Here is a 49,443-nt window from a genome sequence, read left to right as displayed (position 1 = left end):
CCTCCCACGGGTGGGTCAGGTCGGCGCCGTCCAGGAGCAGCGGCAGCGGGTAGCCGTGGTCGTACATGCTCACGTCGAGGGCGAGCCAGTGCGTGCCGGGGGCCAGGTCGAGGTCGAGGGTGCGCAGGTCCGAGGGCCCGGGCGCCAGCTCCCCGATGTCCCAGTGCCGCCCGTCGACGGCGATGCCGCGGACGCGTGGGAGTGTGGTGGTCAGCGGCAGGCCGAGGCTCACCGGTCCGGCCTCGGCGACGGTGAGCGCGGTGAGAAGGTAGCCGCCGTAGGCGCTCGGGTTCGCGTGCGCGGGCGAGGTGGGGTCGAAGGTCGCCCGGACGTCCACCGTCCAGCTCCCCGGCCACGGGCGGACCCGCTCGACTGAGCGCACCGCCACGGGTGCGACGACCTCCTCCTGCAGTGGCGGGATCGGCCGCGGCACCAGTGTGGTCCACGGTCCCTCGCCGGGCGCGGCGATCTCCGTGGCGGGCGCCCATCCGGCCTCGAGGCCCTTCGGGTAGGTGCCCTCGAAGGCGTCGCCGCCGTCGGTCCAGTCCGGCTGCCAGGCGCCGTCGACGTCCTCGGTGAACGCCAACTGCGGGCTGATCCGGGGCGCTCGCGGATCGTGGCCCCCGTGCGTGGCCACCTCCCACGTCGAGTCGGTGCCGAGGATCCCCCAGCCGAGGTCGAGTTCGGCGAGCAGGCCGCCGCGCCCGGGCAGCGACTGGAACGTGGCGACCCCGTGGTGGGCGACCAGCACCGCCACCGTGTTCCACTTGTACTCGCGCAGGTGCCACCAGATGTCCCAGGTGTCCACCGGCCACCGGTCGCCGAACGCTCGCACCGGCCCGTGCCCGATCCGCTTGCCGTTGACGAACACGACGTACCTGGTGTCCGCGGTGATCCGCAGCAGCGCCGTTCCACCTTTGTCTGCAGCGAACCGGCGCCGGAAGCAGCGCCACGCGTTCCGGGGCTCGGGCTCGCCGTCGTCCCAGATCCAGCGGGTAGCGCCCTGCCACGTTGCGCTCGTGTCGGTCTCGGACGGTGCCGGTATCGAAGTCACGGCAGGATCCTCGCACAGGCCTGGCGCCGCCCCGCGCGAGGATCCACGGCGGGTTCAGCCGCGGTCGAACGCGCCGCCGGCGTCATCCTCCGGGCGGCGGCGCGGCCAGCTCGAACCGCATCCGGGGCAGCCGGCGGCCCGGGATGGAACCGCTCGCGGTGCTGCCGACCGTGGTCGCGCCGGCGTGGGCATAGAAGGCCTCGGCCCCTGGATCGGCGTCCAGACCCAGGCTCCGGAAACCCGCCTCCCGCGCGCTGTCCAGCGCGTGCCGTAGCAGCGTGCCGCCGAGCCCGGTGCCGATCCGGGCCGGCTCCACGAACAGGGCGTCGAGTTCGCCGGCCGGCGGGTCGCCATGGATCCGGTAGAGACCGAGCGGCACGTCGTCGTCGACGGCGACCATCAGTCCCCAGCCGGCGATCTGTGCCTCGGTGTAGGTGAGCTCGGCGCGGCACATCTCGAGGAAGCCGTCGTCGTAGCCCCAGTGCGCCTTGGAACGCAGGGCGAGTGCGGACAGGGCCGCCGCTTCGCCGGGGATCGCCCGCCGGATCAGCACGGTCACCTCGCGGCGCGCCGTCCGAACAGCGCCACGAGAGCGCGCCAGCCGATCAGGAAGACGGCCAGGACCACCGCGGCGACGAGCGGGAAGGCCCCGGACAGACCGCCGCCGGTCAGGGCGCGCAGGCCGAGGCCGACGGCCACGGTCACCGCCCAGACGATCACGCCGGTGGGCCAGGGCCGCAGCGGTGACCGCCACGCTCGTGCGATCGCCCAGCCGAGGATCAGGGCGACGCCGAACGGCCACGCGGTGCCGAGCAGGCCGGCGAACACCCCGTCGTCGTGGTGGGTGCGGCGCCCGGCGAGGGCGAACACGAGCACGGCGACCACATCGACGACGGCAGCGACGACGACCGCGCGAGGCGACGCCGTCGCCCGAGTTGTGCTCACGTCAGATCAGGCGACCGGTCGTGGCCAGCGCGGTGCGCACCAGCGCGCCGTGCCCGGAGACCATCTCCGCCTGCACCATCGGCGAGACGACCTCCTCGGGAGAGAACCAGCCGATGTCGAGGGCGTCCTGCTGGGGCTGGCAGTCGCCGTCGATCGGGACGATGTAGGCGAGCGAGACCGCGTGCTGGCGGGGGTCGTGGTAGGCGGTGATGCCCGGCGTGGGGAAGTACTCGGCGACCGTGAACGGCACCAGCGAGACCGGCAGCCGCGGCAGCGCCATCGGGCCGAGATCCTTGTCCAGGTGCCGGGCCAGGGCGTCCCGGACCAACTCGTGGTACATCACCCGGCCCGAGACCAGGGCGCGGGAGATGCCGCCCTCGCGCGGGGTGCGCAGCAGCAGCGCCACCTGCTGGATCACGCCGTCGGCATCCACGCGGACCGGGATCGCGTCCACGTACAGGATCGGCATCCGCCGGCGCACGGTGGCGAGGTCCTCGGGGGAGAACCAACCGCCGAAGTCTTCCGTAGAGATATCACTCACCCTTGAGTTCTACCCGCTGGGCGCCGGGCGTGCTAATCGGCGCGCCCCGGGACCTCATGCGAGCCTCAGCCGGGCGGCGCCGTCGAGCCCCGTGGCACCAGGTGCGGCTGCGGCGCGACATGCGAGAGGACCGGGCCACCGGCCAGGACGTTGAGCACACAGTCGGCGGCCAGGGCGCCCATGCCGTAGACGTCGAGGCTCATCACGCTGAGCGGTGGCGAAGCCAGCCGGCACAGCGTCGAGTCGTCCCACGCGAGGATCGAGAGCGAGTCCGGCACCGTGACATCCAGCTCGGCCGCCACCCCGAGCCCGGCGACGGCCATGACGTCGTTGTCGTAGACGATCGCTGACGGCGCACCCGCCCGGCCGAGCAGGGACCGGGTCGCACGCGCGCCACCCTCCTCCGAGTAGTCTGCCTCGACGACCACGCCGGTGAGCCCCCGCGAGGCGCACTCCTCACGGAACGCCTCGGTGCGGGCCTGGGTGTGCGCGAGTCCGCTCGGGCCGCTCACCCGGGCGAGGTCGGTATGCCCGAGGCCGGCGAGGTAGGCGACGGCGTCTCGCATCGCCTGGGCGTTGTCGATCCAGATGTTCGTGAACGGCAGGTCGCGTCGCGGTCCACCGACGACCACCGTGGGCAGGTCGATCTCGGAGAGCACCTCGAGTCGCTGATCGACCAGATGGAGATTGGTGACGATGACGGCGTCGACGAGCCGGCCCTCGGCCCATCTGCGGTACGCCGCGATCTCGGCGTCGAGGTCCGGGACCACGTGCAGCAGCAGCGAGTGGCCCTCGCCGGACAGGCGCCCCTCGATACCGGCGATCAGCTCCATGTGGAAGGGTTCGATGCCGAGCAGCCGTGCCGGGCGCGCGAGCACGAAGCCGACCGCCCCGACGCCTTGAGTCACGCGGCTCACCCTAATGCCGACACCGTCCGTTCCGGCACTCGGCCGACCAGGTCGTTCGCGGTCCGCAGCACCGGCCGGCCAGCGAGAGCAGCCTCGTCCAGCACGGCTCCGGTGTGTATCCGGAAGGTGGCCGACTCCCCGGCCGGGAGGGTCACCAACGCGTCGTCGACCACCGCCGCCGGGTCGAGCCGGTCGACGAGCAGGGTCACGTCCCGGGCGAGCGAACGCGCGCGCACGGTGACGTCGTAGCCGGCGCTGGTCGGTGCGACGCTCACGTCGAGAGGATCGCCGGCCAGTGCGGCATCGACGTCCTCGACGAACAACCGGACGGTGCGCTCGGTGCCGAGCCGGGCCACGATCGCCTCGGATCGCCCGTCCTCGGGGGTACGGATCTCGGGCGGCAGCGTGACGAGCCGCACCGACCGCCCGCCGACGGTGACGTCGTCGAGCAGTTCCGCGCGCACGTCGCCGGCGAAGGTCTCCCGAGTGATGCGGATCGTGCCCGACCATGGTTCGTCGGTGTCGTTGACCAGTGCCACCGCCGGCTGACCGTCCCGCGCCACGACGGCCATCAACCGGTCGGCGTACGCCTGCCTCAGCGCGTACCACAGGGGCTTGCGGCGTTCGCCGCCGTCGATGGCCGCCCACGAGGTGACCGGCCAGCAGTCGTTGAGCTGCCAGACGATCGCGCCGGCGGTGCGCGGCCACCAGGACCGGTAGTGCTCGATCGCGAACGCGACCGCGCGGGCCTGGTTGAGCTGAGTCGCCCAGTGCCAGTCGGCGAAGTCCGCGGGGATCCCGAGGTGGGCGGCCAGGCCGCGATCCAGCTTCTCGTTGCCCTGCTCCGCCTTCTGGTGCCACATGAACACGGGGTCCGTCTTCGACCACCGACCGTCGGCGGGTGCGACGGCGCGCTCCAGGGTCGCCCAGGCCGGCGGGCCCTGGAACCCGAACTCCGAACAGAACCTCGGTATCTCCGAGGCGTAGGCCGTGTAGTCGAGTCGGTTCCACACCTCCCACTGGTGATGGGTTCCGTGGTCGGGGTCGTTGGGGTGGCGTTCGGTGAGCGCGAAGCCCGGCGAGGACGGGCTGTTCCACGAGTAGGGCCGCGTCGGGTCCAGGTCGGCGAGAACCCGCGGCAGCAGCTCGGTCGCGTAGCCGTAGCCCCAGGTCGCGTCGCCCTCGAGGACCTCCCGCCAGCCCCAGTCGAGGTAGCCCCAGATGTTCTCGTTCCCGCCGTTCCAGACGACCAGGCTGGGGTGTGGCGTCAGGCGCGCGATGTTCTCCCGGGCCTCCGCCTCGAGCTCGGAGGCGAGCGGTTCCTCCTCCGGGTATGCCGAACAGGCCAGCGGGAAGTCCTGCCACACGAGCAGGCCGCGCTCGTCGCACAGTTCGTAGAAGTCGCGGCTCTCATAGATTCCGCCGCCCCACACGCGCAGCAGGTTCAGGTTGGCATCGAGGGCCTGGTCGAGGCGCCTGGCGAGCCGGTCATGGGTGATCCTGGTCAGGAGGTGGTCGTCCGGGATCCAGTTCGCTCCCTTGACGAACACCGGGCGGCCGTTGAGGCGCAGTGTCCACGGGGTGCCATGGGCGTCCGGCGTCTCGTCGATCTCGACGGTGCGGAACCCGATGCGACGCTGCCAGGAGTCGAGGGAGGCAGCGCCGTCGGTCAGCTCGACCTCGAGCGGGTAGAGCGGCTGGTCGCCGTGACCCGCCGGCCACCACAGTTCGGCGTCCGGTGCTGCGACCTCGACGACGGCGGTGCTCGCCTCGGGCAGGATCGTCGCCTCCCGTTCGATGCCGGCCACGCGGGTCCGCACGGTGAGTGCGGCCGGCTCCTCCAGACCGGACCGCTCGACGTCGACGTGCACGCGGACGTACGGGACGCCGTCGGGCCTGATGCCGACGAGCGGTCGGACGCCCGCGAGGCGCGCGAGGCGCCACCGTTCCACCCGCACGCCGCGCCACAGACCGGCGGTCTGCAGGTCGGGTCCCCAGTCCCAACCGAAGCTGCAGGCCATCTTCCTGACCATGTTCAGGGGATGCGCATATGCGGACGGCCGGGCGCCGAGCCGCTGCCGTTCCGCCTCGGCGTAAGTCAGCGCAGCTGAGACGTCGACCACGAGGTCGCGCTCGTGACCGATCAGGCCGGTGACGTCGAAACGGTGGCTACGGTGCATGTTGCGGGTGTGGCCCAGCACGTGCCGGCCCAGCCGCACGGTCGCCACCGTGTCGATGCCGTCGAACACGAGGTGGACCCGCTCGTGCGGCTCGGCCGGCGGCTGGTCCACCTCCAGGGCGAAGCGCCAGTCGGCCCGGTGCATCCAGGCCACGTCCCGCTCGTTGGTGCCGACGTAGGGGTCGGCGATCAGACCGGCGTCCAGGAGTGCGGTATGCGAGGTCCCGGGGATCGCGACCGGTACGTCGAGGCCGCGCAGCCGCTCGGGGACGGAGCCGCCCTCGGCGCGAAGGAGCCAGCCGTCGTGCAGGTCGCGAGCGTGCATTCGAGAGTCCTCCGGAGCCAAGGGGGTTCACAGTCAACGGCCGAACGTCATCGTCGCACGCCCGGGAGTCGCGTGAAGATTCTTAGGCGATCGAACGAAGATCGTCAACCTTGGCTCGGGCGGTCGCGAGGTGCGCAGCATGCACGGAGGCGCAGAACCTTCGAAGAATCGGATCGACTCGTCGAGCGGTTCTGGGCCGCGCTCTCGCGTCGAACCGCTTCGCCACAGCCCTTGACGCGACTAACTTTGATCGACTACAAAAGTGCTGCGGTCACCGAAGATCCGGCACCTCGCCGGTGCTCGCACCCCCATCGCCATGACGTGGTGGCGATCCGAACCGAGGGATTCAACGATGAAGATCCGGACCAGGCGTCCTGCGCGGCGCCAAGCACTGGTGGCCACAACGGCCATCGCGGCACTCACCCTGACGTTGGCGGCCTGCTCGGCTGATGACCCCGACGACCCGTCCGGAGCCGACACCGGCGACGGCACCACCTCGATCAGCGTCTCGTTCGGCGAGATCGTCGAGAACTGGAACCCGTTCTCGCCGACCGCCCTGCAGCCGACCCGCGGCGTCATCTTCGAGTCGCTCTACTGGTACAACCTGGCCGACGAGGCCGATCCGACGCCGATGCTGGCGACCGGGTACGAATGGAACTCCGACGGCACCGAGTTGACGATCACCACGCGCGAGGGGGTGCAGTGGTCGGACGGCGAGCCCTTCACGGCCGCGGACGTCGCCTTCACGTTCAACCTGATCAGCCGGACCCCGGAACTCAACACGAGCGGGAACTCGGCCACGGCCGAAGCGATCGACGACACGACTGTCGTGCTCACCTTCCCCGAGACGTCCTTCATGCAGGAGCCCAGTGTGCTGGGCAACCAGGGCATCGTCCCCGAGCACATCTGGTCCGGGATCGATGACCCGACCACCAACATCAACTCCGACCCGGTCGGCACCGGCCCGTTCGTGGTCTCCGACTTCTCGACCGAGACGTTCGTCCTCACGAGCAACGATGACTACTGGAACGGCACGCCGGCGATCGACGAGGTCCGTTACGTGCCGCTCGACTCCGCGGACGCGAACAGCGCCGCACTCATCGCCGGCCAGATCGACTGGATGAGCTCGTTCCTGCCCGGCCTCGAGCAGTTGATCGCCGACAACGAGGACATCGGCTTCGTCAACACCCCGGCCCTGACCGCCTCGATCTTCACCTGCTCCAGCGCCGAACTCGGCTGCGAGGGCCCGCAGACCGACCCCGCGGTTCGCCAGGCGATCTACTGGGCGATCGACCGCACCCAGCTCAACACGCTCGCCGGCGGCGGCTTCGCGGGCGCCGCTTCACCCACACTGCTCATCCCGGGCCGTGACGACGCCTGGATCACCGACCCCGACAACGTGAGCGCGCCGGACGGCCCCGACGTCGAGGAGGCGAACTCGGTACTCGACGCCGCCGGCTGGGAGATGGGCTCCGACGGCGTCCGCACCCGTGACGGCGAGCGGCTGTCGATGACGATCCAGACGGTCTCCGGCTGGAGCGACTTCATCTCGCTCAACGACGCGATGACGCAACAGCTCGCCACAGTGGGCATCGAGCTGGTGCCCACTCAGGTGGCCTGGAACGAGTGGAACGACTCGCAGACCCAGGGCACGTTCCAGCTCTCCCTGGACTCGATCGGTCTGGGTGCCTCGAGCAACCCCTACTTCACCTACATCGGGAAGTACCACTCGGTGAACACGGTGCCGGTCGGCCAGGCAGCGACCTCGGGCAACTTCGCGCGCTACAGCAACCCCGTCGTCGACGAGGCTCTGGAGACCGCGGCCGCAACGGCGGACGAGACGGTGCAGGCCGAGCAGTACGCGATCGTGCAGGAGGAGATCGTCAGGGATCTGCCCTACATCCCGATCTACGTGAACTCGATGCTCACCGAGTTCAACACCTCGCGCGTCACCGGCTGGCCCACGAACGAGGACCCCTACGCGATGCCCGCCACCTGGAAGGCGTGGGACGCGGGCATCGTCCTGCAGCGGATCGTCCCGGCCGAGTGACCTCGACCGAGTGAACCCGGCGGAGCCGGCGGTGTCCGGTCGAGCTTGAACGGCTCGCCCGGCATCGCCGGCCCACCCACACCCACGTTCCGACCGCGAAGGGCCCGCACGTGAGATTCCTGTGGCAGAAGTTCGGCTTCTACCTCGTCGCCCTCTGGGCGGCACTGACCCTCAATTTCTTCCTGCCCCGGTGGATGCCCGGCAACCCGGTCGACATCATGGTCTCCAAGCTCGCCCAGCGTGGCGAGGTGACCCCGGCCACGCGGCACGCCATCGAGTTGCTGCTCGGGATGGACTCCTCGGTGCCGCTCTGGCAGCAGTACATCGACTACCTCCAGCAGATCTTCCGAGGCGATCTGGGTGTCTCGGTCGCGTACTTCCCGACACCGGTGGTCGACGTGATCGGCCAGACGCTCCCTTGGACGGTCGCGCTTGTCGGACTGTCCACGCTCATCTCCTTCGTCATCGGCGTCGGCCTGGGCATGCTGGCCGGCTGGAAGCGTGGGTCCTGGATCGACAACATGGTCCCCTCATTGACCCTCCTGCAGTCCATCCCGTACTTCTGGCTCGCTCTCGTGCTGCTGTTCCTGCTCGGCAGCGTGTGGCAGGTCTTCCCGCTCAACGGCGGCTACGACATCTACACGACGTCGCCCGGGTGGACGTGGGACTTCGTGAGCTCGGTCATCTACTACGGCACGCTGCCTGCCCTGACGATCGTCATCTCATCCGTGGGCGGCTGGATGCTCGGCATGCGCAACATGATGGTGTCCACGCTCTCGGAGGACTACATCCTGACGGCCGAGGCGAAGGGTCTGCGGCCCTCTCGGATCCGGCTCACGTACGCGGCGAGGAATGCGGTGCTGCCCTCGGTCGCGGGGTTCGCGATCTCGCTCGGATTCGTGGTCGCAGGTTCGGTCGTCACCGAGTCGGTGTTCTCCTACCCCGGTATCGGATCAGCCCTGCTGTCCTCGGTCAACAACGCCGACTACGCACTGATGCAGGGGATCTTCCTCGTCATAACGCTCTCCGTGCTCGGCGCGAACCTGCTCGTCGACCTCCTGTACACCGTCATCGACCCGCGCACGCGGGCCCGCGCCTAGGAGCCGCCATGTCGATCGCCACGCAAGACCCGGCCCTCGCCGCGGCCGAGGCCAGGGACCAACCGCGCCGCCGCCGTCGGACCCTGCCGCCGATGACGCCGAAGCTCGGCGTCGGGCTCGCCATCACGATCGTGATCGTCCTGTTCGGCACCCTCGGGCCGTTGCTCGTGGGTAGCCCGTCGGAGGTGCGCAACATCGGGATGACGCCCCCGTCGTCGGAGTTCTGGCTGGGCACCACCCAGACCGGTCAGGATGTGTTCGCCCAACTCGCCCACGCCACCCGTGGCTCGCTGCTCATCGGCCTCGTGGTCGGCGTCCTGACGCTGCTGCTCTCGTCGTTCTTCGGTGTGGTCGGGGCCTTCGCCGGGGGCTGGACCGACGAGGCGTTCTCGCTGTTCACGAACGTGATGCTCGTCATCCCGGGACTGCCGCTCGTCATCGTGATCTCCAGCTACGTGACGCAGAAGAGTGTGTGGATGGTCGCCGTCGTGCTCGCCATCACGAGCTGGGCAGGCTCGGCTCGCGTCCTGCGGGGCTTCACCCTCAGCGTGCGGAACCGCGACTACGTGCTGGCTTCCCGGGTCAGCGGCGAGTCGTCGTGGCGCATCCTCGCGGTCGAGATCCTGCCCAACCTGGTCCCGCTGCTCGCCTCGCAGGTGGTCTTCGCCGTGATCTTCGGGATCCTCGGCGAGGCCGGGCTGTCGTTCCTCGGGCTCGGGGCGACGGGGTCGTTCACCTGGGGCACGATGCTGTACTACGCGCAGAACGGGCTCGCGCTGCGGCTCGGCGCCTGGTGGTGGTTCGTCCCGCCCGGCCTGATGCTCGCAGTGTTCGGCGCCGCACTCGCGCTCATCAACTTCGCCATCGACGGCATCATCAATCCGAAGCTGCGGGACGGAACCCGCGAACAGCGCAGGCGCTGGCGGATGACCAAGGAGCAGTTGCGCGAGAGCGAGGAGGAGGTCCGGTGAGCCAGACGCCGTCGGCGGGGGAGAGCGCGTCGGAGCGCGGCTACCGCCCCATCGTCCTGGAGATCGATGCGGTGAGTGTCGACTATCTCGTGGCGGAGCCCGTGCATGCCGTACGAGAGGTGTCGCTCAGCCTGCACCGGGGCGAGGTGCTCGGGTTGGCGGGGGAGAGCGGCTGTGGCAAGAGCACGCTGGCCTACGCCGTCACCCGGCTCCTCAAGCCGCCCGCCGCGATCGTCGGCGGACGGGTGCTGTTCCACTCACGCGAGGGGCACGCCATCGATCTCGGCAACCTGCACGGCGAGGACCTGCGGGCATTCCGCTGGGACAAGGTCGCGATGGTGTTCCAGGGCGCAATGAACTCGCTCAACCCGGTGATCCGGATCCGTGACCAGCTCGAGGACGTGTTCACCACTCACCGGCCAGACCTCGACCGCCGCACGCGCAGACGGCGCAGCGCGGAACTGCTGGAGCGGGTTGGCGTCGACCCGGACCGGCTGTCGTCCTACCCCCACGAGCTCTCCGGCGGGATGCGCCAGCGCGTCATGATCGCGATGGCGCTCGCGCTCGACCCGCAGGTGCTGCTGATGGACGAGCCGACGACGGCGCTCGACGTCGTCGTGCAGCGGGAGATCCTGCAGGAACTGACGCGGCTGCGCGAGGAGCTCGGTTTCGCCGTCGTGTTCATCACCCACGATCTGCCACTGCTGCTCGAGATCAGCGATCGGATCGCCGTCATGCGGGAGGGCCGCATCGTCGAGATCGCGGACGCGCGCACCCTCTACACCGATCCGCAGCACGAGTACACCCAGGCGCTGCTCCGCTCGTTCCCCAGCCTCACCGGCGCGCGCGGCGACTTCATCCGGACCGGTGCCGGAGCGGGCCCACGGGAGAACCTGGAGGTGGCCCGGTGACCACGCTGGAGCTACGTGAGGTCGTCAAGGAGTACCGGCTGCGGAGCGGCTTGCGGCACTCGACCCTGCGCGCCGTCGATGACGTGAGCTTCACCCTGGAGCCCGGACGGACGACGGCACTGGTCGGTCAGTCGGGATCCGGAAAGTCGACGGTCGCGAAACTGTTGCTGCGGCTCGAGCGCCCGACCTCCGGTCGGATTCTCCTGGACGGGAAGAACCTGCCCGAGCGAGGTACCGCCGGACGCGCCTACCGGGGTGCCGTGCAGATGGTGTTCCAGGATCCGTTCGCGTCGCTGAACCCGTACCACACGGTCGCGCACCACCTCGCCCGGCCGGTCACGCTCCATCATCCCGGGCTCGGCCGCACCGCGGTCCTCGACCGCGTCCACGAACTGCTGGCACGGGTCCGGCTCGACCCGGTCGAGGAGTTCGCGCAACGGCGCCCGCACGAGTTGTCCGGCGGGCAGCGGCAGCGTGTTGCGATCGCGCGAGCGCTCGCACCGGCGCCGGGTATCCTCATCGCGGACGAGCCCGTCTCGATGCTCGACGTGTCGATCCGGCTCGGGGTACTCAACCTGCTGTCGGAACTACAGCGCGAGGAGCAACTCGGTGTCCTCTACATCACGCACGATCTCGCGACCGCGCGACATTTCTCGGACGAGATCCTGGTGATGTACCGAGGCAGCGTGGTCGAGCGCGGCCCGGCCGATGACGTCATCCTCGATCCGCAGCACGAGTACACCAAGTTGCTCCGTGCGGCGGCTCCCGATCCCGAGCGGCGGCTCCGGGAGCTGGCTGGCCCATGACGTCTGTACGTTGCGCCGTCGACCCGGCCGGGGACGGGGGAGACTGGGTGTAGACGGAGGAGAGGAGTCGCACGATGAGCACGGACAGTGGCGGTGCGCAGCAGACGCGCAGCCGATCGGCGATCCTCGACGTCGTGCGAGCCGCAGGCACCATCAGCCGGGTCGAGCTGACCCGCGCCACCGGGCTGACCGGCGCGACCGTGTCGACCGTGGTCCGACGCCTGATCGACGAGGGCTTGATCGTCGAGGTCGGTCGCGCCGAGTCCACCGGTGGGAAGCCGCGGACACTGCTGCGGCTGGAGCCGCTCGCCCGGTTCGCAGTGGGGGTGCACCTGGACATCGCCGGTATCACCTACGTGATCGCGAACCTGGGTGGCGGTGTGGTGACGAGGTGGCGGACTGCCGGCACCGGCGGCGATGCCGCCGAAGAGATCGTGAGCCGTGTCGCACGTGAGGTCGACGACATGATGCACCGCGTCGACGTGGAACGGGACCGGGTACTCGGCGTCGGGGTCGTGGGCCCTGGGCCGTTGTCCCACCCGGCGGCGGCCTGGACGACGACACCCGAGCCCGCGAGGCTTGCCGGGTTCGCACTCGTGGACGCGCTGGAGTCGGCGCTCGGGATGCCGGTGCTGCTGGACAACGACGCCACCGCAGCCGCGGTGGGTGAGTACTGGTCGGGTGGGATCGAGTCGACGGCGTCGTTCGGCGCCCTCTACATGGCCGCCGGGGTCGGCGCGGGCGTGCTCGTCGACGGCTCCGTGTACCGCGGTTCCAGCTCGAATGCCGGCGAGATCGGGCACGTGTGCGTCGATCTCACCGGACCGGAGTGCTGGTGCGGTTCCCGCGGGTGCGTCGAGGCGGTCGCCGGCCCCGCCGCGGTCGTGGCAGCCGCACGGGCGCGCGGGGTCGACCTCGGGCCGGCCGGCCGGCCGGCGACCGAGGACTTCGGCACCCTCGCCCGCGCCGCGCTGCGCGGCGACGCCGTGGCATCCTCGCTGCTGACGTTCTCCGCTCGGTACCTGGCGGTTGCTGCCCAGACGCTCGCCACCGTGATGGACCTCGACCACATCGTGCTCACCGGTCCGGCCTTCGCCGTGGCGGGATCCCTCTACCTGCCGGTGATCGAGGACCACCTCCAGCGGACCTTCTTCGCTCGCGGCAGCCACGCGCTGCGGGTCCGCCTCTCCTCGAGCGCGCATGAGGCGGCGGCGATCGGAGCTGCCGCCCTGGTGCTTCAGAGCGAGCTCGTGCCGAGGCCCTCGGCCGTGCGGATGCCGGCCGAGCACACGGTGGCCGTCGCGTCGTCGGTTCCGGTCGAGCGCTGACGGGACCGGTGCGGCCGGATGTCGGCGGCTGCGGCTAGCGTGGGCGCATGCGACGCGACGAGAAGGTGGCACGTATCGGCGAGATTCTCGACGGGCTCTACCCCGAGCCCCCGATCCCGCTTGATCACGTCAACCCGTACACGCTCCTGGTCGCCGTCGCACTCTCGGCGCAGACCACGGACAAGAAGGTCAACGAGATCACGCCTGCCCTGTTCGCCGAGGCGTCAACGCCCGCGCAGATGTTCGCGCTGGGGCCGGAGCGGATCCTCGAACTGATCCGGGAGGTCGGGCTCGCGCCGACCAAGGCCCGCAACCTCTGGACGGCGGCCGGTCAGATCGTCGATGCCGGCGGCGAACTGGTGCCCGAGTGGGACTTCCTCGAGGGCCTCGCCGGGGTCGGGCACAAGACCGCGAGCGTGGTGATGGCGCAGGCGTTCGGCGTGCCCGCGTTCCCGATCGACACCCACATCTTCCGGCTCGCCCGGCGGTGGGGACTATCCCGGGGCACCACGGTCGAGCGCGTCGAGACCGACCTCAAGAAGGCGTTCCCGCGCGAGACCTGGAACCGTCGGCATCTGCAGATCATCTACTTCGGCCGCGAATACTGCCCCGCGCAGCGACACGTGTTCGCGACCTGCCCGATCTGCTCCTTCGCGGCCACCAAGGCGCAGCAGGCGACCGAACTCAAGGCCCGCGCCAAGCCCAAGCGGGCGGCTGTCGCGCCGCCCGCCTGACGATGGTGCATCCACCGGTGCGCGAGATGGGACTCGAACCCACACGCCCGAAGGCACAGGAACCTAAATCCTGCGCGGCTGCCAATTACGCCACTCGCGCTCACCCCTAGCCTATGTGCCGACCGACCTGACGGAGGAATCGACGTGCCCACTCCCACCCTCGTGCTGGACTTCGACGGCACGGTCTGCCTCGGCGACGATCCGGTGCGGTTGTACGCGCAGGAGGTGTCACGGCGGGTGTCGGCTCCGTGGCGGGAGCGGGTCCTTACCGGCGCGGAGGACTTCCTCGCCGGGCGCTCACGGCCCGGTGACGCCCAGGACGGCTACCAAGCCGTGCACGCGCTGGGGTTCGCCGCAGGCCTCGACCGTGCGTCGATGTCGCCCGCGTACCTGGCATCCCGGGAGCGGCTCGACGCGGGCGAGGGCGAGGTGGGCCCGCCGCCAGGCCTGGGCGAACTCCTGGACGACGTTCGAGGCGCGGGCGTGCAGACCGTGCTGCTGACCAACGCCCCAGGCACCGGCGTGTTCGGGTGGCTCGACGCGGTGGGGCTCTCCGACCGGCTGGACGCGGTGATCACCGACGCCGGCAAGCCGGCGACGATGCTTGACCTGCTCGGCGGGCTGCTGACCGAGGCGGACCTGGAGTGCCGACCGGACCGGCTGCTGAGCATCGGCGATGTATGGGCGAACGACGTCGGACCCGCCCTGGCCCTCGGGTGCACGGCCTTCCACATCGACCGGTTCGACCTGCACCGAGGACGAAGTTCTCGGACGGCGACAACGTTCGTCGAGCTCTACGGTGCCGTTCGGGACTGGGCCGGGCGCCACTGACGGCTGCGGGGCGCCGTCACCAGGCGAGGCTCAGTCGATCTTCAGGTCGCGGCGCAGCTTCGCCACGTGCCCGGTCGCCTTCACGTTGTACTGGGCGAGGGCCACGGTTCCGTCCGTGGCGACCACCACCGTCGAGCGGATCACGCCGGTGTAGGTGCGTCCGTAGTTCTTCTTCTCGCCCCATGCGCCGTACGCCTCGAGCGTGGTGTGTTCAACGTCACTGACCAGCGGGAACGTCAGGGCCTCGGCCTCGACGAAGCTTGCGAGCTTGTTCACGGGGTCGGGGGAGACGCCGACGACGGCGTATCCGGCGCCCTGCAGGGAGGCCAGCGAGTCGCGGAAATCGCACGCTTCCTTGGTGCACCCGGGGGTCCCCGCAGCTGGGTAGAAGTAGACGATCACGCCGTTCTCGGCGGTCGGGAGGAGCTCGGCGAGGCTGAGCGAGCCGCCGTCCGCGGTGGGCAGGGTGAAGTCGGGTGCAGTCTCGCCGGCGGTGAGTCGTGCCATGGTTGTGAACCTCCGTGTCGGGTGCCGTCCCGGACAGGTTAGGCGTCCCCTGGCCGGTTGGCCCCAGGCGCACCAGGGCTGGTAATATCGTCCACCGCAAGCACCTCTAGCTCAATTGGCAGAGCAAGTGACTCTTAATCACTGGGTTCTGGGTTCGAGTCCCAGGGGGTGTACCGCCACGGGGCCGGATCTTACAAGATCCGGCCCCGTTCTCGTCGCCGCGGATGCTTCCCGTCCGACCACCCCTGCGGCCCCTCGAGCGCGGGCCCGGGTGCGTCCGGTGACGCCGTTGCCCAGCGACACTAGCCCGAGCTAGAGGCTTGATATACCCAGAGTGGGGCCGAACGGCAGTCCCAGGCACTCGATCTCAACCATGGTCATATTCAGCATATTGTGCGACGATCGGACCCGCCTGAAGGTCGACGATGACGAGGTCGGTGCTGACGCCGACGGGGAAGTAGGAGCAATGACGCTGAGGAGAACCATCGGAGGTACCGCCGCCGCCGTGCTGGTCGGCAGCCTGGCGCTGTCCGCATCGGCCGGCGCGGAGCCGGCACGACAATCTCACCGGGCCCAGGTGGACCGAGCCATCGCCAGCTACGAGGCGATGCAGGAGTACCTGTACGCCGATGACGGCTCGAACCTCTATCTCGAGCGGTACCCGCTCGGGAGTGATGACCGGGCCTACTCCTTCGAGTGGCCGTTCTCGCAGGCGCACATCGCCACCCTGGATCTCATCGGTATCCCCGGCCGGCTGGGCAACGGATTCGCTGACGACCTCGCCGATCGGGCCGTCGGCCAGGAGCGGTACTGGAACGCCGACGGCGGCACCACCGGCCTGCCAGGCTACGACTCCTACCCGCGCACGCCGTTCGGCGACGGCGGCGACATGTTCTACGACGACAACGAGTGGGTTGCACTGGCCAAGGTGCAGGAGTACCTGGCCACCGGGGACCGGTCTGCCCTCGACCGGGCGGCGCAGATCTTCGATCTCGTGGTCTCCGGCTGGGACACCGACCCCTCGCACGCAGCACCGGGTGGGGTCTTCTGGACGCAGGCGCCGTGGAGCACGGACCGCAACACGGTCTCCACGATGCCCGGCGCGCAGCTCGGGGTGCGCCTGTACATGATCACCGGAGAGCAGGACTATCTGGACTGGGCATTGCGGTTCGTGGAGTGGACCGACGAGCACCTGCTCGCCCCGAACGGTCTGTACTGGGACAACATCAAGTTGGACGGCAGCATCGACGAGCGGCACTTCTCCTATAACCAGGGCGTGCCGATCGGCACCTACACGCTGCTGTACGAGGCCACCGGGGACGAGCAGTATCTGGCCAGGGCCGAATCGATCGCGGCTGCCTCGTACACGTACTTCGTGGAGGAAGACCGGCTGAACGAGCACGAGATCTTCTTCAACTCGATCTACTTCAAGAACCTGTTGCTGTTGGAGTCCACCACCGGCGGCCATCGCTACCGCAGCGCGATGGAGGAGTACGCGGACCACCAGTGGGAGCGGGTCCGCGATCCCGAGACCGGCCTGTTCCCGGTCGACGGCACGTCCACGGAGCTGCTCGACCAGGCGGCCATGGTGCAGATCTACGCCACGCTCGCCTGGCCCCGCGGGCACCTGGAGATCCTGTACTGAGCCGCGTCCTGGCAGAAAGTCCTTGATCTGGTCCCCGGTGTGGCGTAGGAACGTCCCGGGGACCAGACGAGGAGAGTGGTGACCATGGCGATCGCGGTGCTGAACCCGCCCGATGACCAGGTCCTGCACATCGTGCCCCTGCGCAAGGCGATCGCGCTGCTGCGCCGCAACGTCGTGGAGATCGTGGAGGTCGAGGACGGCTCCACCTTCGGCCCGTACGTGGTGCCCCGCGTGCTGCGTCTGACCCGGGCCGTCTCGATGGTCCACCAGTTGGAGGGCAGGCGCCCGGTGTTCTCCAAGGCGGGTGTGCTGCGCCGCGACAGGTACACGTGTGCCTACTGCGGCCGCTCGGCCACGACGGTCGACCACGTGGTGCCGCGCGCCCGTGGCGGCCGGTCCTCCTGGCTGAACCTGGTCGCGGCCTGCCGCCCGTGCAACCAGGCCAAGGCGGACATGTCGCTGCGCGACTGCGACATGCGGCTGCAGTTCCTGCCGTATGAGCCCGACTGGATCTGACCGCGGCCACTGCGGCGAGAAAGACCCTCCCGCCTGAGGAAGGAGGGAAGTTCCGCACTGACTCAGGCGGAGGTTCCTCATGACGCGGCAGGTACGGCCGAAGACGGCGTCCGATTCGCCGCACGGGGAGCTCACCGCGGCGGCATGGCCGCCATCTTGTCCGTGGCGGCGACAAGGGCGCGGGCGATGCCGGGTTCGGTGGAGGCGTGCCCGGCGTCCGGCACCATGACGAACTCGGCCTGGGGCCAGGCCCGGTGCAGGTCCCAGGCGGTCGCGGCCGGGGTGCACGCGTCGTAGCGGCCCTGGACGATCACGCCGGGGATGTCCGCCAGGGCGCCGGCGCCTTCGATGAGCTGGCCCTCGGCGAACCAGCCCCTGTTCACGAAGTAGTGGTTCTCGATCCGCGCGAACGCGAGCGCGAACTCCGGCTGGGAGAACTTCGTGATCGAGTCGTCGTCGATGAGCAGGGACGTGGTCGCGGCCTCCCACGTGGACCAGGCGACGGCGGCCGGGCCGTGCACGCTCGGGTCCGGGTCGTGCAGCAGGCGGTGGAACGCGCCCATGCAGTCGCCCCGTTCCTGCGGCGGAACCGGCGCGACGTACCGCTCGAACCAGTCCGGAAACAGCGCGCTCGCGCCGCCCTCGTAGAACCAGTCCAGCTCGGCCTTGCGCAGCGTGAAGATGCCGCGCAGCACGAGTGAGCGGACCCGCTCGGCGTGCTTCTGCGAGTAGGCGAGGGCGAGGGTCGAGCCCCAGGACCCGCCGAACACGTGCCAGGACTCGACGTCCAGGTGCGTGCGCAGCGCCTCGATGTCAGCAACCAGGTGCCAGGTGGTGTTCGCGCTCATGTCGGCACCGGGGGAGGCGGCGTGCGGCGTGGAGCGGCCACAGCCGCGTTGGTCGAACAGGATGATCCGGTAGCCGTCCGGGTCGAAGAACCGGCGCTGGTCGGGGTTCGTGGCCCCGCCCGGACCACCGTGCAGGAACACCACGGGCTGCCCGTCGGGATTGCCGGAGACCTCCCAGTAGATCTCGTGCCCGTCGCCGACGGCGAGCATGCCGCTCGTGTAGGGGTCGATCGGTGGGTACAGGGGCGAGTCGTCCGAGGTGGTCATGACGTCACGGTACGGCGCCGGTGCACCTGGCGAAGTCACGCCGGCGTGAACTTCTTAGTACGGTTCAGGTGTGTCCACCACTCCACGCCTCGCGCTCGTCACGTGCGCCGAACTGCCCGACCTCGACGACGAGGATGCCCCGCTCATCCCCGCACTGGCCGAGCGCGGCGTCACGGCTGAGTCCGTGGTCTGGGACGACCCGGCGGTGGACTGGTCGCGCTACGACCTGACCGTCATCCGGTCCGCGTGGGACTACGCCGCCCGTCGTGAGGAGTTCGTGGCGTGGGCCGGGTCCGTGCCGCGCCTGGTCAACCCGCCGAACGTGGTGCGCTGGAACTCGGACAAGCACTATCTGCAGGCGCTCGAGGACCACGGGCTGCCCGTGGTGCAGACCACCTGGCTCGAGCCGGATCGCGGGTACGACAAGCGCGCCCTGCACAACAGGTTCCCGGCCCGCGAGGACTTCGTCATCAAGCCGGCGATCAGTTCGGGCTCCCTCGACGCCGGTCGGTACACGGCCACCGACGCGGACTCCCGCAGGTACGCCATCGAGCATGCCAAGCGGCTCCTCGGCGAGGGCCGTTCGGTGATGGTCCAGCGGTATCTGCCCGAGGTGGACTCCCACGGCGAGATCGCCCTCGTGTTCTTCCACGGCACGTATTCGCATGCGACCCGCAAGGCCGCGATGCTGACCACCGAGGAGGTGGAGGCCGAGCGTCCCCGCGAGGAGGTCATGGAGGCCTACCACGCCACCCCCGAGGAGATCGCGGCGGGACAGCAGGCCCTGGCGTTCGCCCGGGCACGGATCCCCGGCCGGTCGATCTCCAGCCGGCCGCTCGCCTACGCGCGGGTCGACCTGGTGCCCACCAACGGCAAGTCCGTGGTGATGGAGCTCGAACTCATCGAGCCGTCGCTGTTCGCCTCGCTCGGCCGCGGCGCGCTCGACCGGTTCGCTGACTCCCTCGTCGCGGAACTCCGGATGGGACCGGACAGCAACAACATCGACCTGGCCTGATCGCTGCGGCGATCAGGCAGGCGCGCGCTGTCACGATCGAGCGCTCGGCGGCCCCGCGGCACGAGTGTTCGGCCGCGCGCGGACAAGGGGGCGACGGCGTCCATCGCCTGCCCATGGACGGGCAGCCTGGGTGGAGTTGCCCGAGTTGCCCGAGTTGCCGCAGTCGGCCACCCTGCTCACCCACGGTGACCCGTTTGCTCACGGCCACCCGGACGGAGCCCGATCGCAGGTGCATCTGACCGACGTACGCCCCGCCGTCGGACGTCTCGATCACGACGCGACCACCGGCGCGGGCGTTCGCGCCCCTCCGGGCGCGGCCCGCTCGGCTGAGCGATGGCATCCGATCCCACGGGCACTGGAACCCCTCATCCGTTTCGGGTGGTCGGGAGTGGCGGTCTAGCGGCGGCGAACCGGGAACGTGATACTGGTCACCTCAGTGCCACTCCGAGAGGACATACGCGTGACCACGTTCACCACATGGAAGTTCGAGACCGTCGACGGTGCCGATCGGGCGGCGGACACACTCAAGCAGGTCCGGAGTGACGGGCTGATCAAGGTCGAGGACTACGCCGTCCTCACCTGGCCCGCCGACGCAGATCGTCCCGAGGTCAAGTACGAGAACCGCGACAACTGGCGCGCCGCCGGCTGGGGTGCGTTCTGGGGCGTGCTGTTCGGGGCGCTCTTCTTCCTGCCCCTCATCGGGGCGGCCGCGGGGGCCGCGATCTCACTGCTGAACAAGCACATGCAGGACGTCGGCATCACCCGAGAACAGCTTGACGCCATCGGCAAGCAGGTCGGCCCAGGTAGTTCCGCGCTGTTCGTCGTCACCAGCGAACGTGACCTCGACCTGGTGGCCGAACGGTTCCGCGGCCACGAGGGCACGCTCATCGCGACCAACCTGGTCGCCGGCGAGGCTGACGAGGTCCGGCAGGCGTTCGAGGGCTGAGCGCCGGAGCTGCCGTGGCCGGGCGATCCCGCTCGTCTGCGGCGCCCCTGCCCGCGATGGGGCGAGGCCCGAACCCTGGCCGGAGTGCGTATCCGCCCTGGGTTCGGGCCTCGTTCGTGCTTGGGGTGAGTAACGGGGCTTGAACCCGCGGCCTCCTGGACCACAACCAGGCGCTCTACCGACTGAGCTATACCCACCATGACGCTCCGCGCAGGCGCGGTCGCGATTGCCAATCATAGCGAAGTTCGGAGGGTGGTCGCGCCACCGCCGAATGCCCGACGGCGCAGGTCAGGTTGCGGAGGTCGGCGCCGCCGCGACCGTGGGTGCCGACGCGATCATCGCGGCGACCTTCCTGCTGGTGGCCGAGTCCGGCCCGGAGCCGTCGGGGAACAGCACGGCACGGTAGTACCGCAGCTCGTCGATGCTCTCGGCGATGTCCGCGAGGGCGCGGTGGCCGCCGGCCTTCTTGGGCGCGTTGAAGTAGGCGCGCGGGTACCAGCGGCGGGCCAGCTCCTTGATCGAGGAGACGTCGATGATCCGGTAGTGCAAGAACTCGGTGAGCGCAGGCATGTCCCGCTCGAGGAAGCCACGGTCGGTACCCACGGAGTTGCCCGCGAGCGGCGCCCGGGCCGATTCCGGCACGAACCGGCGAATATAGGCCAGGACCTGCTCCTCAGCCTCGGCGAGCGTGATACCGGAGTCGAGCTCGTCGAGCAGGCCGGAGGAGGTGTGCATCTCGACGACCACCTCGTTCATGTCCACCAGCGAATCGGCCGGTGGTTTGATCACGAGATCGAGGCCAGGGTCGAGCGCATGCAGCTCGGAGTCGGTGACGATGACGGCGATCTCGACGAGGGCGTCCCTGGTCAGGTCGAGGCCGGTCATCTCGCAGTCGATCCAGACGATCGCATCGGAGCCGGCGGTCTTGGCGGAATTGCTCACCGGGTCAGCCTAGTCCGAGCCTGCGACATGGCGGCAGCCGCTAACTGCCCCTTAGTCAACCAAAGGGTTGACAACGACCGCCTGCGCGGTCTTCAATGAAGTCAACGAACTGGTTGATTACGAACCTGGTCAACGTCCGATCGAGAGGAAGGGCTAACGAGATGAGCAGGGACCCCGCAGTCGAGTACCGAGAGGTCGCGGCGACGTTCACCGCGCGTGTGGAGGGCGCCGATCCGGACCGCTGGGGAGATCCGTCTCCGGTACCTGAGTGGGTCGCCCGGGACGTCGTGGCCCACCTGATCGAGTGGCTGCCCCAGGTGCTGGGCTTCCAGGTCGCGGAGGTGCCGCCGGTGGCCGACGATCCCGTCGCCGCGTGGCGTGCGCACTCGGACGGGGTCCAGACGCTGCTAGACGATCCGGTGCGTAGCCGGCGAAGCGTCAGCAATCCGAACTTCGGTGAGATGGCGGCTGCGGACGTCGTCGACCGGCTCTACACGCCGGACGTGTTCATGCATACCTGGGATCTCGCGCGGGCAACCGGTCAGGACGACCGGTTGGATCCCGATCGGTGCGCCGCCGGGTTGGCGGCCAGCGAGCCGATGGAGGAGATCATGCGTTCGAGTGGGCAATTCGGTCCGCGGGTGCCGGTGCCCGACGACGCCGGCGTGCAGGACCGGATGCTCGGGTTCATCGGCAGGGACCCGGCCTGGCAGGCGCCGGAGCGCCGAGCCGTCTGAGCGGCCCGGGCACGGCGGGTTCACGGCCGGGGAGACAGAGAACCCGGCGGCACCGAAGTGCCGCCGGGTTCTCCGGCCGGTCCGGACTCGATCCGTCCGGTCTGGTTTCGGGCGAGGCGACCACCACCACGCGCCCACACGGGCCGGCGTTCAGCTGGCCCTGACGTAGTCGCGGTCTGCGGGCTCGTTCGAGCCGGACAAAGAAGAAGGACGGCCGATTCTCCGGCCGCCCCGAGCGGTGATCTGGTTGCTTCGCGTGATGCGATCGAACAGTTGCTGCCTGAGCTTGCGGCGCTGTTCGACCTCGCTGCGCAGCTGTGCCTGCTCGAGGTGTTGGACTTCATAGATCGTCAACGGGTGCATGGGTGATACCTCTCGATGGTGGTGGTGGGTGTCGCCCGACGGAGCGACCCCGATAGGTAACCATCGGGACGCAGTCCCGGTCACTGCTTTATTCCTGAACGATCTCGGCGCGGGGCCGGCGCGCAGCTGCTTCCCGGTGACGGTGGACGGTCGTAGGGTCGGCGACATGCCTTCGAAGTCGTCCGAGCCTCGTGCCGCGCGGTACGCGGTCCTGCTGCGCGGGGTCAATGTCGGTGGGATCAACGTCAAGATGCCCGATCTGCGCAGGGTCCTGGAGGCTGCCGGCCTCGCCGATGTGCGTACCGTCCTGGCCAGCGGCAACGCCCTGGTCACCTCCGACCTCCCGCCCGCACGGTTGCGGCCCGAGGTCGAGACCGCGCTGCGGGAGGCGTTCGGCTACGAGGCCTGGGTGCAGGTGCTGCCGCTCGAGCGGATCGCCGCCATCGTGGCGGGCTATCCGTTCGACACCGACGAGACCACCCACCACCCCTACGTGATGTTCTGCGCCGACGACGCCGCGCTCGCGGAGGTCAGCGCGCTGGCCGCGGAGATCGACCCCGACGTCGAGAAGGTGCGCCCCGGGGAGGGGGTCATCTACTGGGAGGCGCCGAAGGGGTCCAGCACGGACACCACGTTCGCGAAGCTGACCTCCCGAGCGCGGTACAAGTCGGTGCTGACCACCCGTAACCTGCGAACGCTGCGGAAGCTGCTCTGATCCGAGCGGGGCCGGCTGTCGGATTTGTTCTATCGACGCCGGTGCGGGTGCGGCATCGTGGCCGCCATGACCGCACCTACGCTGAAGATGATCACCTTGGACTGCGCCGACGTGCGCCCGCTCGCGACCTTCTGGTCCGCCCTGCTCGACACTGAGACCCTGGTCGTCCAGGACTCCTACGCCATGCTGGCCGGTCCCGGTGCCGCCATCGGGATCGGTCGCGTCGATGACTACCTGCCGCCCGCCTGGCCGAACCCGAACGGAAGCAAGCAGTTCCACTTCGACCTCGCCTGCGAGGACGTCGCCGCCACCGAGGCGCGCTGCGTGGAACTGGGTGCGACCGTCCCCGCGGACCAGCCCGGCGAGACCTGGCGGGTGCTCCTGGACCCGGCCGGCCACCCGTTCTGCCTCACCGACGCCGCCAACTGGGGGTGAGGCCCGCGTCCTGATGGTGCGGCGTGGTCGGGCCGGCCGGGTGGGTCGCTGCGCTCGCGAGCAACGCCTGACCCGAGAGCGACTGTCGACCGTTGACCGTTCTGACCAATCGGCCTAATCTCGGATCATGCGGTCAGAAAGCGGTTCAATCGGTCGGTCCGGGACGTTCACCGAGGCCGCCCGCCGCGCGCAGATCATGGACGCGGCCATCGCGACGGTGAACGACGTCGGCTATCACCGGGCCTCGCTCGCGCAGATCGCTGCCCGGGCCGGGATCGCGAAGAGCATCATCAGCTACCACTTCGAGGGCAAGGAGCAACTGCTCCTGTACGTGATCGACGAGGTGTTCACCGGGGTCGAGGAGGCCACGCGCGCCGCCGTCGCCGCCGCCGTCGCCGCCGCCGACGACCCCGCGGCCCGGCTCGCGGCGTTCGCGCGTGGCTACCTGACGTTCGTGCGGGACCACCGGGAGGAGATGATCGCGGCCGTCGAGATCGCGGTCTCGCACCGTGATGGCGACGGAGTGCCGCTGTACCTGGCGGAGAGTGACGAGGAGAACGCGCTGCTCGAGGGCATGGTCGCGGACGGGATCGCCGCGGGCCAGTTCCGCCAGGTCGACCTCACCGTCGCCCGGACCACCGTGATCCACGCCCTTGACGGCGCCCTCACCAGATCGCAGATCGACGCGGGCGTCGACCTCGACGCCTACGGCGATCAGCTGATCCCGATGCTGCTCGCGGCGCTGGGATACCGGCCGGATGGGTGAGCGTGCGTTCGGCGTGCAGGGCATCGGCTACGACGCCGGTGTCCTCTACGAACGTGACTTCGAGTCCAACCCGCGCTGGACCCCCGAGCATGCCCGGCGCGACATGCGGGCCATTCGGGACGAACTCGGCTGCGACACCGTGCTCGTGATGGCGACGGACACCGGCCGGCTCCTGGAGACCGCCACCGTCGCCCGCGAGGAGGGCCTCGCCGTCTGGATCCAGCCGCGCGTGTTCGACGTGGACCCGGATCGGATAGCCGAGAACCTCGAGCTCGTGGCCGGGCGGGCCGAGGCGCTGCGGGTCAGCAAGGGTGAGGTGAGCCTGAACATCGGTTGCGAACTCAGCCTGTCCGCGAACGGCTTCGTGCCGGGTGGGACGTTCATCCGACGAGGGCTCGCGCTCCCGTATGTGTCAATCTCCCTGCCGCTGATCAACTGGCGGCTGCGCCGATTCCTCGCGCGACTCGTCACCGTTGCCAGGGGCAACTTCGCCGGGCCGATCAGCTACGGCGCAGGGGAGTGGGAACGCCCGGACTGGTCGTTGTTCGACGCAGTCGGCCTCGATGCCTACCGGGACGCGGCGAACGCCTGGCGGTTCGCCGGCGACGTGCGCCACGCCGTCGAACGCCACCACCGGGCCGGACGTCCGGTCCTCATGTTCGAGTTCGGCACCTGCGCCTACGTCGGTGCCGCGGAGAACGCCTCCGAGGCCGCCAACGTGCTCAGAGCCGACGCCGACGGCGGGATGCGGGTCCCGACGTCACTCGAACGCGACGAGCGCGTCCAGGCGGACTATCTCGACGAACTGTTCGACATCTTCGCGGACGCGGGTGTGGACGGCACGTTCGTGTGGGGCTTCAGCGAGCCCGCCCTGACCCGATCAGAAGAACTCGGCCATGACCTCGACGCCGCCAGCTACGGCGTCGTCGCCCCGATCGCGGACTCGTGGCTCCCGAAGCTGGCGTTCGGCACGATCGCGCGCCGCTACGGCGGTAGCGGTCGCGCGGCGCCCACCCACACCGATGAGCGGAGATCACCATGAGTGCGCACGGCACCACCAGAACGATCGTCGAGACGCGACCCGGCGTGGTGAGTTTCCTCGCGCGGCTCGCGATCGCCGTCGGGTCCTTGGCCGGTGGCCTACTGCTGCTGGTCACCGTCGCGGGCGACGGCGGACCGGCCGAGTCCCGTTCCCTCGCCGTGCGGGTGGTCGGCGGTGCGATCCTCTCGGCGGCCGTCGTCGCGATCGTCGCGGTCCTCGTGCGACGCGTGGACCGCCACGACCTCGCGTCGTTCGGGATCACCCGCCCACGGGATGGCTGGCGAGCGTTCACCACGGGCTTCCTGGCCTGGTTCGTGCCGGCCGCCGCGGTCCTCGCGGTCATGGCGCTGACCGGTACGCCGCTGGCGCTGCATGGGTCGCCGGCCGAGGTCGTCACTGCCGTGGTGTTCGTCCTCTTCGCGGTGCTGGTCAGCGAGGCGATCCCGGAGGAGGTCGTGTTCCGTGGCTACGTGACCGGGGTCCTCGGGGAGCGGCTGCGTGGCTGGTGGATCATCGTTGGCCAGGCCGTGCTCTTCGCGGGGTTCGCGCTCGCGCTGCGCGGATACACGGGTGTGGCCGACCTGTCGATGTTCGTGGCGATGGGGATCGGGCTCGGCTACCTGCGGATGATCACCGGATCGGTATGGACGTGCATCGGCTTCCACGCGGCGTTCCAGACGGTCTCCCAACTGCTGCTCGCCCATGACGTGGTCGAGTTCGGCGGAAGCACCGGGATGGCGATGCTCGCGCTCGGAGTCGTGCCCTTCGCCGTCGGCATCACGGTGGTGGCGGTCCTGGCGCCGACGCGACCGGCGCTCTTCCGGCGCGTCCCGAGCCGCCGCTCACCGTGAGCGGTCGGGCGATTCTCAGCTTGTGGCATCAGGCAGTACGCTCTGCGAGTTAGATGTTCCTTACCTAACTTGTGGAGTGTTCCATGCGCCGTCGTGCCCGTATCACCGCAGTGCTCATCTCTGCCGTTCTCACGGTCGCCGTCGGAGGATGCGCGGGGCAATCGGAGGCCGACGCCGAGGGCGGCTCGTCGGCGGAACCCGGCTGGACCTATGTCTCGGGCGACGGCGAGACCTACACCGCGGATGAGGTTCCGGTGCGGATCATCGCCGAGGCGTACGCCGCGAAGGTCCTCATGGAGTTCGGCATCACGCCCGTCGCGATCTGGGCGAGCTCGCCGGTCTCCGAGGACGTCGGTCTGCAGGGCGTGGACTTCACCGGCGTCGAGGTGATCGGCCAGGAGTGGGGCAAGATCGACGTCGCCGCCGCTGCCGAGCTGGCACCCGACCTGATCGTCGGCGACTGGTGGCCGGTCGAGGAGGCCTACAGTGGTTTCGAGGCGGGCGTCGAGGACTCCAGCCGTCGGTTGGCGGACCTCGCTCCCGTGGTCGGGGCGAGCCAGGGTGACTCCATCGTCACTCTGATCGAGGGCTACGCCGACCTCGCCGCCTCGCTCGGTGCGGATCCCGAGGCGATCGCCCAGTCGCGCGCCACGTTCGAGGAGGCCGTGGCCGACTTCGAGGCCGCGAACGAGGAGAACCCCGGCGTGACCGCGCTCGCGATCAGCCCCTGGGACACGGACTACTCCGTCGCCGTGCCCGCCTACGCTCCCGAACTGCTCGACTTCCAGCGCTGGGGCCTGGACGTCATCGTCCCGGAGACTCCGGACCCCGACTTCCCGTACTGGGAGACGCTGAGCATGGAGACCGCGGACACCTACCAGCCGGACCTGCTCCTGTTCGACGACCGCAACCACCCCGGCAACGAGGCGATCCTCGCCGAGGCGCCGATCTCGCGTGAGATCGCCGCGTTCGCTGCCGGCCAGACCACGACGTGGCCCGCGTACTGGGTCCACACCTATGGTGACTACGCCGCCGAGCTCACCCGCCTCGCCGAGGTCATCCGGGCCACGGACTCCTCCGTCGGCGAGTGAGCGCGACGCAGGTCGCGCCACCGCCCTCGGTCGCACGACGCTCCGGTCGCGCACTCGGTCTGCTGCCGGCGGTCGTCGTCCTGGTCGCCCTCGTCCTGGTCAGCCTCGGCCTTGGCTCGCGTGACGTCGCCCCGGTCGATGTCTGGAACGCCCTGATCGGGGCGACCGACCTGGCCGACGCCACGGTGATCCGGGAGATGCGGATGCCTCGGACCCTCATCGCGATCGTGGTCGGGTCCGCGCTCGCCCTCGGCGGGACGATCCTGCAGGGAGTCGCGCGCAACCCGCTCGCCGACCCCGGCGTGCTGGGCATCAATGCGGGCGCGGCGCTGGCGGTCGTGGTCGCTGCGGTCCTGTTCGCAGCGATGCCGGTGAGCGGTGCGGTGTGGTTCGCGTTCGCGGGCGCTGGCGTGGCCACGGTGGTCGTCTACGCGATCGCGGCGGTCGGACGCGAGGGGGCGACCCCCATCAAGCTGGCCCTCGCGGGGGCCGCCGCGACGGCCCTGTGCAGCTCGTTCACCTCGGCCGTCCTGCTCGCGGATCCGGACGCGCTGAACGAGTTGCGGATGTGGCAGGTCGGTGCGCTCGCGGGGCGGTACTACCCGGTCCTGGTCCAGTTGGCCCCCTACTTCGCCATCGGCATCGTCGCTGCCCTGTTCACCGGGCGTGCCCTCAACCTGCTCTCGCTCGGTGACGACCTCGCCAGCACCCTCGGGCTGCGCATCAGCCGCACCCGCGGGGTGCTGTTCGCGATCGTGGCGGTCCTGTGCGGGGCCGCGACGGCGGCATGTGGGCCGATCGTGTTCGTCGGCCTGATGATTCCGCACCTCGCCCGGCTCATCACCGGGGCTGACTACCGGTGGATCCTCGTCTACTCCGCGCTGCTGGGGCCGGTGCTGGTGCTCGGCTCCGACATCCTGGGCCGGGTGCTGCTGCCGACGGCTGAGGTGCCGGTGGGCGTGGTGATCGGCGTGCTCGGAGCGCCTGTCTTCGTCCTTCTGGTGCGGTTCCGCAAGATCGTGAAGATATGACGGCGGTCGTGGCCCCGGTCGCGACGGCGGCCCGTCGCTACCGCGCGGGCGCGCGTCGCCGTGTCGGCGTGGTGGTGGCGGCCCTCGGTGTGGCGGTGGCCGTGTTGTTCGTGCTCTCCCTGGTGGTCGGCAGCGTCGTGGTGCCGCCGATCGAGGCGGTCCTGGCGGCCATCGGCGTCGGCGAGGACGCCACCGTGTTCGTGGTCCGGGAGCTGCGCCTGACCCGGGCCGGTGCCGCGGCCCTCGTGGGTATCGCGCTCGGGGTCTCCGGGACGCTGTTCCAGCGGGTCCTCGGCAATCCGCTCGCCTCGCCGGACTTCCTCGGTGTCGCCGCGGGGGCGGGCACGGCCGCCGCGGCCGCGCTCGTGCTCGGCGGCGTCGCCGGGTTCACGCTGTCCGGCTACGCTCTCCTCGGTGGCCTCGCGACCGCGGCCGGGGTCTACCTCCTCGCGTGGCGCCGAGGCGTGTCCGAGTACCGGTTCATCCTCGTCGGGATCGGGGTGGCGGCCTTCGCGTCGTCGGTCACCTCCTACCTCGTTGCCCGTGCCGAGTTCACCGACGCGCGTGCGGCGCTCAGCTGGCTCGTCGGCTCGGTCGGGATGGCGACCCCCGGCCTGGTCACGGTCGTGGCGGTGCTGCTGGCCGCCGTCGCCCTGGTCGGGCCCGGCCTCGCCCGGATGCTGCGCGCGCTCGAACTCGGCGACGAGCCGGCTCGGATGCTCGGCGCCCGCGCCGAGCGCGACCGCTTCGTGCTGCTCGGCGTCGCGACCGTGCTGGTCTCGGTGGCGACGGCGGCCGTGGGCCCGGTCGCCTTCGTCGCGATGCTCGCGGGACCGATAGCGACGATCGCGCTCGGCCCAGCCAGTCGGAGCATCGTCGCCGCCGGCCTGATGGGTGCCGTCATCCTCCAGGTGGCCGACCTGGTGGCGCAGCACGCGCTGGCATGGCCGATCTCGACAGGAGTCGTCACGGGCATCTTCGGTGCCCCCTACATCGCGTGGGTGCTGATCAGCGCCGCGCGGGAATCGAGCGGCACGTGAGCCCCGAACACCTCCTCGAGGCCAGCGCACTGACGCTCGGCTACAACGCGACCCCGGTCGTGCACGAGGTCGACCTGAGCGTGCCCACGGGCCGGATCACTGCGATCATCGGCGCGAACGCATCAGGCAAGTCCACGCTCCTGCGCGGGTTCGCGCGGCTCCTCGAGCCGCGCTCAGGAGTGGTCCACCTCGACGGCGAGCCGCTGCACCGGATGCGACCGAGCGACGTGGCGCGGGTCCTCGGGATGCTGCCCCAGGCCCCGGTCGCGCCCGACGGGATCACCGTCGCCGATCTCGTCGGACGGGGCAGGCACCCGCATCAGGGCTGGTTCCGGCGGTGGAGCGCGGCCGACGACGCCGCGGTCGACATCGCACTGCGCGCGACCGCGACCCTCGACCTCATCGACCGTCCGGTTGCCGAGCTCTCCGGCGGCCAGCGCCAGCGGGTCTGGATCGCGATGGCGCTCGCCCAGCAGACCGACATCCTGCTGCTGGACGAGCCGACCACGTTCCTCGACATCAACCACCAGATCGAGCTGCTCGACCTGCTCGTCGACCTGAACCGGGAGCGGGGCACCACGATCGTCCTGGTGCTGCACGAGCTGAACCTCGCAGCCAGGTACGCCGACCACCTCGTCGCGATGCGTGACGGGCGCATCGTCGCCGCCGGGCCACCTGCGACCGTCGTGACGGCGCAGACCGTGCGCGAGGTCTTCGACCTGCCGTGCGACGTCGTCGCCGATCCGCGCACCGGCGCGCCCATGGTGATCCCGATCGGCAGGCACGCGCCCGGCGCGACCGCCTGAGCCCCAGTGGCGTGGCGGGACCCGGTCGCTCAGGGTGCGCCGCCGTCGCCGGCTCGGGGCACCTCGTGGTGCGCATCGTCGATGCGTTCGCTCATATGGCCGAGTCTTACAGCCCTCCGACCGGGTCCGGGCGACCGGCCGGCCTCATCCATCCCGGGTGATTCTCCCCGGAACACGGCGAACGTCCTGTCCGCGCCGGGGGCCATGTGCAAGGCTGCCAGGCGTGGACCTGACGATCGGCACACGGCTGGAGCGGCCCGAGGACGAGGCCCGCCTGGCCGCTGCTCGGTTCAACCGACACACGTTCTGGTGCGGCCAGAGCGGGTCGGGAAAGACGTACGCGCTGGGGGTGGTGCTCGAGCAGCTCCTACTCCGGACCGAGCTGCCGATCCTCATCCTCGACCCGAACGCCGACTTCACCCGGCTGCACCAGACACGGCCAGGGCGGGACCCGGACGCCATCGCGGCGATCACGGGTTCGGACGTCCGGATCCTGCACTCCACGCGACCACACGGCGAGCGGCTGCACGTCGCCTTCGTCGACCTGTCTGCCGCGTCGAAGGCGGCCGTGCTCCAGCTCGACCCGATCGCGGACGCCGAGGAGTACAACGTCCTCCTGCACGTCGACGCGGACCACCGGACCTTCACGAACGAGACCTTCCTCGCGAGCCTGCGCGACTCGAACGATCCCGGCCGGCAGCGGCTGGCCCGGCGGATCGAGAACCTCCAGGTGCTCGAGTGGGAGCTGTGGTCACGCGGCGCCACGTCGGCGAACCAGATCATCGACGAACGCCCCGCAGTGACCGTGCTCGACCTCGGCGGGTTCGCTCATCCGGCCGAGCCGAAGGTCGCTGCCCTGGCCGTGATCGAGCACCTGTGGGACACCCGGGAGTCCCGGCGCCCGGTCCTGATCGTGATCGACGAGGCGCACAACATCTGTCCGCCGGACCCGGTGACGGCCATCGAACGCGCGCTGACGGACCGGGTCATCCAGATCGCTGCAGAGGGCCGGAAGTTCGGCCTGTGGCTGTTCGTGTCCACCCAACGTCCCACCAAGATCCACCCGAACGTCCTGTCGCAGTGCGACAACCTCGGCCTCATGCGGATGAACGCACCGCGTGACCTGGCCGAGCTCGCCGAGGTCTTCGGGTTCGTACCAGAGGAACTTCTGGCTCGCGCCGCGTCGTTCACGCAGGGACAGGCCCTGTTCGCGGGTGGATTCGTCGGTGAGCCGACCCTGGTGCAGATGGGGGAGCGGCTCACCGAGGAGGGCGGCTCGGACGTGAAGATTCCGCTTCGACCGGAGCGGTAGCCACGCCGGCTCGGCGGCCACGGGCTCACCCGAAACGGGTGGGTCCGCCACTCGATCCGCCATGCCACGATCGGCCAACGGTGCGGCATTACGCACCCGAGCGCCCTCAGGGCGTCGTCGTCAGTTGGTCCGTGCTTGACCGAGTTGAGGAGTCCCACAGTGTTCGAGACGATCTGGAACGTCATCGTTGTCTTCTTCTGGGCGTTCGTGTTCATCGCCGCATTGGTCACCCTGATCACGATCATCTCCGACCTGTTCCGAGACAAGAGCCTGGCGGGCTGGAAGAAGGCGATCTGGCTGATCTTCCTGGTCTTCGTGCCGCTGCTCACCGCGCTCATCTACCTGATCGCTCGCGGCGACGGCATGGCCGAGCGCAACGTGAAGCAGATCCAGCAGTCCCAGCAGGCCGCTGACGACTACATCCGTTCCGTCGCGGCCGCCAGCCCGACCGACGAGATCGCGAAGGCCAAGCAGCTCCTCGACTCGGGCACGATCACCGCGGAGGAGTTCAACGGCATCAAGGCCAAGGCGCTGGCCGCCTGACGGCGAACCGACGTACGTAGGATGCCGCGATGGGCGGCCGCGTCGAGGACGTCACCGGCGGCCTCGACGCGCCCGTCCGGGAGATCGTCCAACGGCTTCGGGACCTGGTGGCCGGGACCATCCCGCAGGTGCTCGAGGAGCCGGACCCGGCGTCCGGGTTGATCGGATACTCCTTCAAGCCCGGCACGTACACATTCCTGGTCGCCGGAATCGCACCGCACACAGCGCACGTCAACCTGATGTTCGCCAGGGGCGCCGAGCTCGCCGACCATGACCCGGGCGAACTCCTCGAGGGCACCGGGAAGCGGGCCAGGCACATCCGGTTCGTCACCGCCACGGACGTCGACAGACCTGGAATCCAGGAACTGCTCGCCGAGGCCGCGCGGCGAACACCTCGGCCGTGACGCGACCGACCGCTGCGATCGGCGGGTGTGCCAGGGGCCACTTTGGGTGGCGCGCCCGACAGACGTCGTTGGTGGTCCGGCCGAACAGCGTCGGCACGCGGTGCCCCTGAACGCGGTGCCCCCGGCAGGACTCGAACCTGCAACCTACGGATTAGAAGGCCGTTGCTCTATCCATTGAGCTACGAGGGCGCCCGCTCAGGATATCCGGGTGCGGGCGCTCCGCCGTCGGGGTTGATCGCCTACGCCGCGCATAGAATGTCCACCGTGTCCCGACCCTCCTGCACTGCCGCCGCCGGGACCGGTACCGATCCGTCACGACCGCCTCAGGTTCCGCGGGGCCGCGTTTGGTCCAGGGCACCCGGAACGGGCAGGCTAGGGCCGTGACCGACACGCCCACCACCACCGCAGACCCGGACGTGACCGCGCGCCCGGAGCGGCTGCCGATGGTCGAGGTCATCGAGGACCTGCTGGCCAACCTCGACGCCGCGTCGCTGCCCCTGGACACCGCCGACGCCGAGAACGCGCGTGGCCGTCGCGACCGGCTCTCCACGCAGGTCCGCAATCACCTGCTGCCGCGGCTGAAGCAGGTCGCGGCCCCGGTGATCGTGGTGGTCGGTGGAAGTACCGGCGCGGGCAAGTCCACCATCGTCAACTCCGTGGTCGGCTCGGACGTGAGCGAGGCCGGCGTACTGCGGCCCACCACCCGCGAGCCCGTCCTCGTGGTGCACCCCAAGGATGCGGAACTGCTCGAGGAGCACCCGGTCACCGCCGTCGCTCGGGTGAGTGCCCACGAGGAGGTGCCACGTGGGCTCGCTCTGCTGGACGCCCCGGACCTCGACTCCGTGCACTCCGGCAACCGTGGCCTTGCCGACGAACTCGTCGAGCTCGCCGACCTGTGGGTGTTCGTGACCACCGGGTCCCGGTACGGCGACGCAGTGCCGTGGGCGCGACTGCACACCGCGTCCGAGCGCGGCGTCTCCCTCGCCGTCGTGCTCAACCGGGTGGAGCGGGCCGGACTCGGCAAGGTCCGCCGGGACCTGTTCGACCGCCTCGACGCGCAGGGCTTCGGAGCGGTCCCGTTCTTCGTGATCCCCGACGTGGGGCCGCATGAGGGGGTCCTGCCCCCGGAGCGGGTCGCCGAGTTCGCCAAGTGGCTCACCGTGCTCGGCTCCCAGAGCCAGTCCCGGAGCATCATCGCCCGCACCGTGCGCGGCGCGTGGCCCGCGCTACGTCAGGACGTCCAAGACGTCGCCGCGGCGTTGGACACCCAACGCCGGACCGCGCTGGCGCTGCGCAACCAACTGGCCGCTGCGCCGTCGAGCGCGGCGGCCCAGGCGAAGGCGGATGTCGCCTCCGGTGCGGCGGCCACCGGGGCTCCGACCACGACGTGGCTGGCCGGCGCCAGCAGCGGTGGCATCCTCGCCCCGCTCGTCGCGCCGCCCGCGAACGTGTTCGAGAACTGGCGCTTCCGCCGGGCCGCCAACGCGCGCAACGAGTCGGTGCGGAACCTGCGGGAGGTGGCAATCGGGGCGACCCGCACGCTGATCAAGGAGGCCGCCGAACGCGGCGAGCGACTGGTGCGCACGGCGGCCGAGCGCACGTCGGCGGGCAGGCAGGTCGCCGAGCTGGTCGCTGCCGATGCCTCGGTCACGGTTCGCACGAACCGCCTCGAGGTGCTCGTACGGGAATGGGACGACGTCGTCGCGGACGTCTGCGCGGCGCTCAGACCGGTCGGTGACGACGCCGGGCTGGAGCCCGACGCGCTGTCCGCCCTGGTGGAGGTGGCCGCAGCCGGCCTGGACGGGGCCGAGCGGGCGGTGCGGCGGATCTTCGGTGATCGTGGAACGAGCGCTGTCACCCGCCTGCGCCGGGACCTGGCGGACTGGGCGGAGGTCGCGGTGAACGCCGAGGCCGAGCCGTTCCTGACCGCTCTCGACGGCATCGGCCTGGACGACGGCGCGGCGCACCGGCTGCGTGTGCGCGCGAGCGAGCTGAAGGGGTACCTGTGAGCACTGCCGCGGAGACCGGCGCCGAACTGAGCCGGCGGATCGCCGAGATCGGCACGGCGCTGGAGTTGGCCGGTGACCGGATCGATGCCGACGTGGTCGGCCGGGCCCGGGCCGACCTCGCCGCGGTGACGCAGCGGGTCGAACTGGGCGTGGACTACACGGTGGTCGCGCTCGTGGGCGGCACCGGTTCCGGGAAGTCCAGCCTGTTCAACGCGCTCACCCGCCTCGAGTTCGCCGACGTCGGCGTGCTCCGGCCCACCACCGCGCGCGCCGCCGCGTGCGTGTGGGGCAGCGACGCCACCGCGCTGCTGGACTTCCTGCAGGTGGACCCGAAGCGGCGGATCCAGCGGGTGTCTGAACTGGACGCGGGCACCGGCGAGGAGGCGCTGAACGGGCTGGTCCTGCTCGACCTCCCGGACCACGACTCCGTCGAGGAGGACCACGCCCTTCAGGTCAACCGTCTCCTGCCGCTGATCGACCTGCTCGTCTGGGTCGTGGACCCACAGAAGTACGCGGACAACGCCCTCCATGAGAAGTACCTGCGTGCGCTCGCCGCGAGGCACGAGGCGATGATCGTGGTGATCAACCAGATCGACACGATCCCGGAGGGCTCACGCGACCGGGTCCGCGACGACGTCCGACGCCTGATCGACGAGGACGGCCTCGGCGACGTGCGGATCCGGATGGTCTCCGCACGCGCCGGTGACGGCGTGGAGGCGCTCCACGGTGAACTGGGGGAGGTCATTGCCGGTGAGTCCATCAGCGCCCGCACCGCGCGCTCGGAGATCGACGCCATCACCGAGCGGCTTCGACCGCACCTCGGCGACGGCGAACCGCAGCCGCCGTACGAGGAGGCCACGGCCGAGCGAATCGCGGTCGCGGCCGGGGTACCGTCGGTGACCGAGTCCATCCGGTCGGCGGTGTCGAGCCCACGGCGGGTCGCGCTCAGCCCGGTCCAGCAGCCGGCCCGCAGCCGGATCGAGGCGATCCGGGACCGCTGGATCGCCGAGGCGACGAAGGGACTGCCGCCGCTGTGGCTGGAGTCCGTGACCGCCACGGTCCCCGACGGTGCGGACTTCGACGCGCACGTGTGGAAGGTGCTCTCGGCCGAGGAGTTGCCCTCCGCACAGGACGGTGCGGCGGCTCGGCGAAGGATCCTGGGGGTGCTCGCCACCATCCTCGGTGCCGCGCTCGTGATCGGTGCCCTCGTGATCCTGGTGCTGCACACCCCGGTGCCCGCCGCGGCCCTCGCCGCCGGCGGCGTCGTCGTGCTCATCGGTGGGATCCTGCTGCTCAGCGCCGCGAAGCGACAGCGACAGGCGACGGCGGTCGCCCGGTCCGAGGACTATCTCACCCGGACCACGAGTGCGATCGCCGACGTGGTCCGCCGTGATCTGAGCGAGCCGACGGCCGGCGCGCTCGCCGATCACGCCGCCGTGCGCCGAGGTGTTCGCGGCGCCTGACCGTCCACAGCCTGGCAGTTGATGCCTCGGCATCCCCAGCCCGCATCTCGGCCGAACGTCCCAGGGGCGCCTGGTTCCACGCTTGAGCTCACCGGAACACGCCGGTTCGAGCGAAGGAACAGATCATGCCGAAGGACGTCGAAGTCACGATCCAAGGACACGTGGGTCAGACCCCCACGCTCTACCTCAACGATGGGCGCCCGCCGTTCGTCAGCGTGAGCGTCGCCACCACGCCCCGCTATTTCGACCGCAAGTCGCAGGAGTGGACCGACGGCGCCACCCAGTGGTACGCGGTGAAGGCGAACGGCGACCTTGCCACGAACATCTCCGAGAGTGTGCACAAGGGCGACGCCGTGCTCGTCCAGGGTCGGCTGTCCTTCCACGTGTACGAGACGAAGGACGGCGGCTCCGGGTGGGAGCCCGTCATCCGACCGACCGCGTTCGGGGTGGAGATCAGCCGTGCCGTCGCCTCGGTCCGGAAGGTGCGGCGGGACGCGGCGGACGGGTCGGTGGATGTCTCCGGCCTCGCCGAGGTGTCCGACGAGGAGGCACCACCCGACCCGCTGGACGACGCACTCGAGCAGGACCCGGATGCCGAGGACCCGAACGACGGAACGTCGCAGTTCGAGGACGGCCAGTCGCTCGTCGAGAAGGTCGGGGCCCCGTTCTGACCCGAGCGGTGCGGTCCGTGCGGACTCGGACCGCACCGCAGCCGACGGCGGAGCTCGGCGCACGCTGTCGGCGCGCCCGGGCGCGCCCGGCGCGGTGCCCTGGCTCGGTGGACGAGCGATACGACATCCAGGGCTGCGGTGCGTAGGGTTAGGGGTTGATCACCCCGTATCCAGTCCTGGGAGAGTTGTGGCCGAGTACATCTACTCGATGGTGAAGGCGCGCAAGGCGCACGGAGACAAGGTCATCCTCGATGACGTGACGATGGCGTTCCTGCCCGGAGCCAAGATCGGTATGGTCGGCCCGAACGGGGCCGGGAAGTCCACGATCCTGAAGATCATGGCCGGCCTCGAGAAGGAGTCCAACGGCGAGGCGCGGCTCACTCCCGGCTACTCCGTGGGCATCCTGCTCCAGGAGCCGCCGCTGAACGAGGAGAAGACCGTCCTCGGGAACGTGGAGGAGGGCGTCGGGGAGATCAAGGGCAAGATCGACCGGTTCAACGAGATCGGCAACCTGATGGCCGAGCCGGACGCCGACTTCGACGCGCTCATGGAGGAGATGGGCACACTCCAGGGAGAGATCGACGCGGCCGACGCCTGGGACCTGGACTCCCAGCTCGAGCAGGCCATGGACGCCTTGCAGCTGCCGCCCGCGGATGCCGACGTGACCACCCTGTCCGGTGGTGAGCGCCGTCGCGTGGCTCTGGCGAAGCTGCTCCTGGAGAAGCCGGACCTGCTGCTGCTCGACGAGCCGACGAACCACCTGGACGCCGAGAGCGTGCAGTGGCTCGAGCAGCACCTTGCCAAGTACCCGGGCGCCGTCATCGCCGTCACCCACGACCGGTACTTCCTGGACCACGTGGCCGGCTGGATCGCCGAGGTGGACCGGGGCCGGCTGTACCCGTACGAGGGCAACTACTCCACCTACCTGGAGAAGAAGTCCGAGCGGATGCAGGTCCAGGGCAAGAAGGACGCCAAGCTCGCCAAGCGCCTCAAGGACGAACTCGAGTGGGTCCGATCCAGCGCGAAGGGCCGGCAGACCAAGTCCAAGGCGCGCATGGCGCGCTACGAGGAGATGGCCGCCGAGGCCGATCGCACCCGCAAGCTGGACTTCGAGGAGATCCAGATCCCGCCGGGCCCGCGGCTCGGCTCGACGGTGCTCGAGGCGAAGGACCTGCGCAAGGGCTTCGGAGACCGGGTTCTGATCGACAACCTGAGTTTCTCACTGCCGCGGGCCGGCATCGTCGGCATCATCGGACCGAACGGGGTCGGAAAGACGACGCTGTTCAAGACGATCGTCGGCCTCGAACCGCTCGACGACGGTGAGTTGAAGGTCGGCGAGACGGTCAAGATCTCCTACGTGGACCAGAGCCGCGGCGGCATCGACCCGAGCAAGACGCTCTGGGAGGTCGTCTCCGACGGGCTGGACTTCATCCAGGTCGGCAACGTCGAGATCCCCTCCCGGGCCTACGTCTCCCAGTTCGGCTTCAAGGGGCCGGACCAGCAGAAGCCGGCGGGGGTGCTCTCCGGTGGGGAGCGCAATCGCCTGAACCTGGCCCTGACCCTGAAGCAGGGCGGCAACCTGCTGCTGCTCGACGAGCCCACCAACGACCTGGACGTGGAGACGCTCGGCAGCCTGGAGAACGCGCTGCTCAACTTCCCCGGCTCGGCCGTCGTGATCTCCCACGACCGGTGGTTCCTGGACCGCGTGGCCACCCATATCCTCGCCTACGAGGGCACCGCCGAGGACCCCGCGAACTGGTACTGGTTCGAGGGCAACTTCGCCGACTACGAGGAGAACAAGGTCGAGCGGCTCGGCCCGGAGGCGGCCCGCCCGCACCGCGTCACCTACCGCAAGCTCACCCGGGACTGATCCGTGCCACGGATCAGTGTCCCGGTGCCGATGCGCTGGGCCGACCTGGACGCTTATGGCCACGTCAACAACGCGGCGATGCTGACTCTCCTCGAGGAGGCCCGTATCGCCACGTTCTGGGCCACGGGTGATGATCGCGAATCGGCTGCCACGAAGGTGCTGGCCGGCGGGGCCGGAGCGTCCAGCTACACACTGGTCGCTCGGCAGGAGATCGAGTATCTGGCCCCGCTGGAGTACCGCCAGGAGCCGGTCCAGGTCGAGTTGTGGATCGGCAGGATCGGCGGGGCCAGCCTCGAGGTCTGCTACGAGGTGCACGGCCCAGGCGGGCAGGTCTGCGCCCGGGCGGCGACGTCGATCGTCATGGTCGACGCCGCCTCCGGGCGGCCTCGGCGGCTCACCGACGACGAGCGCGGTGCGCTCGAGCCCCTCCTCGAGGAACCGATCGAGTTCCGGCGCCGCGGCTGAGCCACCGGGTGCGCTCAGCCCTCGCCGTCGAACAGCCCTCCGTCGAGCAGCCAGTGATAGCGCAGCCGCAGCGCGCGTTCGGTGCTGGCCACGAGGGTGGCCAGCACGAGTGCGACGTTGAGCCACGTGGGGAGCTGGATCGGTGAGGTGAAGGTACCGAGGTTGGCCGCCACGGGCGGGATCTGCGAGATCTCCTCAACGATCTGCGGGATGCCGAGGGCAAGAGCAACGACGAGGACAACCACGCTCGCGAACCCGATGGTGCGGCTCAGGCCGGGCCGCCTGCGCTCCAGGCGCGCGCGACGGCCCTCGGCGGAAGCAGGGTCCGGACGGAGTTGCCGCACGGCGCCGGCGTCGCTCACGTAGTGGCAGCGCTTCAGCCCATAGCTGCTGGTTTCCACCTCCACCGTGCCGCCAGGCACGGAGAACGCGGCCGGAAGCTTGGACCTGGCGTAGTGCTGGCCGTCACGATAGAGCTCCGCTCGGACCTCCCCGTTCGAGTCTCCCCAGAGGCGTACGTCGACGGACCAGGTCTCCCGCTCGCCGTCCGCAGCGGTCAGGGACAGATGGAACAGCGCGCGCGAGAGCAACTGCCACCAGCGGAAGCGTTGGAGCGCGTGCCCATCCCCGGGCTTGACGCGCCGGGCAGCACGCCGACGCTTCCAGTCCGAGAACACGCCAGTCACCGTAGCAAGACCCGGCACTCCCACTGATCGCGGCCCACCGCGAGGCCGCTTCCGCCGGCCGACGGGTACCTCAGCCTGACCGGTCTCCATCGGTCGGTCGGCACGTGTTGGACTCAGGAAATCGCGCGGCGGAGCAGATCTGGGCGTCGAGTTGGCGCATCTTGCCCAGGTGACCGAGGCGACCCTGCCCGCCCCGTGACACCAGGACCAGAGGGACTCGTGTGCGAACCATGCGTGCGGTCCAAGCCGCTCGGTGAGCCGGCCCCCGCTCGAGCCGGGTGAGGTCGTGATCGAGGGACTCATCCCAGACCCGTGCCGCCAACTGCGCCATGTATCGCAAGGACCTGCGCGGCAGGAGGGGGGTATCCCGCACCACCAGGCGACGGAGAAGCGGCTTGTACGAACCGGGGTCGGGGCCCACGGAGAGGGCGTGCATCAACTCCTCGGCCAGGTAACCGGAACCGAAGAAGCGCGGACGCGCGTCGAGGTAGGCGACTGCGTCATCGAGGCCGGCAGCGTTGCCCTGACGCAACTGGTGCGCGGCCAGCTCATACGGGTTGAGCAGCGCGCGGAAGGCCACCCAGTACGCCATGGCCTCGTCGTGCGTCACCGTACGGCTGCGTGGGGAAGTCGGGTTGCGCCGATTGAGTTCGGGGACGTGCGCATCGCCGTTGTCGATCGCGTAGACCCGCTCGAGCAGCGGGTAGGCCGTGGTCATCACGTAGGAGTAGCACGTCTCGGGCTCGCCCGAGTCGGATCCGCTGCATCTTCGCTCGACCGCCCCTGTTGCCCCAGCCGGGATGATGATAGTTTCCCAACAAGCAGGGGATCTAGGAAGAAATCACCACCACGCGTGTCGGCGACGAGGCCGGCGCGCCACCCTGGACCGGCGGGGGACGACAGCCGGACGCGAGGGAGTGTTCGGCATGAGGAGATCGATTCCCGCACTGACGGCTGGCGCCCTGGTTCTGGCGCTGGCGGCGTGCGGCAGTGGCGGCGACAACGCGGACGAGCCGACGGACGCCGGCAGCGGCACCGAGGAGAGCGGTGGCTTCGAGGGACAGACGCTCACCGTCTGGATCATGGAAGGCACCAACCCGGACGCCGGCGGCTACTTCGAAGGCGTTGCTGAGGAGTTCACGGCCCGGACCGGCGCGGAGCTGGATGTGCAGTTCCAGCCCTGGGACGGTGCCCATGACAAGTTCGTCACCTCGATCGCGGGCGGCACGGGGCCGGATGTGGCCGAGGTGGGCACCACCTGGACCGCCGAGTTCGCCGAGCTCGGTGTGCTCGCGGACCTGACGGCCAGCATCGAGGGGGCGGGCCTGGACGGCGACCTCGTCGAAGGGCTCGCCGAGGCGGGTACCTACGATGGCGCGCTCTACGGCATGCCCTGGTACGCCGGGGTGCGCTCGATCATCTACAACCGGGACCTGTTCGAGGCGGCGGGGATCGCTGAGACGCCCACCAACTGGGAGGAGCTGACCGCCGCGGTGGAGGCACTCAAGGCTTCCGACCCCGACGTTATCCCGTTCCCGATCCCGGGGGACTCCCAGTACAGCGCCTACCCGTTCATCTGGGGTGCCGGGGGAGAGATCGCCACCGAGGCCGACGGTACCTGGACCGCTGCGCTGGACTCCCCGGAGGCGATCGAAGGGCTGGAGTACTACACGGGCCTGGCACTCGAGCACGGTTCCTCGACCGCGGCCGCGGACACCTGGAACGAGGCGGACGCCCTCACCGCGTTCGAGCAGGGCAACGTCGGGATGATCGTCGCCGGCAACTGGACCGTGGGGAGGATCGCGCAGGATGCCCCGGATCTGATGGAGAGCATCGGTGCGTTCCCGATCCCGTCGCGTGACGGCGGCCCGGCGGGCTCGTTCCTCGGCGGCTCGCACCTCGGTGTATGGGCCGACTCCGATCAGCAGGAACTCGGCTGGGAGTTCATCGAGCTCATGAGCACCGGTCAGGCAGCCGCCGACTGGTCCGAGCAGACCGGGTACTTCCCGGGTCAGGCCAGCGCCCTGGCCGAGATCGCTGCCGACGAGGACCCACTGGTCGCCCCGTTCGCCCAGCAGATGCTGGAGGCGGGCAGGTCCGTGCCGCTGACGCCGGCGTTCGGTCAGATCCAGGGCGCGAAGACCGTCGAGGCCATGGTCCAGAACATCCTGACCGGGCGGATGGGTGTCGAGGAGGCAGCCGCGGAGGCGGTCACCGCCATGAACGAGACGTTCAGCGCCGGGTCCTGAGGTGACCACGTCAACGGCCCGCGTGGCGCCGATGGTGCCACGCGGGCCGGCCCCGGACGCGCATCGACGCCGAGCAGCCCGGCGCCGCGCCGTGCGCCCGTGGGTGCTGCTCGCGCCGACCCTGGTCGTGCTGGCAGTGCTGCTGCTGTGGCCGTTGGTGCGCGTGGTGGACCTGTCCTTCCAGGACTTCGGCCTGCGCGAACTGGTCTCCGGAGAGTCGAACTACATCGGCTGGGCGAACTACGCCGCGATCCTGGGCGACTCCTACCTGTGGACCGTCGTGCTGCCGAACACGGTGGGCTTCGCCGCCTGCTGTGTGGTGTTGACCGTGGGACTCGGCACGCTGGTGGCCCTGTTCCTGAACATCCTTGGCACGTTCTGGAAGACGGTCTGCTCGACGGCGATCATGGTCGCCTGGGCGGTGCCCGCCGTGACCGGCACCTACGTCTGGATCTGGCTGTTCGATCCGCTGAACGGGCTCGTGGCGAGCGTACTGGCGGGGCTCGGCATCATCGAGCCAGGCACCGTGAACTGGTACACGGACCGGCTCGGCTTCTATGCCATCGCCACCCTGAACGTGGTCCATCACGGCTTCCCGTTCGTGGCGATCACCGTGCTCGCCGGCCTGCTCACCGTGCCGAAGGAGCTCTACGAGGCGGCCACCATGGACGGTGCCGGCGCCTGGCGACGGTTCTGGCAGATCACTGCGCCGATGCTCAAGCCGGTCTTCGCCGTGGTCACGATCCTCTCCACGATCTGGGACTTCAAGGTGTTCACCCAGATCTATCTGATGCCGGGTGGCAACGGCGGCAACGCCGAGGTGTTCAACCTGGGTGTCTGGTCCTACATCCAGTCCTTCGCGCAGGGCAAGTACGGCATGGGCTCGGCCATCGCGGTGCTGCTCACCGGGATCCTCCTCGTCATCACAGTGGTCTACATGCGCACCCTGTTCAAGGAGGAGGACCTGTGAGGCGCACCGGTACGGCCCTCGCCTGGTCCAATGCCGGCAAGGCACTCGGCGTCGCTGCGATCGGAGTGTTCGCCCTGTTCCCCGCGTACTGGATGTTCTCCAGCGCGGTCGACGTGGACGCCGCGCACCGCGGCGCCACCCTGATCCCCACGGACCTGACCCTCGACCACTTCGTCCGGGTCCTGGACGTCGGCGGGTTCGGCCAGTTCATGCGGAACTCGGCGATCGTGGCGGTGGGGACCGTGATCATCTCCGCGGCCGTGGCCCTGCTCGCCGCGGTCGCGGTGGCACGCTTCGCTTTCACGTTCCGCAAGGCGGTGCTCGTGCTGATCCTGATCGTGCAGATGGTCCCGCTCGAGGCCCTGGTCATCCCGTTGTTCCTGCAGGCGAAGAACCTGCAGATGCTGAACAGTCTCCTCGGCCTCGTGATCGTCTACCTCGCCTTCTCGCTGCCGTTCGCGGTCTGGATGCTCCGTGGTTTCGTGGCCGCGGTGCCGAAGGAGGTCGAGGAGGCCGCGTACATGGACGGCGCCTCGTGGGGCCGGATGTTCTGGGCGGTCCTGCTGCCGCTGGTGGCACCCGGCGTTGTGGCGACCAGCGTGTTCTCGTTCATCACCGCCTGGAACGAGTTCATCTTCGCGCTCACGTTCCTGCAGGACGCGGACAAGTACACGGTGGCCGTGGGCCTGCAGCGATTCTTCGGCCAGAACACCGCGGACTGGGGGGCGGTGATGGCCGCGTCCTCGCTGATCACGGTTCCGGTCGTGATCTTCTTCGTGGTCGTCCAGCGGCGCCTGGCATCCGGCCTGACGGCAGGGGCGGTGAAGGGATGAGGGTGCTCGCGCTGAGTTCGGGCACCTCGGTCGATGCCATCGACGTGGCGCTGGCCGAGCTCGACGATGCCGATGGGGTGGTCCGGATGCGGATGGTGGCGCATACGGAGCGGAGCTGGCCCGCGCCATTGCGCGGACGGATCCTGGCTGCGCTGCCGCCGGCGGCCACCGACCTTGGTGAGGTGTGCCGGCTGGACACCGAGATCGGGCAGGCGTTCGCAGCCGTGGGCGCCCGGGCGATCGAGGAGTGGGGCGCCGTGGATCTGGTGGTCAGCCACGGCCAGACGGTGCACCACTGGGTGGAGCACGGCACGCCCGACGGCGGTGGTGACGCGGGCGATCGGGCCGGCTCGGCGCGGGGCACGTTGCAACTGGGCTCGCCGGCGTGGATCGCGGCGCGTACGGGGCGGCCCGTGATCCATGACCTGCGCACCGCCGACATCGCCGCCGGCGGTCAGGGCGCCCCGCTGGTGAGCCTGCTGGACGCGCTCTGGCTCGGCGATCGCCCGACGGCCGCGCTGAACATCGGCGGCATCGCGAACATCACCCTGGTCGGTGACGGTCCGGTGCGTGCCGGCGACACCGGGCCCGGCAACTGCCTCCTGGACGCGGCGATCGCAGCAGCCACCGGGTACCCCTTCGATCCGGAAGGGAGCCTGGCCGCCGCGGGTCGGGTGGACCCCGTCGCGCTGTCGGTGCTGCTCGCCGAGCCGTACTACGCCCGGCCACTGCCGAAGAGCACCGGTCGGGAGACGTTCGACGCCGGGTACGTCGCCGCAACACTGGCCGCCGCCGGCGTGGCGGTGCCAGCCGGCAACGACCTGTTCGCGACGCTCACCGAACTCACGGTCCGGACCGTCGCGGAGGCGATCGTGCGGGACGCGCCTGGCACCGAACGGGTCGTGGTGTCCGGCGGCGGGGTGCGCAACGCCACCCTGCTGGCGGGGCTACGCTCGCGGCTATCGGGTGTGGTCACCTCCGATGCGCTCGGCCTGGCTGCGGAGGCGAAGGAGGCCCACATGTTCGCGCTGCTCGGCTACCTGTCGGCGCGTGGACTGCCCGGCACGGTACCCGGCGTCGACGGTCGGCGGGCGACGGGGGCGAGGTCCGCCGTCGTCCTCGGATCCCTGACGCCGCCCGCGCCTGCACCGTGCCCCACCGGACGTGTCCCGGTGCACACGCTCGTTCTCGAGGAAGGATGACCATGGCCGAGAAGCCCCATGATTGGCGCGAGGTGCTGGGCCTGCGCTCGCCCACCGAGGAGCGCAACCCTCGTACCGAGGACGTCGACCGGCTCCGAACCGGTGACCTGGTGCGCCTGATGATCGCCGAGGACGAGGCCGTGCTGACGGCGGTCCGGGCCGTCGCGGACCAGGTGACGGCCCTGGTGGACCTCGCCGTGGAAGCCCTGAGCGTCGGTGGACGGATCCACTACAGCGGCGCCGGCACGTCCGGGCGGCTCGCCGTCCTCGACGCCGTCGAGCTGCTGCCCACCTACCGGGTGGGTCCCGAGACCGTCGTGCCACACCTGGCCGGCGGCGACCGCGCGATGATGCACGCGGTCGAAGGGGTTGAGGACGACCCGACGGCCGGGGCCGCAGATCTGGGCGATGTCGGCCCTGCCGACCTCGTCATCGGCCTCGCCGCCAGCGGCCGCACACCGTACGTGGGAGGTGCCCTCAGCCATGCCCGGGAGCGCCGGGCCCGGACCGCGCTGATCGCGACGAACCCCCGGGCCGCGCTGGCCGAGGACGTCGACGTGGCCGTCCTCGTCGACACCGGGCCGGAGGTCATCACGGGCTCCACCCGGATGAAGGCGGGCACGGCGCAGAAGATGGTCCTGAACATGTTCTCCACGGCTGTCATGGTCCGCCTCGGCAAGACGTACTCGAACCTGATGACCGAAGTCGCTCCAACGAACCAGAAGCTGCGTGCGCGCACGGTGCGGATGCTCGTGCAGGCCACGGACCAGGACCCCGAGCGCTGCGCGGAGGTCCTCGCCGCGGCCGGGGATGCCCGGACCGCACTGGTGGCCCTGATCGCAGGGATCGATGTCGCGCAGGCGCGCGAGCTGATCGCCGAGTTCCCGCCCGACGCGAACCGGATCGCCGATCCCGGTGGCGTCCGCTCTGCCGTCGCCGCCGCCCGCGGAGAGCGCCACGGATGATCCAAGCCCCATTGGTGTTGCGCCTACGCGGGGGCCTGGACCAGTTCCAGCCCTCGATCCGGCGCGTGGCCGAGTACGTGCTGGAGGACCCCCGGCGAGCCGCGCGGTCCACCATCACCGACCTGTCCGCGGCGAGCGGCGTCAGCCAGACGACTGTGATGCGGTTGTGCCACGAGCTCGGCCTGGCCGGGTACCGGGAGTTCCGGCTCGCCATCGCCGCCGAGACCGGCCGCAGCGATGCCGTCGCCGAGCGCGAGCTGCGCACCGGGGACATCGCCGAGGGTGACGATCTGGCCAGCGTGATCGCGAAGATCGCCTATGCCGATGCCCGCGCCGTGGAGGACACGGCCCGCTCCCTGTCCGTCCCGGAACTCGAGGCCGTGGTTGAGGCCATCGCGACGGCGGGCCGGGTGGACATCTACGGGGTCGGCGCCTCCGGAACGGTCGCAACGGACCTGCAGCAGAAACTGCACCGGATCGGGCGGGTCGCGTTCGCGCACGCCGACTCCCACCTCGCTCTCACGTCGGCCGCGCTGCTCGGGGAGCGGGACGTCGCGATCGGGATCTCCCACACCGGGACCACTATCGACACCGTCGAGGCGCTCCGGCTCGCCGGGGCACGTGGTGCTACCACGGTGGCTCTGACGAACGCCCCCGAATCGCCGATCGCGCGGCTCGCCGACCGCGTGCTGCTCACCGCTGCCCGGGAGACGACGTTCCGGTCAGGGGCGACCGCCAGCCGCCTCGCTCAGCTCACCGTCGTGGACTGCGTGTTCGTGGCGATCGCTCAGCGCACCTACGACGCCAGCCAGGCGGCGCTCGAGGTCACCCGCGCCGCCGTCGAGGACAGGAGGTACACCCGGACCCGATCCGGTCCCAGCGGGATCTGATCATCGACGATCACGACACATCTCGTACATGGAGGGGAACATGCGACGATCACTCGCAGCAGTACTGGGCCTGGCGCTCGTGCCGGCCCTGGCATTGGCCGGACCGGCCGCCGCGGACGAACCCGAGGAACAGTTCCGAGCACTCTGGGTCGACGCGTTCAACGTCGGCATCTACACGCCCGAGCAGGTCACCACGTTGGTCGAGGACGCGAGCGAGCTGGGCGTCAACGCCCTGATCGTGCAGGTCGGTCGGCGGTTCGACTGCTTCTGCAACGACGCGCTCTACCCGCGCACCGACGCGGCCGTCGACCCGGCGCCATACGACCCGTTGGCCGAGGTCATCGACGTGGCGCACGCGGCCGGGATCGAGGTGCACGCCTGGGTGAACGCCACCACGCTGTGGAACTCGGCCACGCCGCCCACCTCGCCGGAGCACGCCTTCAACGCGCACGGGCCCAGCGCGACCGGCGCCGACCGGTGGCTGAACCAGCGTGCGGACGGCACCGAGCTCGTCGGAAACAACTCCTACATCGACCCGGCAAACCCGGCCGCCGTCGACTACGTCGTCGAGGCGATCTCCTCGATCACGGACAACTACGACGTGGACGGGGTGAACCTCGACTACATCCGGTACCCGGACTACAGCGCCGGCGAGTTCCAGAACGACTGGGGCTATTCCGAGACGTCGCTGGCCCGGTTCGCCGCCGAGACCGGTCGCACGGACCGCCCGGCCGTCACCGACGAGGAGTTCAGCCAGTGGCGCCGCGACCAGGTCTCCGCGCTGGTGCGCAAGATCTACGTGGCGATGTACGGCTCCGATCCGAGTGACCGGCTCAGCATCAACGGCATCACGTACGCGTTCGGCCCGGTCAGTTACGGCGGTTGGGAGAACGCCCGGCCATACACGAACGTGCTCCAGGACTGGGTGGGCTGGCTGGACGAGGGCATCATCGACACGGTCACGGCGATGAACTACAAGCGCAACTGGATGCCGGCCCAGGCACAGATGTTCACGGAGTGGAACGACGCGCTCGTCGCCAACCGCGCAGACCGGCACGTGGTCAACGGGCCGGCGCTCTACCTGAACGAGTTGCCGGACATCGTGGCCCAGGCGGAGGAGACGGTGGCCGCCGGTTTCGACGGGTGGAGCGGATACTCCTATGCGAACTTCAGCGCCACGGCGACGGCGTCCACGGACCCGGCCGTCAAGGACGCCGAACGGGAGGCGGTGACCGCGGCCCTTCGGGCCGGGCCGCTCGCCGACGATGTCGTGGTACCCGAGATGGAGTGGAAGACCCAACCAACGGCCGGACTGCTCGAGGGCACGGTCACGCTTGGGACCGGCGCGGTCGCCGACCAGGTGGAGGTGCAGGTCCAGCCTCTCGGTCGCACACCGGGGGAGTCGTTCACGGTGACCACGGACGGGTCCGGGTGGTTCGCCGCCGTGGATCTCGCCCCTGGCCGGTACCGGCTGCGCGTGGTCGAGGACGGCGCCACCGGCGCGGGAGCGACGGTCATCGTCGTCGCCGCCGGTGTGATCACGCCGGCGGAGGTCACCGCCGGCGGGGTCTGAGGGTGCCTGCCCTCGTCGGCCCGGCCACTGAGAACGGGTCGGCGAGGGCGGCGGCGCGGCCCGTCCCGGCATGAGCCGAGTGCGTGTCAGGATATGGGCATGGATCGATCTAGTAGCGATGCCGACGCCACCCGTTCGCGCCGGGCGACGATCACCGACGTCGCCCAGCTGGCGGGGGTGTCGCGCTCGGCAGTGTCCCGGGTGTTCAACGCCCAGGGCGGCATCTCCGCTGCCACCGAGGAGCGGATCCGTGATGCCGCGCGCAAGCTGCACTGGACTCCGAGTGCCACGGCGATCGCGTTGCGCTCGGCCAGGTCCCGAACCGTGGGCCTCGTCCTGAACCGGCCGGGCGTCGCCAAGGACGGCGATCCAGAACTGCCGTCCGGGATGTTCACCGGTCTCGAGAAGGTGCTCGCCAGGCACGACTTCGGGCTGCTGCTGCACATCGCCACCTCCGCGGAGCACGAGGAGCAGACCTACCGTCGGCTGGCCGAGGCCCGTCGGGTCGACGGTGTCGTGCTCCTGGAGTCACGGGTCGGTGACACCAGGTTCGAGCTGGTTCGTCGCCTCGGGCTGCCCGCCGTGCTCCTGGGGACCCCGTGGGTCGAGGATCCGATCTCCTACATCGGTCACGGGCCGCGAGGCGCCGGGATGCGCGAGGTGGCCGAACACCTGCTCGAGCTGGGCCATCGGTCGATCGCCGCGGTGAGCGGGCCGGAGGACTACGTCGAGTCGAGCCACCGGGACCGGATCCTGCGCGAGGTGCTCGCGACGGGCGGCGCCGGTCTCGTGGCACATCACCCGGGGCCGTACACACCCGTCACGGCCGCCGAACGCACACGGGCGATCCTCGAGCAGCACCCCGAGATCACCGCCATCGTCTATGCGACCGACGAGATGGCGATCGCGGGGATGGCGACCCTGCGCGAGCACGGTCTGCGGATCCCCGAGGACGTCTCCGTGGTCGGGTACAACGGCACCGATATCGGCGCGTGGTACTCGCCCGCGCTCACGACGGTCCGGCGTGATGTGTCCCAGCGCGGTCGGGCGGCTGCCCGCACGCTCCTGGGCCTGATGGGAGTGACGGTCGAG

At 70.0% G+C, this 49,443-nt stretch carries 50 protein-coding genes and 4 tRNA genes (1 of these 54 only partly in view); 39 read left to right on the top strand and 15 right to left on the bottom strand.

Annotated elements, in window-relative coordinates:
• The 6 genes from HALOF300_RS16775 to HALOF300_RS16750 form a co-directional block, all read right to left on the bottom strand.
• A partial coding sequence (locus HALOF300_RS16775; RefSeq protein WP_197522624.1) for a hypothetical protein occupies nucleotides 1-1,054 on the bottom strand: 1,054 nt, incomplete at its 3' end.
• An 82-nt stretch (nucleotides 1,055-1,136) separates the two neighbouring features.
• The gene (locus HALOF300_RS16770; protein WP_231955482.1) at nucleotides 1,137-1,613 is read right to left on the bottom strand and encodes a GNAT family N-acetyltransferase; all 477 of its coding nucleotides are present in this window, start codon (nucleotides 1,611-1,613) and stop codon (nucleotides 1,137-1,139) included.
• Nucleotides 1,610-1,999: a DUF3054 domain-containing protein gene (locus HALOF300_RS16765; protein WP_156742056.1), complete on the bottom strand. Its 390-nt coding sequence runs from the start codon at nucleotides 1,997-1,999 to the stop codon at nucleotides 1,610-1,612. The genes HALOF300_RS16770 and HALOF300_RS16765 overlap by 4 nt, the downstream gene beginning before the upstream one ends.
• 1 nt (nucleotide 2,000) lies before the next feature.
• Nucleotides 2,001-2,540 (bottom strand): NUDIX hydrolase family protein, encoded by a 540-nt coding sequence (locus HALOF300_RS16760; RefSeq protein WP_154793280.1) that lies wholly within the window; start codon nucleotides 2,538-2,540, stop codon nucleotides 2,001-2,003.
• Nucleotides 2,541-2,605: 65 nt separating this feature from the next.
• A complete protein-coding gene (locus HALOF300_RS16755; protein ID WP_231955481.1) occupies nucleotides 2,606-3,448 on the bottom strand; it encodes a LacI family DNA-binding transcriptional regulator in 843 nt (280 codons plus the stop codon).
• Between the two features lie 5 nt (nucleotides 3,449-3,453).
• The gene (locus HALOF300_RS16750; protein WP_156742054.1) at nucleotides 3,454-5,952 is read right to left on the bottom strand and encodes a glycoside hydrolase family 2 protein; all 2,499 of its coding nucleotides are present in this window, start codon (nucleotides 5,950-5,952) and stop codon (nucleotides 3,454-3,456) included.
• A 352-nt stretch (nucleotides 5,953-6,304) separates the two neighbouring features.
• Between HALOF300_RS16750 and HALOF300_RS16745 the strand changes: the two genes are divergently transcribed.
• From HALOF300_RS16745 to HALOF300_RS16715, 7 genes are all read left to right on the top strand, one after another.
• Entirely contained in the window at nucleotides 6,305-8,002 is a 1,698-nt protein-coding gene (locus tag HALOF300_RS16745; RefSeq protein ID WP_156742053.1) for an ABC transporter substrate-binding protein, read from the top strand.
• 110 nt (nucleotides 8,003-8,112) lie between these two features.
• A complete protein-coding gene (locus tag HALOF300_RS16740) occupies nucleotides 8,113-9,102 on the top strand; it encodes an ABC transporter permease (protein ID WP_156742052.1) in 990 nt (329 codons plus the stop codon).
• Nucleotides 9,103-9,110: 8 nt separating this feature from the next.
• Nucleotides 9,111-10,073, top strand: a complete 963-nt coding sequence (locus HALOF300_RS16735; protein ID WP_156742051.1) for an ABC transporter permease — start codon at nucleotides 9,111-9,113, stop codon at nucleotides 10,071-10,073.
• Entirely contained in the window at nucleotides 10,070-10,984 is a 915-nt protein-coding gene (locus HALOF300_RS16730; protein ID WP_408636867.1) for an ABC transporter ATP-binding protein, read from the top strand. The genes HALOF300_RS16735 and HALOF300_RS16730 overlap by 4 nt, the downstream gene beginning before the upstream one ends.
• On the top strand, nucleotides 10,981-11,790 hold the full coding sequence (locus HALOF300_RS16725) for an ABC transporter ATP-binding protein (protein ID WP_156742050.1): 810 nt from the start codon (nucleotides 10,981-10,983) through the stop codon (nucleotides 11,788-11,790). Before HALOF300_RS16730 ends, HALOF300_RS16725 begins: the two co-directional genes overlap by 4 nt.
• Before the next feature lie 74 nt (nucleotides 11,791-11,864).
• Nucleotides 11,865-13,118, top strand: a complete 1,254-nt coding sequence (locus tag HALOF300_RS16720; protein ID WP_156742049.1) for an ROK family transcriptional regulator — start codon at nucleotides 11,865-11,867, stop codon at nucleotides 13,116-13,118.
• Between the two features lie 47 nt (nucleotides 13,119-13,165).
• The gene (locus tag HALOF300_RS16715; protein ID WP_156742048.1) at nucleotides 13,166-13,852 is read left to right on the top strand and encodes an endonuclease III domain-containing protein; all 687 of its coding nucleotides are present in this window, start codon (nucleotides 13,166-13,168) and stop codon (nucleotides 13,850-13,852) included.
• 18 nt (nucleotides 13,853-13,870) lie between these two features.
• On the opposite strand, the gene HALOF300_RS16710 is transcribed toward HALOF300_RS16715, so the two are convergent.
• Nucleotides 13,871-13,952, bottom strand: a tRNA-Leu gene (locus tag HALOF300_RS16710).
• 44 nt (nucleotides 13,953-13,996) lie between these two features.
• On the opposite strand from HALOF300_RS16710, the gene HALOF300_RS16705 reads away from it, so the two are divergent.
• Complete coding sequence (locus tag HALOF300_RS16705; protein WP_156742047.1) at nucleotides 13,997-14,683, top strand: HAD family hydrolase; 687 nt, start codon at nucleotides 13,997-13,999, stop codon at nucleotides 14,681-14,683.
• 30 nt (nucleotides 14,684-14,713) lie between these two features.
• Here the strand turns inward: HALOF300_RS16705 and HALOF300_RS16700 are convergent, their stop codons facing one another.
• A complete protein-coding gene (locus HALOF300_RS16700; protein WP_156742046.1) occupies nucleotides 14,714-15,190 on the bottom strand; it encodes a peroxiredoxin in 477 nt (158 codons plus the stop codon).
• A gap of 100 nt (nucleotides 15,191-15,290) precedes the next feature.
• On the opposite strand from HALOF300_RS16700, the gene HALOF300_RS16695 reads away from it, so the two are divergent.
• From HALOF300_RS16695 to HALOF300_RS16685, 3 genes are all read left to right on the top strand, one after another.
• Nucleotides 15,291-15,363: transfer RNA gene (locus HALOF300_RS16695), tRNA-Lys, on the top strand.
• Between the two features lie 293 nt (nucleotides 15,364-15,656).
• Complete coding sequence (locus tag HALOF300_RS16690; protein WP_156742045.1) at nucleotides 15,657-16,835, top strand: glycoside hydrolase family 76 protein; 1,179 nt, start codon at nucleotides 15,657-15,659, stop codon at nucleotides 16,833-16,835.
• Nucleotides 16,836-16,919: 84 nt separating this feature from the next.
• A complete protein-coding gene (locus HALOF300_RS16685; protein WP_156742044.1) occupies nucleotides 16,920-17,351 on the top strand; it encodes an HNH endonuclease in 432 nt (143 codons plus the stop codon).
• A 131-nt stretch (nucleotides 17,352-17,482) separates the two neighbouring features.
• Here the strand turns inward: HALOF300_RS16685 and pip are convergent, their stop codons facing one another.
• Nucleotides 17,483-18,466 carry a prolyl aminopeptidase gene (pip, locus tag HALOF300_RS16680; RefSeq protein ID WP_156742043.1) on the bottom strand — a complete coding sequence of 328 codons (984 nt, stop codon included), beginning with the start codon at nucleotides 18,464-18,466 and terminating at the stop codon, nucleotides 17,483-17,485.
• 70 nt (nucleotides 18,467-18,536) lie between these two features.
• Between pip and HALOF300_RS16675 the strand changes: the two genes are divergently transcribed.
• Nucleotides 18,537-19,481 (top strand): ATP-grasp domain-containing protein, encoded by a 945-nt coding sequence (locus HALOF300_RS16675; protein WP_156742042.1) that lies wholly within the window; start codon nucleotides 18,537-18,539, stop codon nucleotides 19,479-19,481.
• 460 nt (nucleotides 19,482-19,941) lie between these two features.
• A complete protein-coding gene (locus HALOF300_RS16670) occupies nucleotides 19,942-20,427 on the top strand; it encodes a DUF1269 domain-containing protein (protein WP_156742041.1) in 486 nt (161 codons plus the stop codon).
• 121 nt (nucleotides 20,428-20,548) lie between these two features.
• Here HALOF300_RS16670 and HALOF300_RS16665 read toward each other — a convergent pair.
• Together HALOF300_RS16665 and orn are read right to left on the bottom strand one after the other, a co-directional pair.
• Nucleotides 20,549-20,624, bottom strand: a tRNA-His gene (locus tag HALOF300_RS16665).
• A 91-nt stretch (nucleotides 20,625-20,715) separates the two neighbouring features.
• The gene (gene orn, locus HALOF300_RS16660) at nucleotides 20,716-21,369 is read right to left on the bottom strand and encodes an oligoribonuclease (RefSeq protein ID WP_197522623.1); all 654 of its coding nucleotides are present in this window, start codon (nucleotides 21,367-21,369) and stop codon (nucleotides 20,716-20,718) included.
• A 161-nt stretch (nucleotides 21,370-21,530) separates the two neighbouring features.
• Here orn and HALOF300_RS16655 point away from each other — a divergent pair, with 161 nt between their 5' ends.
• Nucleotides 21,531-22,106, top strand: coding sequence for a TIGR03086 family metal-binding protein (locus tag HALOF300_RS16655; RefSeq protein WP_156742040.1), 576 nt, complete (start codon nucleotides 21,531-21,533; stop codon nucleotides 22,104-22,106).
• Between the two features lie 150 nt (nucleotides 22,107-22,256).
• On the opposite strand, the gene HALOF300_RS16650 is transcribed toward HALOF300_RS16655, so the two are convergent.
• Nucleotides 22,257-22,469, bottom strand: coding sequence for a hypothetical protein (locus HALOF300_RS16650; RefSeq protein WP_156742039.1), 213 nt, complete (start codon nucleotides 22,467-22,469; stop codon nucleotides 22,257-22,259).
• Between the two features lie 166 nt (nucleotides 22,470-22,635).
• Here HALOF300_RS16650 and HALOF300_RS16645 point away from each other — a divergent pair, with 166 nt between their 5' ends.
• The 12 genes from HALOF300_RS16645 (at nucleotide 22,636) to HALOF300_RS16590 (ending at nucleotide 32,505) form a co-directional block, all read left to right on the top strand.
• Nucleotides 22,636-23,184: a DUF1697 domain-containing protein gene (locus HALOF300_RS16645; protein WP_156742038.1), complete on the top strand. Its 549-nt coding sequence runs from the start codon at nucleotides 22,636-22,638 to the stop codon at nucleotides 23,182-23,184.
• Nucleotides 23,185-23,250: 66 nt separating this feature from the next.
• The gene (locus tag HALOF300_RS16640) at nucleotides 23,251-23,619 is read left to right on the top strand and encodes a VOC family protein (protein ID WP_156742037.1); all 369 of its coding nucleotides are present in this window, start codon (nucleotides 23,251-23,253) and stop codon (nucleotides 23,617-23,619) included.
• A 127-nt stretch (nucleotides 23,620-23,746) separates the two neighbouring features.
• On the top strand, nucleotides 23,747-24,385 hold the full coding sequence (locus HALOF300_RS16635; RefSeq protein WP_156742036.1) for a TetR/AcrR family transcriptional regulator: 639 nt from the start codon (nucleotides 23,747-23,749) through the stop codon (nucleotides 24,383-24,385).
• Nucleotides 24,378-25,427: a hypothetical protein gene (locus HALOF300_RS16630; RefSeq protein ID WP_156742035.1), complete on the top strand. Its 1,050-nt coding sequence runs from the start codon at nucleotides 24,378-24,380 to the stop codon at nucleotides 25,425-25,427. Before HALOF300_RS16635 ends, HALOF300_RS16630 begins: the two co-directional genes overlap by 8 nt.
• Nucleotides 25,424-26,278, top strand: coding sequence for a CPBP family intramembrane glutamic endopeptidase (locus HALOF300_RS16625; protein ID WP_156742034.1), 855 nt, complete (start codon nucleotides 25,424-25,426; stop codon nucleotides 26,276-26,278). Before HALOF300_RS16630 ends, HALOF300_RS16625 begins: the two co-directional genes overlap by 4 nt.
• Nucleotides 26,279-26,361: 83 nt before the next feature.
• Nucleotides 26,362-27,369, top strand: a complete 1,008-nt coding sequence (locus HALOF300_RS16620) for a TroA family protein (RefSeq protein WP_156742033.1) — start codon at nucleotides 26,362-26,364, stop codon at nucleotides 27,367-27,369.
• Nucleotides 27,366-28,400 carry a FecCD family ABC transporter permease gene (locus HALOF300_RS16615; RefSeq protein ID WP_156742032.1) on the top strand — a complete coding sequence of 345 codons (1,035 nt, stop codon included), beginning with the start codon at nucleotides 27,366-27,368 and terminating at the stop codon, nucleotides 28,398-28,400. Before HALOF300_RS16620 ends, HALOF300_RS16615 begins: the two co-directional genes overlap by 4 nt.
• Nucleotides 28,397-29,440: a FecCD family ABC transporter permease gene (locus HALOF300_RS16610; protein WP_156742031.1), complete on the top strand. Its 1,044-nt coding sequence runs from the start codon at nucleotides 28,397-28,399 to the stop codon at nucleotides 29,438-29,440. Before HALOF300_RS16615 ends, HALOF300_RS16610 begins: the two co-directional genes overlap by 4 nt.
• Nucleotides 29,437-30,246 (top strand): ABC transporter ATP-binding protein, encoded by an 810-nt coding sequence (locus tag HALOF300_RS16605; RefSeq protein WP_231955480.1) that lies wholly within the window; start codon nucleotides 29,437-29,439, stop codon nucleotides 30,244-30,246. The genes HALOF300_RS16610 and HALOF300_RS16605 overlap by 4 nt, the downstream gene beginning before the upstream one ends.
• A 223-nt stretch (nucleotides 30,247-30,469) precedes the next feature.
• The gene (locus HALOF300_RS16600; RefSeq protein ID WP_156742029.1) at nucleotides 30,470-31,558 is read left to right on the top strand and encodes an ATP-binding protein; all 1,089 of its coding nucleotides are present in this window, start codon (nucleotides 30,470-30,472) and stop codon (nucleotides 31,556-31,558) included.
• A gap of 159 nt (nucleotides 31,559-31,717) precedes the next feature.
• A complete protein-coding gene (locus tag HALOF300_RS16595) occupies nucleotides 31,718-32,101 on the top strand; it encodes an SHOCT domain-containing protein (RefSeq protein ID WP_231955478.1) in 384 nt (127 codons plus the stop codon).
• A gap of 29 nt (nucleotides 32,102-32,130) precedes the next feature.
• Complete coding sequence (locus HALOF300_RS16590; RefSeq protein WP_156742028.1) at nucleotides 32,131-32,505, top strand: DUF1801 domain-containing protein; 375 nt, start codon at nucleotides 32,131-32,133, stop codon at nucleotides 32,503-32,505.
• Between the two features lie 116 nt (nucleotides 32,506-32,621).
• On the opposite strand, the gene HALOF300_RS16585 is transcribed toward HALOF300_RS16590, so the two are convergent.
• A tRNA-Arg gene (locus HALOF300_RS16585) sits at nucleotides 32,622-32,694 on the bottom strand.
• 191 nt (nucleotides 32,695-32,885) lie between these two features.
• Between HALOF300_RS16585 and HALOF300_RS16580 the strand changes: the two genes are divergently transcribed.
• From HALOF300_RS16580 to HALOF300_RS16560, 5 genes are all read left to right on the top strand, one after another.
• On the top strand, nucleotides 32,886-34,514 hold the full coding sequence (locus tag HALOF300_RS16580) for a GTPase domain-containing protein (RefSeq protein ID WP_156742027.1): 1,629 nt from the start codon (nucleotides 32,886-32,888) through the stop codon (nucleotides 34,512-34,514).
• Nucleotides 34,511-35,977, top strand: coding sequence for a GTPase (locus HALOF300_RS27065; RefSeq protein ID WP_197522622.1), 1,467 nt, complete (start codon nucleotides 34,511-34,513; stop codon nucleotides 35,975-35,977). The genes HALOF300_RS16580 and HALOF300_RS27065 overlap by 4 nt, the downstream gene beginning before the upstream one ends.
• A gap of 125 nt (nucleotides 35,978-36,102) precedes the next feature.
• Nucleotides 36,103-36,648: a single-stranded DNA-binding protein gene (locus HALOF300_RS16570; RefSeq protein WP_156742026.1), complete on the top strand. Its 546-nt coding sequence runs from the start codon at nucleotides 36,103-36,105 to the stop codon at nucleotides 36,646-36,648.
• Between the two features lie 187 nt (nucleotides 36,649-36,835).
• The gene (gene ettA / locus HALOF300_RS16565; RefSeq protein ID WP_154793353.1) at nucleotides 36,836-38,518 is read left to right on the top strand and encodes an energy-dependent translational throttle protein EttA; all 1,683 of its coding nucleotides are present in this window, start codon (nucleotides 36,836-36,838) and stop codon (nucleotides 38,516-38,518) included.
• Between the two features lie 3 nt (nucleotides 38,519-38,521).
• Entirely contained in the window at nucleotides 38,522-38,983 is a 462-nt protein-coding gene (locus HALOF300_RS16560) for an acyl-CoA thioesterase (RefSeq protein WP_231955476.1), read from the top strand.
• A 14-nt stretch (nucleotides 38,984-38,997) separates the two neighbouring features.
• Here HALOF300_RS16560 and HALOF300_RS16555 read toward each other — a convergent pair whose 3' ends face one another.
• Both HALOF300_RS16555 and HALOF300_RS16550 read right to left on the bottom strand, forming a co-directional pair.
• On the bottom strand, nucleotides 38,998-39,660 hold the full coding sequence (locus HALOF300_RS16555) for a hypothetical protein (RefSeq protein WP_156742025.1): 663 nt from the start codon (nucleotides 39,658-39,660) through the stop codon (nucleotides 38,998-39,000).
• A 79-nt stretch (nucleotides 39,661-39,739) separates the two neighbouring features.
• Nucleotides 39,740-40,387 carry a hypothetical protein gene (locus HALOF300_RS16550; protein WP_156742024.1) on the bottom strand — a complete coding sequence of 216 codons (648 nt, stop codon included), beginning with the start codon at nucleotides 40,385-40,387 and terminating at the stop codon, nucleotides 39,740-39,742.
• A gap of 208 nt (nucleotides 40,388-40,595) precedes the next feature.
• Here HALOF300_RS16550 and HALOF300_RS16545 point away from each other — a divergent pair, with 208 nt between their 5' ends.
• From HALOF300_RS16545 to HALOF300_RS16510, 8 genes are all read left to right on the top strand, one after another.
• Complete coding sequence (locus HALOF300_RS16545; RefSeq protein WP_156742023.1) at nucleotides 40,596-41,918, top strand: sugar ABC transporter substrate-binding protein; 1,323 nt, start codon at nucleotides 40,596-40,598, stop codon at nucleotides 41,916-41,918.
• Between the two features lie 31 nt (nucleotides 41,919-41,949).
• The gene (locus tag HALOF300_RS16540) at nucleotides 41,950-42,888 is read left to right on the top strand and encodes a carbohydrate ABC transporter permease (protein ID WP_156742066.1); all 939 of its coding nucleotides are present in this window, start codon (nucleotides 41,950-41,952) and stop codon (nucleotides 42,886-42,888) included.
• Complete coding sequence (locus HALOF300_RS16535) at nucleotides 42,885-43,721, top strand: carbohydrate ABC transporter permease (protein WP_231955474.1); 837 nt, start codon at nucleotides 42,885-42,887, stop codon at nucleotides 43,719-43,721. The genes HALOF300_RS16540 and HALOF300_RS16535 overlap by 4 nt, the downstream gene beginning before the upstream one ends.
• Nucleotides 43,718-44,923 (top strand): anhydro-N-acetylmuramic acid kinase, encoded by a 1,206-nt coding sequence (locus tag HALOF300_RS16530; RefSeq protein WP_156742022.1) that lies wholly within the window; start codon nucleotides 43,718-43,720, stop codon nucleotides 44,921-44,923. Before HALOF300_RS16535 ends, HALOF300_RS16530 begins: the two co-directional genes overlap by 4 nt.
• Nucleotides 44,924-44,925: 2 nt before the next feature.
• Nucleotides 44,926-45,888 carry an N-acetylmuramic acid 6-phosphate etherase gene (murQ, locus tag HALOF300_RS16525; protein ID WP_156742021.1) on the top strand — a complete coding sequence of 321 codons (963 nt, stop codon included), beginning with the start codon at nucleotides 44,926-44,928 and terminating at the stop codon, nucleotides 45,886-45,888.
• Nucleotides 45,885-46,778 carry a MurR/RpiR family transcriptional regulator gene (locus tag HALOF300_RS16520; protein WP_156742020.1) on the top strand — a complete coding sequence of 298 codons (894 nt, stop codon included), beginning with the start codon at nucleotides 45,885-45,887 and terminating at the stop codon, nucleotides 46,776-46,778. Before murQ ends, HALOF300_RS16520 begins: the two co-directional genes overlap by 4 nt.
• Before the next feature lie 40 nt (nucleotides 46,779-46,818).
• The gene (locus tag HALOF300_RS16515) at nucleotides 46,819-48,351 is read left to right on the top strand and encodes a family 10 glycosylhydrolase (RefSeq protein ID WP_197522621.1); all 1,533 of its coding nucleotides are present in this window, start codon (nucleotides 46,819-46,821) and stop codon (nucleotides 48,349-48,351) included.
• A gap of 99 nt (nucleotides 48,352-48,450) precedes the next feature.
• Nucleotides 48,451-49,443, top strand: partial view of a LacI family DNA-binding transcriptional regulator gene (locus tag HALOF300_RS16510; protein ID WP_197522620.1) — the 5' portion only. It continues 102 nt past the right edge of the window; only the first 993 of its 1,095 coding nucleotides appear in the window; the start codon lies at nucleotides 48,451-48,453; its stop codon lies off the right edge, out of view.

It is taken from the genome of Occultella aeris (assembly GCF_902703175.1).
Lineage (GTDB): Bacteria > Actinomycetota > Actinomycetes > Actinomycetales > Beutenbergiaceae > Occultella > Occultella aeris.
This window is presented reverse-complemented; position numbering and strand designations above follow the sequence as displayed.

What these genes read in the sequence shown, in the direction of transcription:
- HALOF300_RS16750 (WP_156742054.1), bottom strand. Translation starts at nt 5,952, where the DNA reads ATGCACGCTCGCGACCTGCACGACGGCTGGCTCCTTCGCGCCGAGGGC.
- HALOF300_RS16745 (WP_156742053.1), top strand. Translation starts at nt 6,305, where the DNA reads ATGAAGATCCGGACCAGGCGTCCTGCGCGGCGCCAAGCACTGGTGGCC.
- HALOF300_RS16735 (WP_156742051.1), top strand. Translation starts at nt 9,111, where the DNA reads ATGTCGATCGCCACGCAAGACCCGGCCCTCGCCGCGGCCGAGGCCAGG.
- HALOF300_RS16720 (WP_156742049.1), top strand. Translation starts at nt 11,865, where the DNA reads ATGAGCACGGACAGTGGCGGTGCGCAGCAGACGCGCAGCCGATCGGCG.
- HALOF300_RS16715 (WP_156742048.1), top strand. Translation starts at nt 13,166, where the DNA reads ATGCGACGCGACGAGAAGGTGGCACGTATCGGCGAGATTCTCGACGGG.
- HALOF300_RS16700 (WP_156742046.1), bottom strand. Translation starts at nt 15,190, where the DNA reads ATGGCACGACTCACCGCCGGCGAGACTGCACCCGACTTCACCCTGCCC.
- HALOF300_RS16690 (WP_156742045.1), top strand. Translation starts at nt 15,657, where the DNA reads ATGACGCTGAGGAGAACCATCGGAGGTACCGCCGCCGCCGTGCTGGTC.
- HALOF300_RS16685 (WP_156742044.1), top strand. Translation starts at nt 16,920, where the DNA reads ATGGCGATCGCGGTGCTGAACCCGCCCGATGACCAGGTCCTGCACATC.
- pip (WP_156742043.1), bottom strand. Translation starts at nt 18,466, where the DNA reads ATGACCACCTCGGACGACTCGCCCCTGTACCCACCGATCGACCCCTAC.
- HALOF300_RS16655 (WP_156742040.1), top strand. Translation starts at nt 21,531, where the DNA reads ATGAGCAGGGACCCCGCAGTCGAGTACCGAGAGGTCGCGGCGACGTTC.
- HALOF300_RS16650 (WP_156742039.1), bottom strand. Translation starts at nt 22,469, where the DNA reads ATGCACCCGTTGACGATCTATGAAGTCCAACACCTCGAGCAGGCACAG.
- HALOF300_RS16645 (WP_156742038.1), top strand. Translation starts at nt 22,636, where the DNA reads ATGCCTTCGAAGTCGTCCGAGCCTCGTGCCGCGCGGTACGCGGTCCTG.
- HALOF300_RS16640 (WP_156742037.1), top strand. Translation starts at nt 23,251, where the DNA reads ATGACCGCACCTACGCTGAAGATGATCACCTTGGACTGCGCCGACGTG.
- HALOF300_RS16635 (WP_156742036.1), top strand. Translation starts at nt 23,747, where the DNA reads ATGCGGTCAGAAAGCGGTTCAATCGGTCGGTCCGGGACGTTCACCGAG.
- HALOF300_RS16630 (WP_156742035.1), top strand. Translation starts at nt 24,378, where the DNA reads ATGGGTGAGCGTGCGTTCGGCGTGCAGGGCATCGGCTACGACGCCGGT.
- HALOF300_RS16625 (WP_156742034.1), top strand. Translation starts at nt 25,424, where the DNA reads ATGAGTGCGCACGGCACCACCAGAACGATCGTCGAGACGCGACCCGGC.
- HALOF300_RS16620 (WP_156742033.1), top strand. Translation starts at nt 26,362, where the DNA reads ATGCGCCGTCGTGCCCGTATCACCGCAGTGCTCATCTCTGCCGTTCTC.
- HALOF300_RS16610 (WP_156742031.1), top strand. Translation starts at nt 28,397, where the DNA reads ATGACGGCGGTCGTGGCCCCGGTCGCGACGGCGGCCCGTCGCTACCGC.
- HALOF300_RS16590 (WP_156742028.1), top strand. Translation starts at nt 32,131, where the DNA reads ATGGGCGGCCGCGTCGAGGACGTCACCGGCGGCCTCGACGCGCCCGTC.
- HALOF300_RS16570 (WP_156742026.1), top strand. Translation starts at nt 36,103, where the DNA reads ATGCCGAAGGACGTCGAAGTCACGATCCAAGGACACGTGGGTCAGACC.
- HALOF300_RS16550 (WP_156742024.1), bottom strand. Translation starts at nt 40,387, where the DNA reads ATGACCACGGCCTACCCGCTGCTCGAGCGGGTCTACGCGATCGACAAC.
- HALOF300_RS16545 (WP_156742023.1), top strand. Translation starts at nt 40,596, where the DNA reads ATGAGGAGATCGATTCCCGCACTGACGGCTGGCGCCCTGGTTCTGGCG.
- HALOF300_RS16540 (WP_156742066.1), top strand. Translation starts at nt 41,950, where the DNA reads ATGGTGCCACGCGGGCCGGCCCCGGACGCGCATCGACGCCGAGCAGCC.
- HALOF300_RS16530 (WP_156742022.1), top strand. Translation starts at nt 43,718, where the DNA reads ATGAGGGTGCTCGCGCTGAGTTCGGGCACCTCGGTCGATGCCATCGAC.
- murQ (WP_156742021.1), top strand. Translation starts at nt 44,926, where the DNA reads ATGGCCGAGAAGCCCCATGATTGGCGCGAGGTGCTGGGCCTGCGCTCG.
- HALOF300_RS16520 (WP_156742020.1), top strand. Translation starts at nt 45,885, where the DNA reads ATGATCCAAGCCCCATTGGTGTTGCGCCTACGCGGGGGCCTGGACCAG.
- HALOF300_RS16515 (WP_197522621.1), top strand. Translation starts at nt 46,819, where the DNA reads ATGCGACGATCACTCGCAGCAGTACTGGGCCTGGCGCTCGTGCCGGCC.